Source organism: Burkholderia metallica (assembly GCF_902832845.1).
Lineage (GTDB): Bacteria > Pseudomonadota > Gammaproteobacteria > Burkholderiales > Burkholderiaceae > Burkholderia > Burkholderia metallica.
The window spans coordinates 1-56,574 of the sequence record NZ_CADFDB010000011.1; the positions used below are offsets into that span (position 1 = coordinate 1).

Genomic DNA, 56,574 nt, shown 5'->3' on the forward strand with positions numbered 1-56,574 from the left:
ACACTTATCGGCTGTTAATTTTTAAAGAGCATTTCTGCGAGAAACCTGAAGTTTCCCAGCAGCGCTGCGTTTTCAGCAGCAGAGAAGCGAGATTATGAACCGTGTTTCGCAGCGCGTCAACAACTTTTTACATCAGATCGTTGCGACTGCGGGGCTCAACTTCCAGGTCAGCCGTGCGCTCCAGACTCCCGCGCTTCGCCAACCTTGCTTCCCTCTTCCGCACCGCGTTTCCGTTAGCGCGAAAGAGGCGTGATTCTAAGCACCGGCCACCTTCCACGCAAGCCCTTTGTGAAAATAATTTGAAAAAGCCCCCGTGCGCTCGCGCGCACGGGGGCTTCGGGCTCGACGGGGCATGTGACGCCGCTGAACTCTACGTAGCCGACAACACGTCCGTCTATATATAGACGCGCATCACTTGCCGCCGGCCGCTGCCTGCAACTGCTCGACCGGCACCGCATCGGCCATCGCCGTGTAGCCCGCATCGCTCGGATGGATGCCGTCCCCGCTATCGTATCGACGCTGCAGCACGCTCGGGCGCGCCGGATCGCGCAGTACCGCATCGAAGTCGACCACGCCGTCGAACCCGCTACCGCTCCGGATCCACCGGTTCACCTCGAGCCGGATCGCCTCGCGCCCCGCCGGCAGCCCGGCCGGCGTCAGCGTCGCGCCGAAGATCTTCACCCCTTGACGGTGCGCCGCGTCGATCAGCCTGCGATAGCCGTCGATCAGCGACTCAGCCGTGACCTGCGTATGCGGGTGGTCGCAATCGAGCCCCGCGCGCGGCGGCATCGCCGCGAAGTTGATGTCGTTGATCCCGATCAGCACGATCGCCGCCTTCACGCCCGCGCGCGACAGCGCATCGCGTTCGAAGCGCGATGCCAGCGACGTGCCGTAGCACGCCGAATCGCTGAGCAGCCGGTTCCCGCTGATACCGAGGTTTGCGACGCCGATCGACTCCACGCCGGAGACCGTCAGCCGGCGCGCCAGTGCGTCCGGCCAGCGGCGGTTCCGGTTCACGCTCGAGCGCAGCCCGTCGGTGATCGAATCGCCGATCGCGGCGACGCTGGTGCGCGCGGAACCAGCCTCGACCGCGAGCTCGGTCACCCACGCATATTGCGTGAAACGGGTGCGGAACGCGGCAGCACCCGGGTCGCTCACGTGGTCGCCCGGCGACGACACATAGTTGAACTGGTTCGACACGCGGTGCCAGACCGTCATCCGCTGGTTCGCCCCCATTTGAAGCGTGACCGCATACGGCCGCCCGGCCGCCACGTCGATCGCCACCGGATCGCTTTCGACCTCCTGGCTCGGAGCAAGCGTCACCGACGTCTTGCCGGCGAACCGGATCGGCACCGCCGCGCCGCTGAGCGCCGCACCGTCGCCGGCGCGCGCCAGGCTCGCCGCCTCGACGACCAGCGGTGCGCGGCCGTAGGCATTGCTGACGCGGATCCGCGCGGCGCGCCCCGACACGGTCGGATAAACGATCTGGCGCACGGCCCGGCCGGCCACGTCGGGCGCGCGATAGAGCGGCGGCGGTGCGGCAAGGTCGGGAATCGGTTGCAATGCCGTCGCCCACGCGGCAACCCATCCGGCCGGCGCAGCCGAGGCCGACGCCGCAAGCGGCGAGATAAAGACGGCCGCACCCAGCACGGCCGCGGCGATACTGCTTCGAAATGACATCGGCAAAATCCTCGTCGGAAAGCGGGCATTGTGCCGCAGAAGACGCGAACCCCACGCGCCGGACCCGCATCACGCCAACCCGATCGCGCCCCGAGGTCCCTCGTTTACCCGAATCCCAGCGCAAATCCGCAAGAAATTTATTAACCGACCGGTCGGTTGGTTTATACTTCGCACACATTCAACCGGACGAGAGTCTCGCCATGTACACGCAATCCCTCGACATCCCCGGCAACGTCGCGCCGCTCGACGCCGCAGCCGAGTCGCCCGAGCAGGCGCGGTTCGATGCGGTCATGGCCGTCGACGGCAAGATCGAACCGCAGGACTGGATGCCCGAAGCCTATCGCAAGACGCTGATTCGCCAGATCTCGCAGCACGCGCACTCGGAAGTCGTCGGCATGCTGCCCGAAGGCAACTGGATCTCGCGCGCGCCGAGCCTGAAGCGCAAGGCGATCCTGCTCGCGAAGGTCCAGGACGAAGCCGGCCACGGCCTCTATCTTTATAGCGCTGCCGAAACGCTCGGCGTGTCGCGCGATTCGCTGATCGACGCGTTGCACGCCGGCAAGGCGAAATACTCGAGCATCTTCAACTACCCGACGCCGACCTGGGCCGACGTCGGTGTGATCGGCTGGCTCGTCGACGGCGCCGCGATCATGAACCAGATCCCGCTGTGCCGCTGCACGTACGGCCCGTACGCGCGCGCGATGATCCGCGTATGCAAGGAAGAATCGTTCCACCAGCGCCAGGGTTTCGACGCGCTGCTGTCGATGATGAAGGGCAGCGACGCGCAACGCGCGATGGTCCAGCAGGCCGTGAACCGCTGGTGGTGGCCGGTGCTGATGATGTTCGGCCCGAGCGACGCCGATTCGGTCCACAGCAGCCAGTCCGCGAAATGGGGCATCAAGCGGATCTCGAACGACGACCTGCGGCAGAAATTCGTCGACGCGACGGTCGACCAGGCGAAGGTGCTCGGCGTGACGCTGCCCGACCCAGACCTGAAGTGGAACGAGGCGCGCGGCCATCACGACTACGGCACGATCGACTGGGACGAATTCTGGCGCGTGGTCAACGGCGACGGCCCGTGCAACAAGGAACGCCTCGCGACCCGCGTGAAAGCGCACGAAGACGGCGCCTGGGTGCGCGAAGCCGCGCTCGCCCACGAAGCCAAGCGGCGTGCGCGCGCCGAACAGCACGCCGCCTGAGCGGCGGCACACCATCGAATTCAGGATTCAGGAGAAAGTGATGAACAAGGAATGGCCGATCTGGGAAGTGTTCGTGCGCAGCAAGCAGGGGCTCGACCACAAACATTGCGGCAGCCTGCACGCCGCCGACGCGACGATGGCGCTGCGCATGGCGCGCGACGTCTACACGCGCCGCCAGGAAGGCGTGAGCATCTGGGTGGTGCCGTCGTCGGCGATCACCGCGTCGGATCCGAACGAGAAGGCCGAGCTGTTCGAGCCGGCGGGCGACAAGATCTACCGTCACCCGACCTTCTACACGCTGCCCGACGAAGTCAACCACATGTAATGCGCGCGCCATGACGATCACGCCCGAACACCTCTCCTACGTGCTGCGCCTCGCGGACAACGCGCTGATTCTCGGTCAGCGCAACGCCGAATGGTGCGGCCACGGCCCGATCCTCGAGGAAGACATCGCCCTCACGAACATGAGCCTCGACCTCATCGGCCAGGCGCGCATGCTGTATTCCCATGCCGCCGAACTCGAGCGCCAGGTGAACGGCGCGGCGAAGACCGAGGACGACTACGCGTACTTCCGCACCGAGCGCGAGTTCGCGAACTTCACGCTCGCCGAGCTGCCGCACTATGGCCCGGTCGCCGGCACCGCGCATGCGGACAAGGACTACGCGGTGACGATCGTGCGCAACTTCCTGTACTCGGCGCTGATGCTGCACGTGTGGACCGCGCTCGAGACGTCGGCCGACCCGCAGCTCGCCGCGATCGCCGCGAAATCGGTGAAGGAAACCCGCTATCACGTGCAGCACGCACGCGAGTGGCTCGTTCGCCTCGGCGACGGCACCGACGAATCGCACCGTCGCGCGCAAGACGCGCTCGACTACCTGACGCCGTACACGCGCGAATTCTTCGCCGCCGATGCGATCGACGACGCGGTCGCCGCAGAGGGGATCGCACCCGCACCGGCCACGCTCGAAGCGGCGTGGCGGGCGGACGTCGACGACGCGCTCGCAGAAGCGACGCTCACGCTGCCAGCCCCCGTGCAGCACGTAACCACCGGCAAGCAAGGCGAGCACTCGGAGCACATGGGCTACCTGCTCGCCGAAATGCAGAGCCTCGCGCGCCAGCACCCCGGCGCGACCTGGTAACCGGCCCACGCCACGGAGCCCGACGATGTCCGTCCAGACCGCCGCCCCCGCCCACGCCCACGCCGCGCCCGCCGCGCACCACGACGATCCGCTGCTCGCCCGTGCCTGGGACGTGCTCGAAGCCGTGCCCGATCCCGAGATTCCGGTCGTGTCGATCCGCGAGCTCGGCATCCTGCGCGACGTCCGTCGCGCGGACGACGGTCTGCTCGAAGTCGTGATCACGCCGACCTACTCGGGCTGCCCGGCGATGTCGCAGATCGCGGAAGACATCGCCGCCGCGCTGCAGTCGGCCGACCTGCCGCCGCACCGGATCGAGACGGTGCTCGCCCCCGCGTGGACAACCGACTGGATCACGCAGGAGGCGCGCGACAAGCTGCGCGCATACGGCATCGCGCCGCCGGTCGGCCAGTGCGGCAGCGCCGCACCGCGGGAAAACGTCGTGCGCTTCGTACCGCGCCCGGTCGCCGCACCCGCGTGCCCGCGCTGCGGCTCCGCCCGTACCGAACGCCTCGCGCAATTCGCGTCCACGGCCTGCAAGGCGCTGTATCGCTGCGTCGACTGCCGCGAACCCTTCGACTACTTCAAACCCTATTAATCGATATGGCGACCCCGCAATTTCATCCGCTGCGTATCCGCGACGTGCGGCCCGAGACCGCCGACGCCGTGACCGTCTCCTTCGACGTGCCGCCCGAACTGCGCGACGCGTACCGTTTCACGCAGGGCCAGTTCGTCACGCTGAAGACCCACATCGACGGCGAGGAGACGCGCCGCTCGTATTCGATCTGCGTCGGCACGACGGACTACGACCGTGACGGCGAACTGCGCATCGGCATCAAGCGCGTGCGCGGCGGCCGCTTCTCGAACTTCGCGTTCGATACGCTGAAGCCCGGCCACACGATCGACGTGATGACGCCGGACGGCCGCTTCTTCACGCACCTGAACGCCGACCACGGCAAGCAGTACGTCGCGTTTTCCGGCGGCTCGGGGATCACGCCGGTGCTCGCGATCGTGAAGACGACGCTCGAACTGGAGCCGCGCAGCACGTTCACGCTGATCTACGGCAATCGCAGCGTCGACGCGATCATGTTCGCGGAAGAGCTCGAGGACCTGAAGAACCGCTACATGAACCGCTTCGTCCTGTATCACGTGCTGTCGGACGACCTGCAGGACGTCGAGCTGTTCAATGGTGTGCTCGACCAGGCGAAATGCGCGGAATTCCTCGACACGCTGACGCCGGCCGACGCGATCGACGAGGCGTTCATCTGCGGCCCCGCGCCGATGATGGACGCGGCCGAAGCCGCGCTGAAAGCGGCCGGCGTGCCGCAGGCGAAGGTGCACGTCGAGCGCTTCGGCACGCCGCTGCCGCAAGCCGGCGCGCCGGTCGTCGAAATCACCGACCAGACGCCGGCCGCCGACCTCGAAATCGTGCTCGACGGGAAGAAGCGCAAGCTGCGGCTGCCGTACGAAGGCGTGAGCCTGCTCGACATCGGGCTGCGCGCGGGCCTCGCGCTGCCGTACGCGTGCAAGGGCGGCGTGTGCTGCACGTGCCGCGCGAAGGTGCTCGAAGGCGAAGTCCGGATGGAGAAGAACTACACGCTGGAAGAACACGAAGTGAAGGACGGCTTCGTGCTCACGTGCCAGTGCCACCCGGTCAGCGACAAGGTCGTCGTGAGTTTCGACGAGCGTTGAGCGACGTCGCGTCGCGGCGCCGGACGGTTTCTCGCCGTCACACATCTCGCTTACACTAGGGGCCGCCGGCCGGCTGGACATCGCAACGTCCGCCCGGCCGGCGGTTTTCTTTTGTTGACGACAGGCCGATGAGCACCATTCATGTGATTCAGGGCGGCACCGCCGCCGCGTCGCTGCGCGAAGCGCTTGCGCAAGCCGGACGCCACGACGAGCACGTCGTCGGATTGCTCGACGATCTCGGCTTCGGGCCGCTCAAGGGCGCCGACGAGACGCCCGACACACGCGCCGCCTTCTGGCGACGCGTGCTCGGCGACCAGATTCCCGACTGGAACGCGGAAATCGAAGGCGAGTTCGCGCGCCTCGACCAGCTTGCGATGGATACCGGGCAGGTGGTCGTGTGGCACGCACCGAGCGTCGGCGACAAGCTGCTGCTGCGGCGCGTCGCCTATCACCTGCGCAACGTCCCGCAACGCCTGAACGAAGTGCGGCTGTCGGCCGCCGATCTCGACCCGGCGCAGCGCGCGTCGCTGTCGCGCACCGACCAGGCATGCGCGACCGGGATGTTCTCGCCCGCGGAACTGGCGCGCAAGCGCCCCGTGGCCGCGCCGATCTCGGTGCTGCGCATCGGGCGCCTCGCGCTCGAATGGCAGGAAGCGAAGCACCTGAACGCCGAGCTGCGCTACTGGGTCAGCAACACGATCAAGAGCGGCCACTACGAGGATCTCGACGCGCTGATCCTCGCTCGTGCGCAAGCCGACTGGCTGCCCGCCCGGCGCCTCGTCGGCGGCATCATGGCCGATGCAGACCGCGGCGGGCTGTTCGTCAGCGACGCGATCGCCTGGTGGCGCTGCCGCGAGCTCGCAGCCGCCGGCCGGCTCGAGCTGCAGGACGACACGCCGGACGCCCTCTCTTTCACGCAGGTGCGCACGGCCCGCACGGCCCCCCCGCACCGCTAATCTTCCCCATTCGACCATGGCCCGAACCCGAGCGCCCGACCACGAATCCCAGCGCGAGCAGATCCTCGATCTGGCCGCCGAGAAATTCGCGCAGACGAGCTACCCGAGCACGTCGATGTCCGATCTCGCGACCGCGAGCGGCACGTCGAAGGCGCGGCTTTATCACTATTACGAGAGCAAGGAAGCGATCCTGTTCGACCTGCTCGACCGCTACACGAAACGGCTGATGCTGATCATCGCCGAGGTCGAGGGCGCGAGCCAGCGGCGCGGCCTCGGCGAGCGCGACGCGTTTGCCGAGCTCGTGCGCGCATTCCTGGCCGAATACGAGACGTCGCACAGCCGCCACGTCGCGCTACTCAACGACGTGAAGTATCTCGAGGACGCGCAGCGCGAAATCGTGCTCGACCGCCAGCGCGACATCGTCGCGGCGTTCACGCGGCAGCTCGCGCGCGCGTACCCGGACCGCATCTCGAAGGAAAACCAGACGTCCGTGACGATGATGGTGTTCGGGATGATCAACTGGACCTTCACGTGGCTGAAGCCGGGCGGGCGCCTCGGCTACCGCGACTTCGCCGAACAGGTGATCGACCTGATCGAACGCGGGCTGTCGACGGGCGCCTGATTGCCGCGCAGCAGCATGCGTTGCGCGACGGGCACAGTGCGACCGCCCGCCGCGCACTTCATATGACGAATTTTAAATCCGTTTAAAATCATATAGATATAGAATGAACTAAGCGGATTTAGAATTCCTCCTCAGCACAAACAACGTCAAATACGGGTTTTCCCCAACCCCGCTCGGGTAAAATGCTGTTGCATTGCACAACCGACTTGTGCACCCACACTGAGGAACCCACGATGAACACGCAATTCAACGGCCGTGCCGATGCTGTCGGCAACGCCGGTAGTGCGCCGGTTCTCGTCAGGGAACTGGCTTCCAAAGACCGTGAGCAAATGCTCACCCACTTTCTCTCGCTCGACGAAGAGGACCGCCTGCTGCGCTTCGGCCAGATGGTGCCCGACCACGTGATCGAGAACTATGTCCGCACGATCGACTTCGGTCGCGATACCGTGTTCGGCGTGTTCGACCACGACCTCGAACTGATCGGCGTCGGCCACCTCGCCTATCTGCCGGCCGACGGCGACAAGCGCACGGCCGAATTCGGCGTGTCGGTGCTCGAAAGCGCACGCGGCCGCGGCGTCGGCTCGAAGCTGTTCGAGCGCGCGGCGATCCGCAGCCGCAACACGCACGTGACGACGCTGTACATGCACTGCCTGTCGCGGAACGCGACGATGATGCATATCGCGAAGAAGTCCGGGATGCGGATCGAGTACGCGTACGGTGAAGCGGATGCATACCTGTCGCTGCCGCCGGCCGACCACTCGACGATCATCGCCGAGATGCTGCAGGAACAGGCCGCGGTGTTCGACTACGCGATGAAGCGCCAGGCGCGCCGCACCACGAAGTTCATCGAATCGCTGATGCCCGCCGCGCTGACGGCGTAACGTCGGCCAGCCGGGCCGCGCCCGCCGCGCGCCCGGCCCCCTCTTCCCTTCTGCCCACCAACGGGCCCGCTAGCGCACCGACCGAATCGGCAACGCGGTCGTCTCCTTGAAGCAGTCGAGCGAGAAGCTCGTCTTCACGTCGATCACCGACGGGTGATGCAGCAGATGCTCCTGCACGAAGCGGGAGAAATGCGCCATGTCCTCGACCTGCACGCGCAGCAGGTAATCCATGTCCCCCGTCATCGCGTGGCATGCGACCACTTCCGGCCACGCCTGCACGGCCGCGCGGAACAGTTCCGCGTGGGTTGCGCCCGCGCGCGCCGACGTCTCGTCGACCCGCACCGGCGCGAGGCCGCCGCGCTTCTCCAGCCGCACGCTCACGTACGCGAGCAGGTCGAGCCCGAGCTTCTGCGGATTCAGCAGCGCGACGTAGCCGGTGATCACGCCGATCTCCTCGAGCCGCCGGATCCGCCGCAAGCACGGGCTCGGCGACAGGTTCACGCGCTCGGCGATCTCCTGGTTCGACAGGCGCCCGTTCTCCTGAAGAATCGCCAGAATCCGCCGGTCGATGGCATCCAATTCGGCTTGCGCCATCTTCTGCCCTCCATTGATTATTTCGAGACTGGAAATTGCGCCATCGTAGGGTCAGGCGATCAAGTTCGCAAGTTTCCGCTCGCGGCTGCCCGCTACACTTTGTCGCACGTACCGATTCGTCGCGCACGCGCCGCGTGCGCCACGTTCGACATCGAACCAGGCCGGGCATGCGCACGTCGCTCCGGCCGATCGCCCCCACTGGAGACACGCCATGCAGATCCCGAACTGGGACAACCCCGTCGGCACCGACGGCTTCGAATTCATCGAATACACGGCACCGGACCCGAAAGCGCTCGGACAACTGTTCGAACGGATGGGTTTCACCGCGATCGCGCGCCATCGCCACAAGGATGTGACGGTCTACCGCCAGGGCGACATCAACTTCATCATCAACGCGGAACCCGACTCGTTCGCGCAGCGCTTCGCGCGCCTGCACGGCCCGTCGATCTGCGCGATCGCGTTCCGCGTGCAGGACGCCGCGAAGGCGTACAAGCGCGCGCTGGAACTCGGCGCATGGGGCTTCGACAACAAGACGGGCCCGATGGAGCTGAACATCCCGGCGATCAAGGGCATCGGCGATTCGCTGATCTACTTCGTCGACCGCTGGCGCGGCAAGAACGGCGCGCAGCCGGGCGCGATCGGCGACATCAGCATCTACGACGTCGACTTCGAGCCGATCGCCGGCGCGAACCCGAACCCGGTCGGCCACGGCCTGACGTACATCGACCATCTGACGCACAACGTGCACCGCGGCCGCATGCAGGAATGGGCCGAGTTCTACGAGCGCCTGTTCAACTTCCGCGAAGTGCGCTACTTCGACATCGAAGGCAAGGTGACGGGCGTGAAGTCGAAGGCGATGACGTCACCGTGCGGCAAGATCCGCATCCCGATCAACGAGGAAGGCTCCGACACGGCCGGCCAGATCCAGGAATACCTCGACGCGTATCACGGCGAAGGCATCCAGCACATCGCACTCGGCGCGAGCGACATCTACCAGGCGGTCGACGGCCTGCGCAGCAAGGAAGTGAAGCTGCTCGACACGATCGACACGTATTACGAACTGGTCGACCGCCGCGTGCCGAACCACGGCGAATCGCTGGAAGAGCTGAAGAAGCGCAAGATCCTGATCGACGGCGCGCGCGACGACCTGCTGCTGCAGATCTTCACCGAGAACCAGATCGGGCCGATCTTCTTCGAGATCATCCAGCGCAAGGGCAACCAGGGCTTCGGCGAAGGCAACTTCAAGGCGCTGTTCGAATCGATCGAGCTCGACCAGATCCGCCGCGGCGTCGTGCAGGACAAGGCCTGACGCAGCCGGCGCGCGGCTGCCCGGGGCAACCCGGCAGCCCGCACGATCCGGCGGCACAAAGAAAAAGGGCGGGAATCCGAGGATTCCCGCCCTTTTTGCATTCCGGCGCGGCCCGCTGGCCGCGCGACCGGATCAACGCGCGTTCGCCTTCGACTCGACGGCGCGCTCGGCCGACGGCTGCGCGACAGCGTCCTGGGCCGGCACGATCTGCTGCATCTGCGCGCCGGCTGCCGCCAGTGCGCTCGCGCCTTGCGCGCGCACCGGGCCGGTCATCGAGAAAAACGCGGCGGACACGATCAGGAAACTTTGAATATGACGTGTGTTCATTGCACCTCCTTTAAAACTGCCGGCGCCTCCCCGATTGCGTCGAAACGACCCCACGCGACCGGGCACCTCCGGCAGGCCGACAAGATTAACGGCATTTGCTCGCAGATGAACGCGGCTTTACATGCTTTTACATGATGTAACTCATCATCACGCTCTCTTTTCTGCCGCGCCACCGCCATTCGATCCGTATCCCGCCCCATGGGCGGCGGGTTTGCCCCAGTGCTACCATCACTTAAAACCGGCCAATATGCCGGCCACTGCAGACGCATCCACAAGATGGCCGACGCATTCGAGTTTTGGTGATCCCAAACTGGGTGGAGGAGACAGTTAATGAATGCCCCGCTAGACGCAGACCAACGCGCGTCGCTGGAAGCCGCGCTGAAGTCCGTCACGCTTGACGACAAATACACGCTGGAACGCGGTCGCGCGTACATGAGCGGCATCCAGGCGCTCGTGCGCCTGCCGATGCTCCAGCAGGAACGCGACCGCGCCGCCGGTCTCAATACGGCCGGTTTCATCTCCGGCTACCGCGGCTCGCCGCTCGGCGGCCTCGATCTGTCGCTCTGGAAAGCCAAGCAGCACCTGGCGGCCCACCAGATCGTCTTTCAGCCCGGCCTCAACGAAGATCTCGCCGCCACCGCCGTGTGGGGCTCGCAGCAGGTGAACCTGTACCCCGGCGCGAAGTACGACGGCGTGTTCGGCATGTGGTACGGCAAGGGCCCGGGCGTCGACCGTACCGGCGACGTCTTCAAGCACGCGAATTCGGCCGGCTCGTCGCAGCACGGCGGCGTGCTGGTGCTCGCCGGCGACGATCACGCGGCGAAATCGTCGACGCTCGCGCACCAGTCCGAACACATCTTCAAGGCTTGCGGGCTGCCCGTGCTGTTCCCGTCCAACGTGCAGGAATATCTCGATTTCGGCCTGCACGGCTGGGCGATGAGCCGCTACTCGGGCCTGTGGGTCGCGCTCAAGTGCGTGACGGACGTCGTCGAATCGTCGGCCTCGGTCGACATCGACCCGCATCGCACCGAGATCGTGCTGCCGACGGATTTCATCCTGCCGGAAGGCGGGCTGAACATCCGCTGGCCCGACCCGCCGCTCGTGCAGGAAGCGCGGCTGCTCGACTACAAGTGGTACGCGGCGCTCGCCTATGTGCGCGCGAACAAGCTCGACCGGATCGAGATCGACTCGCCGAACGCGCGCTTCGGGATCATGACCGGCGGCAAGGCCTACCTCGACGTGCGCCAGGCGCTGACCGACCTCGGCCTCGACGACGAAACCTGCGCGCGGATCGGCATCCGGCTCTACAAGGTCGGCTGCGTATGGCCGCTCGAAGCGCAGGGCGCGCAGGCGTTCGCGCGCGGACTCGACGAAATCCTCGTCGTCGAGGAAAAGCGCCAGATCCTCGAATACGCGATCAAGGAAGAGCTGTACAACTGGCCCGACGGCCAGCGTCCGCGCGTGTTCGGCAAGTTCGACGAGAAGGACGGCGCCGGCGGCGAATGGTCGGTGCCGATGGGCAACTGGCTGCTGCCCGCGCACTACGAACTGTCGCCCGCGATCATCGCGAAGGCGATCGCGACGCGCCTCGAGAAGTTCGAGCTGCCGTCCGACGTGCGCGCGCGCATCGCCGCGCGGCTCGCGGTGATCAACGCGAAGGAAATGGCGCTCGCGAAGCCGCACGTGCAGACGGAGCGCAAGCCGTGGTTCTGCTCGGGCTGCCCGCACAACACGTCGACCAACGTGCCGGAAGGCTCGCGCGCGATCGCCGGCATCGGCTGCCACTACATGACCGTGTGGATGGACCGCAGTACGAGCACCTTCAGCCAGATGGGCGGCGAGGGCGTGCCGTGGATCGGCCAGGCGCCGTTCACGGACGAGAAGCACGTGTTCGCGAACCTCGGCGACGGCACCTACTTCCACTCGGGCCTGCTGGCCGTGCGCGCGGCGATTTCGTCGAAGGCGAACATCACGTACAAGATCCTGTACAACGACGCGGTCGCGATGACGGGCGGCCAGCCGGTCGACGGCGTGCTGACGGTGCCGCAGATCACGCACCAGCTCGCGTCCGAAGGCGCGAAGAAGATCGTGATCGTCACCGACGAGCCGGAGAAATACGACAGCCAGAAGGCGCTGCTCGCGCCGGGCGTGACGATCCATCACCGCGACCAGCTCGACGACGTGCAGCGCGAGCTGCGCGAGATCGAAGGCACGACGATCCTGATCTACGACCAGACCTGCGCGACCGAGAAGCGCCGCCGCCGCAAACGCGGGACGTATCCGGACCCGGCCAAGCGCGTCGTGATCAACGACGCGGTGTGCGAAGGCTGCGGCGACTGCTCGGTGCAGTCGAACTGCCTGTCGGTCGAGCCGCTGGAAACCGAATTCGGCACGAAGCGCCAGATCAACCAGTCGAGCTGCAACAAGGATTTCTCGTGCGTGAAGGGCTTTTGCCCGAGCTTCGTCACGGTCGAGGGCGGCCAGTTGAAGAAGCCGAAGGCCGTGTCGGTCGACGGCAGCGCGCTGCCGCCGATCCCTGAACCGACGCTGCCCGACATCGACCGCGCGTACGGCGTGCTCGTCACGGGCGTCGGCGGCACGGGCGTCGTCACGATCGGCGCGCTGCTCGGGATGGCCGCGCACCTGGAAAACAAGGGCGTGACCGTGCTCGACGTCACCGGCCTCGCGCAGAAAGGCGGCGCCGTGATGAGCCACGTGCAGATTTCGCACGCGCCGACCGACATCCACGCGACGCGGATCGCGATGGGCGAAGCCGACCTCGTGATCGGCTGCGACGCGATCGTCACGGCCGGCGACGAATGCACGTCGCGCATGCGCCATGACGCGACGCGCGTGGTGGTCAATAGCGCGCAGACGCCGACCGCCGAGTTCATCAAGAACCCGAACTGGGCGTTCCCGGGCCTGTCCGCCGAGAACGACATCCGCGCGGCGGCGGGTGACGCCGTCGACTTCATCGACGCGAACCGTTTCGCGGTCGCGCTGCTCGGCGACGCGATCTACACGAACCCGTTTGTGCTCGGCTACGCGTGGCAGAAAGGCTGGCTGCCGCTCACGCTCGCGTCGCTCGAACGCGCGATCGAGCTGAATGCGGTGTCGGTCGAGAAGAACCGCGCGGCCTTCGACTGGGGCCGCCGCGCCGCGCACGACCTGGCGAGCGTGAAGCAGGCCGCGGCCGGCGACGCACGCCCCGCGCAGGGCGCCACGGTGATCGCGCTGCACACGAAGAAAGCGGTCGATGCGCTGATCGCGAAGCGCGTGGAATTCCTCACCGCGTACCAGAATGCCGCGTACGCAGCCCGCTATGCGGCGTTCGTCGACAAGGTGCGCGCCGCCGAACGTGCGCTGGCGGACGGCGACACGATGCAGGAGCCGCTGACCGAAGCAGTCGCGCGCAACTTGTTCAAGCTGATGGCGTACAAGGACGAATACGAGGTCGCGCGGCTGCAATCCGATCCGGCGTTCCTCGCCCGCCTTGCCGCACAGTTCGAAGGCGACTGGAAGCTGAAATTCCACCTCGCGCCGCCGCTGTTCGCGAAGACGGACGCGCACGGCCATCTCGTGAAGAAGGCGTACGGCCCGTGGATGATGTCGGCGTTCCGGCTGCTCGCGAAGGCGAAGTTCCTGCGCGGCACGGGGCTCGATCCGTTCGGCCGGACCGAGGAGCGTCGCACCGAGCGCGCGCTGATCGGCGAGTACGAAGCGCTGATCGACGAAGTGACGGCCAGGCTGAACGCGGCCAACCGCCCGCTCGCACTCGAGCTCGCGGCGCTGCCGGACGGCATTCGCGGCTACGGCCACGTGAAGGAGAACAACCTGCGGGCGGTGCGCCAGAAGTGGGACACGCTGCTCGCGAAGTGGCGTTCGCCGGCAGGCCAGTCGCACCAGCAGGTCGCGTAACGGCGCGCGCGTCGGGCATTCGCGGTCCGGATGCCCGACGCGCGAGCGGCAACCGGCTCACGTCACGATAAAAAAACGCCACGGAACGCAGGTTCCGTGGCGTTTTTCATGGCGCCGCGCGTGAAGCGCGGCACACGCGGGCGTGAACTTACTTCGTGTTCACGTTCGCGGCGGCAACGGCCGTCATGTTGATGATCCGGCGCACGGTCGCAGCCGGCGTCAGGATGTGGACCGGCTTCGCCGCGCCGAGCAGGAACGGGCCGACCGTCACGCCTTCGCCGCCGACCATCTTCAGCAGGTTGTACGCGATGTTCGCCGCTTCGACGTTCGGCATGATCAGAAGGTTCGCTTCGCCCGACAGCGTCGTGCCGGGGAACGCCTGCTTGCGGATCAGTTCCGACAGCGCCGCGTCGCCGTGCATTTCCCCGTCGACTTCCAGGTTCGGCGCCCGTTCGACGATCAGCTTGCGGGCCTCGCCCATCCGGCGCGACGACGCCGACGGCGCGCTGCCGAAGTTCGAGTTCGACAGCAGCGCGGCCTTCGGCACGATGCCGAAGCGCTCGATCTCGGCCGCGGCCTGAATCGTCATGTCGGCGAGCTGTTCGGCGCTCGGCAGCTCGTTCACGTATGTGTCGCACACGAACAGGTTGCGGCCCGGCAGCATCAGCAGGTTCATCGCGGCGAAGTGCTCGGCGCCCTTCGCGCGGCCCAGCACCTGCTCGATGAACTTCAGGTGGCTGTGGAACGTGTCGATCATCCCGCAGATCATCCCGTCCGCGTCACCCAGGTGCACGAGCATCGCGCCGATCAGCGTGTTGAACTTGCGCATCGCGGCCTTCGCGACTTCCGGCGTCACGCCGTCGCGCGCGCCGATCTCCTGATACGCCTGCCAGTAGCGGTGGTAGCGCGCATCGTCTTCCGGATCGACGATTTCGAAATCGGTGCCGGCCTTCAGCTTCGAGCCGATCTTCGCGAGACGCATGTCGATGACCGACGGGCGGCCGACGAGGATCGGCTTCGCGATCTTTTCCTGCAGCACGAACTGCGCGGCGCGCAGCACGCGCTCGTCCTCGCCCTCGGCGAACACGATGCGGGCCTGCTTCTGCTTCGCGGTCGCGAACACCGGGCGCATCACCATGCCGGTGCGGTAGACGGTCGCGCCGAGCTGCTCGCGGTACGCGTCCATGTCCTGGATCGGGCGCGTGGCGACGCCCGAATCCATCGCGGCCTGCGCGACGGCCGGCGCGATCTTGATGATCAGGCGCGGGTCGAACGGCTTCGGAATCAGGTAGTCCGGCCCGAATTCGAGCGAGTGGCCTTCATACGCCTTCGCGACTTCCTCGCTCTGGTCGGTTTCCTGCGCCAGCTCGGCGATCGCGCGCACGCACGCGAGCTTCATTTCTTCCGTGATCGTCGTCGCGCCGACGTCGAGCGCGCCGCGGAAGATGAACGGGAAGCACAGCACGTTGTTGACCTGGTTCGGGTAGTCCGAACGGCCGGTCGCGACGATCGCGTCCGGGCGCACGGCCTTCGCGTCTTCCGGGCGGATTTCCGGTTCCGGGTTCGCGAGCGCCAGGATCAGCGGCTTGTCGCCCATCGTCTTGACCATGTCCTGCTTCAGCACGCCCGCGCTCGAGCAGCCGAGGAACACGTCGGCGCCGACGATCGCGTCGGCGAGCGTGCGCGCGTCGGTGGTCGCCGCATAGCGCTGCTTCGACGGATCGAGGTTGCCGCGCCCTTCGTAGATCACGCCCTTCGAATCGGTGACGAGGATGTTCGACTTCGTGAGGCCGAGGTTCACCAGCAGGTCCAGACACGCGATCGCCGCCGCGCCCGCGCCCGAACACACGAGCTTCACTTCGGACAGCTGCTTGCCGACGACCTTCAGGCCGTTCAGGATCGCGGCCGAGGCGATGATCGCGGTGCCGTGCTGGTCATCGTGGAAGACGGGGATCTTCATGCGCTCGCGCAGCTTCTGCTCGATGTAGAAGCATTCCGGCGCCTTGATGTCCTCGAGGTTGATGCCGCCGAGCGTCGGCTCGAGCATCGCGATCGCCTCGACGAGCTTGTCGGGGTCGGACTCCGACAGTTCGATGTCGAACACGTCGATGCCCGCGAATTTCTTGAAGAGGCAGCCCTTGCCTTCCATCACCGGCTTCGCCGCGAGCGGGCCGATGTTGCCGAGACCGAGCACCGCCGTGCCGTTCGTGATGACGCCGACGAGGTTGCCGCGCGACGTGTACTTCTGCGCGTCGAGCGGATCGGCGTGGATCGCCTCGCACGCGGCGGCGACGCCCGGCGAATACGCGAGCGACAGATCGAGCTGATTCGACAGCGGCTTGGTCGGGGTGACCGAAATCTTGCCGGGTTTCGGGTTCAGGTGATAAGCGAGTGCGGCCTGCTTCAGTTGTTCGTCCATGATTGACCTGCGAGAGACATGCGAAATATTGACGGTTCAGTACGCAGCACCTTCGGCCGCGTCTGCTTGAATCGAGGGGATGATCGACTGCGAGACGGCACGCGACGCGCCGGGTCGGCACGCCATCGAACCTTGGCGGGTGGCAAGAGGAAAGTACAAAGTACTGAACGATTTCTAAGGGCCGCCTAGTGTACACCCCCTAAATGACGTCCGTTGGTGCAGCGCCGCATCCCCGGCATCAGCAGCGCGCCCGGCGGCCCCCGCTTGTTTCGCCGGTGGTGAGCCGCGCGGCGAACCCGCGCGAATTCCGCCGAAAACCGGCCTGAATCGGGTAAAATAGCCGGCTACGCGCGCAGCGATGCGATTGGCCCTCCGATCGCGCCCCGGCCCTTCGGGCCGGTTCCCCTTGCTGCGCCACCGGGCCCGCGCCCGCTCTTCGCTCATCACCCAAGGAACGCCCATGACAGGCTACGATCGTCAGTCGATCTCGGATACGACCGCCAAAATCCTGCTCGAAGTACAGGCAGTGCACTTCAACGCAGAAAAACCGTTCATCTTCACGTCCGGCTGGGCGAGCCCCGTCTATATCGACTGCCGCAAGCTGATTTCGTATCCGCGCGTGCGCCGCGCGCTGATGGAAATGGCTGAAACGACGATCACGCGCGACATCGGCTTCGAACAGATCGACGCGGTGGCGGGCGGCGAGACGGCAGGCATCCCGTTCGCGGCCTGGATCGCGGACCGGATGATGGTGCCGATGCAGTACGTGCGCAAGAAGCCGAAGGGTTTCGGCCGCAACGCGCAGATCGAAGGCCATCTGGAAGAAGGCTCGCGCGTGCTGCTGGTCGAAGACCTGACGACCGACAGCCGCAGCAAGATCAACTTCGTCAACGCGCTGCGCACCGCCGGCGCGACGGTGAACCACTGCTTCGTGCTGTTCCACTACGACATCTTCAAGGAAAGCGTGTCGGTCCTGAAGGACATCGACGTCGACCTGCACGCGCTCGCCACGTGGTGGGACGTGCTGCGCGTCGCGAAGGCATCGGGCTACTTCGAGACGAAGACGCTCGACGAAGTCGAGAAATTCCTGCACGCACCGGCCGAATGGTCGGCGGCGCACGGCGGCGCGACGGCTCCGAAGGAATGACGCCATGCCGGCGCACGCGCCGGCACGCTAGCTGAACAAGCCGCCCGCTTCATCGCGGGCGGTTTTTTTTCGTCCGTCGATTCGCGCGATGACCGATCGCAATTGCGCGCGCCGGCGTGCATCGCTCATCGAACCCTAATGCTAGACTTGATCCATCGTCGCCATCAGCTGCGCAGCAACGCACAACGCCAACAATGCCGGGCGCGTCGGTCCGGCCCACGTGACGGGAGAAGCGCCATATGCGTGTGGATCGCCGGATCACTCCGCCTGCGCCATCGGGTCGCCCTCCTCCGTTTCGCCTCTCCGCCCTTCTGTGCGCCGCCGTTTTCGCGACGCTGCCCGCGCATGCGGAAGGCCCGTTCACCGTGACGAGCGACGACCTGACGCCGGGCGCCCGCGTGCGGCTCGCGAACGTGTTCGACCGCGGCGACTGCAAGGGCGGCAACCATTCGCCGCAGCTTGCGTGGCACAACCCGCCGCCCGGCACGCGCGGCTACGCGGTCACGATCTTCGATCCCGACGCGCCCGGGCACGGCTGGTGGCACTGGGCCGTCGCGGGCATCCCCGCGACCGTCACGAGCCTGCCAACCGACGCGAGCGCGTCCGGCTTCCTGCGGCGCATCGGCGCGAGCGAGGCGCGCAACGACTTCGGGATCGACGGCTATGGCGGCCCGTGCCCGCCGCCCGGCAAGCCGCACCGCTACGTGATCACCGTCTACGCGCTGAAAGGCACCGACCTGCGCATCTCGCAGGGCCGCCCCGCGCCGATGTTCGAGCACGAGATCGGCACGCTCGCGATCGGCACCGCGCAATTCACGGTCACTTACGGGCAGTAAGCGCTCGCGCGCTGCCCGTCGCCCGTCGCCCGTCGCGATTGCCCGCGCCCGCGAATTTCCGCGCGCGGCCTGCGCGCCTGTTTCCCGTCATTTCGACTTGCTAGACTCCGTTGCACCGGTCGCGGCATTCCGCCGCGCATCCGTCGCGCCGCCCGAGTGCGGCGCGTGACACGGCGAGCCAGCGGTCCGCCGTTCCCGTCCCTTTCCGGAGAACGCTTCATGTCGAACATCGTCATCGTCTATCACAGCGGCTACGGGCACACGCAAAAACTGGCCGAAGCCGTGCACGCGGGTGCGCAGGATGCCGGCGCGAACGTACGCCTGCTCGCCGTCGGCGACCTCGACGACGCGGGCTGGGCCGCGCTCGACGCGGCCGACGCGATCGTCTTCGGCGCGCCGACCTACATGGGCGGCCCGTCCGCGCAGTTCAAGCAGTTCGCCGATGCGACGTCGAAAGCGTGGTTCACGCAGAAATGGAAGGACAAGATCGCCGCGGGCTTCACGAACTCCGCGACGATGAACGGCGACAAGTTCTCGACGATTCAATATTTCGTCACGCTGTCGATGCAGCATGGGATGGTGTGGGTCGGCACGAGCCTGATGCCGGCCAACTCGAAGGCGGCCACGCGCAACGACATCAACTACCTCGGCGGTTCGACGGGCCTGCTCGCGCAATCGCCGGCGGATGCGACGCCCGACGAGGGCCCGCTGCCGGGCGACCTCGAAACCGGCAAGGCGTTCGGCCGGCGGGTCGCCGAAGCGACTGCCCGGTGGGTCGCCGGCCGCGATTGAGCCTCGCGCCGGCTGACGCCAAAGGGACACAAGACGGCCAGCCGGCCGTCTTTTTTCACCCCGCGCGGTGCAGGCCCGTCGAATGACGTCTTAAAATGGCGGTTTCAGGGCGCGGGCCCGCGTTTCATCCAGTGAGAGCGAAATGAGCACCAAAGTTTTTGTCGACGGCCAGGAAGGCACGACCGGCCTCAAGATCTTCGAATACCTGTCGGCACGCAGCGACATCGAGATCCTGCGTATCGAAGAAGCGAAGCGCAAGGACGTCGACGAGCGCCGCCGCCTGATCAACGCATCGGACGTCACGTTCCTGTGCCTGCCGGACGTCGCGTCGCGCGAATCCGCGTCGCTCGTCGAGAACCCGAACACCACGCTGATCGATGCGAGCACCGCGTTCCGCACGAATGCCGACTGGGCCTACGGCCTGCCCGAGCTGACCCGCGCGCAGCGCGAGAAGATTCGCACGTCGAAGCGCATCGCGGTGCCGGGCTGCCACGCATCGGCGTTCGTGCTCGCGATGCGTCCGCTCGTCGATGCGGGCATCGTCGCGCCGACGTTCGCCGCGCACAGCTACTCGATCACCGGCTACAGCGGCGGCGGCAAGTCGATGATCGCCGACTACGAGAACGCGGCGCCGGGCGGCAAGCTCGCGAGCCCGCGCCCGTATGCGCTCGGCCTCACGCACAAGCACCTGCCGGAAATGGCCGCGCACACGGGGCTCGAGAACCCGCCGATCTTCACGCCGATCGTCGGCCCGTTCCTGAAGGGGCTCGCGGTGACGACCTACTTCACGCCCGATCAGCTCGCGAAGCGCGCGACGCCGCAGGACGTGCAGCGCGTGTTCGCCGAGTACTACGCGGACGAAGCGTTCGTGCGCGTCGCGCCGTTCGATGCGGACGCGAACCTCGACGGCGGCTTCTTCGACGTGCAGGCGAACAACGACACGAACCGGGTCGACCTGTTCGTGTTCGGCAACGCAGAGCGCTTCGTCACCGTCGCGCGCCTCGACAACCTCGGCAAAGGCGCGTCGGGCGCGGCGATCCAGTGCATGAACCTGAACATCGGCGCGGCCGAGGACGCCGGTCTCAAACGCTGATTCCGCATCGCACGCAATGCAAAGCCGGCCACTGGCCGGCTTTTTATTTACCCGCATCGCGCAATAATTAAAAAATTCCGGCTCGCGCATTTACAAATATTTACAAGCTTTCCATTGCGCGATTACCAGTGAATTAATCCCACCCGTTCTTTATCCAGTCAATCCCGAATAGGGATAAACCGGATACCGCCGCTTCAAACGCTGCCGTTATACGCAGGAAGGCTCGCCGCCGACCCGCCCGGCGTCGTACATTCCCCACTCCGCCCGCTTTCGGCCGCCTGTCTCACGTTTTAATTCTTACCGAATGCCATGCCGGACAAGGATTCAAAACACGCTTCCCGTTTCAATCGCCTTTTTTAGACGGGTTCATCAATTGACAGCAAAAATCCAGGCGGCGACATTAGCTCGCACAATTAAACGATTGGAGACAGCGGCATGTCGCACGCCTTAACGAAGGGGGTGGCAACGGCCTTTGCCATTGCCCCTTTCCTGGTTGCATGTGGTGGGGGGGACTCCGGCGGCGCACTCGCGCCGATCGATGCGCCCCAATGTTCAGGTTCCAGCTGCGGCACGCAAGGGCCGCCGCCGTCGCAGCCCGTCAACGGCGCGCTGTGCCCGGCCACCGCGGACATCGTGAAGAGCACGTACCTCGGCGGCGCCGGTAGCGGCGAGATCGTCAGCGTCAACATCGACGCCGTGGCGATGACCTACACGCTCAAGTGGCTCGAATCGCCGATTCCGCTCGCGACCGGCACCGTTACGCCGAGCCGCGCCGGCACGACGATCACCGGCAAGGTCGTCCATCCGCCGGCCGGCACGCTGCCGACCGCAGAACAAACGCGCTGCGCATTCGTCCTCACACCGGGCACCGGCACCGCGCCGAACGGCTCGACCTATTCGACGGCCGCCGACTTCAACCAGGCGAACCCGCCGATGCTGCTGGTCGGCATGGGCGTCGCGGGCGGCGGCATTCCGGGCGCGACGATCCAGTACGACGGGCTGACGATCATCCCGGGCATCGTGCAAAACGTCGGCCAGGTGCCCAATCGCCACTTCGATTTCTATCCGTTCCTCGGCTTCGCGAGCACGACGACGGACATCTCGAAGCTGCCGGGCACGTACAACGCACTGATCTACCACCTCGTGCCGTCGGGCAACTACGCGACGAAGGGGACGAACTCGAGCGAGACGTTCGATGCGAACGGCGCGTGCACGTCGACAGGTTCGGGCGGCTGCCAGACGACCGGCAACCCATGGACCGTGAACACCGCGAACGGCGGCTACTTCGACAGCACGAAGGCGCCGCAGACGCTGCCGCAAACGTCGCTGCCGATCGTCGGCGCGACCGGCAAGTCGGCGACCGCGCACATGGTGATCGGCCAACTCAACGGCGCGACGGTGCCGGTGATCGTGCGCACGGGCAACGTGAACCTCGGCACGCCGCCGCTGCACACCGACGCGCAGGTCGACGACGAATCGGGCATCGCGGTGCTCGGCAGTGCCACCGCGATCCAGTCGGGCGCGATTGACGGCGGCTACGCGGGCGCGGACTCGAACTTCAAGTACACGGCTGCGCTGATCCGCGGCAGCAACGCATCGTTCATCAATCCGAGTACGCAGGCCGAGGAAGACGGCTTCACGCTCGACTACGGCCAGACGACGCCGGGGCTGCTCAACGCGACGACGATTCCGAAGAGCGGTAGCGCCGCGTCGGGCGTCGTGATCGCGACGGGCGGGCTGTACGCGGCGCTGATCCAGGGCACGGTGAATGGCGGCGTGACGTCGACGTCCGCGAATTCGACGACGTCGTCGACCCCGTACTTCGGCGTGGGCGCGCAGATCAGCAAGTAACGAGGACGCGGCGGCGGCCGGCCCGCCGCCGCGTGATGCAGGGAAGGCACGAAAGCGCTCGGCACGGCGCAAGCAGGACGAGCACAAGCAACAGAAGCGGCCGACAGGGAGCTGGCCGCCGTACAAGACAAATCTGGAGGAGCAACATGAAGCGCAACCTCATTCTGGCGGCGGCCCTTGCCGCCCCCCTTCTTTCCGCATGCGGCGGCGGCAGCGACAATCCGCCTCCGCTCGTCGAAGACCGGCTCTGCCCTGCCACGCTCGACTACAACACCGTGTTTACGGGCGGCGCGGGCAGCGGCGAACTCGCGAAGGTCCAGCTCGACACGACCAAGATGACCTGGCAGATCACCTATGTCGAATCGGCGGTGCCGCAAAAGACCGGCACCGTCGTGCCGACCCGCGCGGGCACGGTCGACAGCGGCACGCTCACGCAGGAAACGCTGCTGCCGACCAACAAGCTGAACCAGTGCGCGTTCCGGCTGAACGGCGCGAGCCTCGATGCGTCGCGTCCGGCGCGCATCTTCGTCGGCTTCGGCGTCGCGGGCGGCACGATTCCCGGCAAGGAGATCCAGTTCGACGGCGTGCTCGGCCAGGCCGCGGTGCCCGACACGAAATTCCCGTACTACCCGTTCATCGGCTTCTCGTCGATCGAAACCGACATCACGAAGGTCGCGGGCACGTACAGCCACATCGGCTTCGGCGAAGTGCCGTCGCAGAAATTCGCGCCCGCGTCGATCGACGCGAAGGTGACGATCAACGCGGACGGCACGTGGACCAAGTGCGACACGACCGGCCAGTTCGCCGGCGGCGCGTGCACGCAGCAAGGCACGAACTTCGTGCAGTCGGCCGACGGCAGCGGCGCGTTCCAGTCGAACAACTACGCGAGCCAGCTGAAGCCGACGCTGTCGGCGACGCCGCAGGGCAAGGGCTTCATGATCGTCGGCAAGCTGCGCAACCAGTTGGTGCCGATCCTCGTGCGCACGGGTGTCGCGAACCCGAACCCGACGCCGGACAGCAACGGCGTGCCGGGCCTGACCGCCGACGACGAATCGAGCATCTCGATCCTCGCGCCGCAGACGGCAGTGGCAGTCGGTTCGCAGAACGGCGAATACATCGGCGTCGACAGCCAGTTCGATTACCGGACCACCGCGCTGACCGACAAGCAGGCCACGCTGCTCGATCCGTTCCAGCCGTCGCAGGCGTCGCTCGCGACCGCGCTCGATCTCGACTACACGCAGAAGGTGCCGGGCACGGTCACGACGATCCACACGGGTTCGGGCAGCACGTCGCCGACCGGCAAGTTCATCTTCACGGGTGGCGTGTTCGGTTTCCTCGACAACGCGGGATCGACGCCGTATTTCACGATCGGCGCATTCGTCCAGTAAGCGGAGGGTGAGGCCGTGATCAAGAAAACCCTTCTCTGCGCGGCAGCCGGCGCCGCCGTCGCGGTGCCGTTCGCGGCGCACGCGCAGAGCGCCGGCAGCAACGTCGTCACGCTGGGCTGGTTCCACATCATGCCGCAGCAGAGCAGCACGCCGATGACGACCAACGTCGCGCCGACGCCGATCAACACGCCGCTGCGGCTGCCGCCGTCGTTCACGTCGCCGGGCACCGGGCTGCACACCAGCGGCGCGGATACGGTCGGCCTGACGGTCAGTCACTTCCTGACCGACCACATCGCGGTCACGTCGGTGGCCGGCGTGCCGCCGGTGTTCAAGGTGTCCGGCCAGGGCACGATCAAGCCGCCCGGCCCGGCCGGCGCGCTGGGCACGCAGAACATCGCGCTCGCGTCGGTCAACCCGATCGTGAAGAGCGTGCGGCAGTGGAGCCCGGCGATGATCCTGCAGTACTACTTCGGGCAGGCAAACGCGAAGTTCCGGCCGTTCCTCGGCCTCGGCGTGTCGTACAACTGGTTCAGCGACCTGCAGCTCAACACGAACTTCATCAAGCAGACGCAGGACAACCTCGGCGCGGTGCTCGCGGCGGGCGCGGGCAAGCCGGGTACGACGTCGGTGGAGGCGAAGGCGTCGTCGTCGTGGCAGCCGGTGTTCAACGCGGGCCTGCAGTACAACATGACGGAACACTTCGGGCTGGTCGCGTCGGTCACCTACATCCCGCTGAAGACGACGTCGACGGTGACGATCAAGGCGGCCGACGGCACGGTGCTCTCGGAGTCGAAATCGGACCTGAAGGCGGACCCGATCATCAGCTACGTCGGGATGACGTACAAGTTCTGAGCGCGGCGAGCGCCGGCGAATGGAACGCTGCGACACAATCGCAGGCAAAAAAAAGCCCGCCTAAGAGGCGGGCTGAATCCATATCAGAGGAGACATGGAGGAGACAGGTACAACTATAGCGAATCGATTTCTGCATTGCAACATTTCCGTAGAGAAAATAAGGATTTTCCCTCGAATGTCGCCTCTAGATCGCTAGTCCGAACCCGACCCCTTCAGGATCTCCCGCTCGAGCACCGCGCCGAGCGCATCGCGCAGCAGCGCGACGGGCCGCACCAGCCGGCCCGGCAGCGCGCCGTGCACGATCCACACGTTGATCCGCGTCTCCAGCCCCACCGTTTCCACCACCCTCAGCGCATCGCGATGCGCGCTGCGCGCCAGCGCGCTCGGCGCGGCGCTGGCGGGCAGCGCGTGGGCCTCGGGCGGGTGGAGCGCGGTGTGCGGCGTCGGCTTCGCGTTCGCCGGCGCGGCTGCCGTATTCGGGTTGCGCGTTGCGTAACGCCAGCTCGCGGCCGGGCACCGGGCCGGCGCGGCGACATCGACGGGCCCGAGCACGTAACGTCCGCGCCGCGAAGCAGCCGCCCAAAGCCGAACGCCCCGCCCTCTGGCGAGGGACGGGGCGTTCGATACGCGGGATTCAGCGTGAAATCAGTGACGGACCAGCGCCATCATCGCGCCGAAGCCGACGAACAGCCCGCCCGTCAGCCGGTTGAAGATCTTCGCGACGCTCTGGCTCTTCAGCGTCGCGCCGATGCGCGTGCCGAACGACGCGTAGACGAGATACCAGCTCACCTCGATCACCGCGAACGTGACCACGAGGACGCCGAACTGCGGCAGCGTCGGCTCGGCCGCGTTGATGAACTGCGGCAGCAGCGCGGCCGCGAACAGGATCGCCTTCGGGTTGCTGCCCGCGACCAGGAAACCGTTGCGGAACAGCGTCCCGCGAGACGCCGGCGCGGCCTGGCGCGACACGGTGTCGACGTCGGCGGCGGGCTGCTCGTCGTCGACGCGCGCGCGCCACGCCTTCACGCCGAGGTAGATCAGGTAGGCCGCGCCCGCGAAGCGCAGCGTGTTGAACATCGCCGGCCACGCCTCGAGCACCGCGCCGAGGCCCGCCGCGGACACCGACAGCATCAGCACCAGCGCGGTGAGGCAGCCGGCCATCGTCCACATGGAGCGGCGCAGCCCGTGCCGTGCGCCGTGCGTCATCACGAGCAGCATGTTCGGGCCCGGAATCGCCGACACGACGAACACCGTCGCCACGAAAAGCCACCACGTATGCAAGTTCATGACCGCCTCTGCCTCGATGAAAGGAAAAACGAAACGTCGATTATGCCGATGCGCCGGACTTCTGTCGCGCGCCGGATCAGCGGCCCGCGCGGCGCAGCGCGACTTCGCCGAGCACCGCGAAATCCTGGTCGCCGCCGCCGTGCGCGAGCGCGTCGAGCAGGTTGTCGCGCACGACGCTCGCCACCGGCAGCGGCACCGACACGGCGTCGCCGGCTTCCAGCGCGAGGCGCACGTCCTTCAGCCCGAGGCGCGCCTTGAAGCGCGCGGGCTCGTAGCGCCGCTCGGCAATCATGCCGCCGTAGCCTTCGTAGACGGGGCCCGGAAACACGCTGCCGGTGATCACGTCGAGGAAGTCGCGCATCGCGACGCCGTGCGCGCCGAGCAGCGCGGACGCTTCGCCGAGCGTCTCGATCGCCGACGCGAGCGTGAAGTTCGCGGCGATCTTCGCGACGTTCGCGTGCTGCGGCAGCGAACCGAACCGCCAGGTCTTCTGGCCGATCGCGTCGAACAGCGGCTGCACGCGGTCGATCGCCTCGGCCGGTCCGCCGGCCATGATCGTCAGCCGCGCGGCGGCCGCGACGTCGGGCCGGCCCATCACCGGCGCGGCGACGTAATGGATGCCGCGCGACGCATGCGCGTGCGCGAGCGATTCGGCCAGCGCGACCGACACCGTCGCCATGTTCACGTGAATCAGGCCGCGCGGCGCCTGCGCGAGCAGCGCGTCGTCGAAGATCGCGCGCGCCGCAGCGTCGTCGGCCAGCATCGAGAACACCGCGTCGCCGCGAAACGCGTCGGCCGGCGTATCGACGATCTGCGCGCCGAGCGCGGCGAGCGGCTCGGCGCGCTCGCGCGACCGGTTCCAGACCCGCACCGTGTGTCCGGCTTTCAGCAGGTTCGTCGCGATTGCCTGCCCCATTTCACCCAGCCCGATAAACCCGAGATCCATTTCCCGCTCCTTCGCTCCGTGAAGCGGGGAGTTAAACACAGATGCGACGCGTCTGCAGGCCGCGCGGCCGGCCATGCGCGGTGCGATACTGCGCGCATGGCGACCGCGACCTTCCGCTTCCACGGCGAACTGAACGCCTTTCTGCCGCGCGCGCAGCGCGACCGCGCGTTCGGGCACGCGTGTGCGCGCGACGCGACGCTGAAGCACGCGATCGAGGCGCTCGGCGTCCCGCACACGGAAATCGGCCGGCTCTGCGTGAACGACGCGCCGTCCGCGCTCGACCGGCCGCTCGCCGACGGCGACCGCGTCGAAGCCTTTCCCGAGCGCGCGCAACCGGCGGCGAGCGGCGCCGCGATGCCGCCGCCGGCGCACTGGCGCTTCGTCGCCGACGCGCATCTCGGCGGCCTCGCGCAACTGCTGCGTCTCACCGGCTTCGACACCTGCTACGACAACCACTACCGCGACGACGAACTCGCGGCGCTTGCCGCCCGGGAGGGCAGGATCGTGCTGACCCGCGACCGCGAGCTGCTCAAGCGGCGCGCGGTTGAGCGCGGCTGCTACCTGCATACGCTGCAGCCGGCCGACCAGTTGCGCGAACTGTTCGAGAGGCTCGATCTCGCGCCGCACATGCGGCCGTTCCGGCTGTGCCTGCGCTGCAATGCGCCGCTGCATCCGCTCGACGCGGCGGCGGCCGCGCCGCGCGTGCCGGCCGGCGTCCGGCAGCGGCACCGGCGCTTCGCCGCGTGCGACGTGTGCCGGCGCGTGTTCTGGGAAGGTTCGCACTGGCGGCGCATGCGCACGGTGGTCGACGCGATGCGCATGCCGCCGCCCGTGCGGCTGGACAAACCGGGCGAATCCGGCGAATCCGGCGCCTGAAAAAACAAAACCCCGCATGCCGGAGCATGCGGGGTCGGCCGACCGATGACCGGCAACGCCGGCCGTGGCGGCGAACCGCTTCTTAGTTCTGCGTGCCTGCGTCGTTCGTGCCGGCGGCCGATGCGGCTGCAGCCTTCGCCTGGCCCTTCTTCGAACCGTGGTGCTTCAGCTGGTGCTTCGGCTTGCTGTGATCCTTCTTCATCGGTGCGGAAGCGGGTGCCATCGCGCCCGCCGGAGCCGATGCCGTCTCCTGTGCGAATGCCGAAACCGATGCGAGTGCGAATGCTGCGGTCATGATCGAAGCGAGCGTCTTCTTCATTGTTCTTCCTTTAGCGGAGAAAAAATCCAACGTACCGGTAGTCAAAGATGCGAGGCATTCGCATCGGAGCCCCAGGCCGCGCGGCCGGCTTTCGCCGTTCCGCCGCGATAAAACCTGACGCACTGGTTCCATAACGCACCGCGTTCGCGGCAAGTTGACACGTTGCTTGCATCCTCGGGTTTCCCCGGGGGCGGGCGCGCCGGCCTGCGCCGGCAGGCCGGACTGGCCACCGCCGCACGGCCCCGCAAACCGGCTCGCGCGCCGTCGGGGCCACGCTTATACTGGCGTCCATCCGTCCCTTTCCCCGGAAACCGGATCGCGGCCGGTCGCCAGACCGCCGCCGTCTCGAGGCGCTCAAATTGCCCGATCACAATCTGGACAAACTGAAAATCGACCGGCGTCCGATCGCACCGGTGCCCCGCCGGCGCCGGTGGGTCCGCTATGCGGCCGCCGCCGCGTTCGTCGTCGTCGCGATCGTCGCCGGCCTCGCGCTCACCGGCCGGCCGACCGTCGAGACCACCTCCGTCACGTCCGCCTACCCGTACCAGAACGACACGCAGCTCAATGCGACCGGCTACGTCGTGCCGCAGCGCAAGGCCGCGGTCGCGTCGAAGGGTCAGGGGCGCGTCGAATGGCTCGGCGTACTGGAAGGCACGCGCGTGAAGAAGGACGACATCATCGCGCGCCTCGAAAGCCGCGACGTCGAGGCGTCGCTGGCGCAGGCGCTCGCGCAGGTGAAGGTCGCCCGCGCGAACCTGGGCGTCCAGCAGGCCGAGCTGAAGGACGCCGAGATCGCGTTGCGCCGCACCTCGGTGCTCGCGCCCAAGGGCGCCGTGCCGGCCGCGCAGCTCGACACCGACACGGCCCGCGTGAACAAGGCGCGCGCGTCGGTCAACAGCGACCAGGCCGCGATCGCGTCCGCCGAGGCCAACGCGCTGGCCGCGCAGGTCGCGGTCGACCAGACGGTGATCCGCGCGCCGTTCGACGGCATCGTGCTCGCGAAGCACGCGAACGTCGGCGACAACATCACGCCGTTCTCGTCCGCGTCGGACAGCAAGGGCGCGGTCGTGACGATCGCCGACATGGACACGCTCGAGGTCGAGGCCGACGTCGCCGAATCGAATATCGCGAAGATCCGCGCCGAGCAGCCGTGCGAGATCCAGCTCGACGCGCTGCCCGACATGCGCTTCGCGGGCCGCGTGTCGCGCATCGTGCCGACCGTCGACCGCTCGAAGGCCACCGTGCTCGTGAAGGTGCGCTTCGTCGAGCGCGACGAGCGCGTGCTGCCCGACATGAGCGCGAAGATCGCGTTCCTGTCGAAACCGGTGACGCCGCAGGACCGCCAGCCGGTGACGGCCGTGCAGGCGAGCGCGGTGGTCGAGCGCGACGGCCGGCCGGTCGTGTTCGTCGTGAAGGACGACACCGTGCGCGCGGTGGCCGTCACGCGCGGGATGCGGATCGGCGAACTCGTCTCGATCCGCGGCGTGCAGGCCGGCGACACGGTCGTGCTCGCGCCCGGCGCGAAGCTGAAGGACGGTGCGAAAGTGACCGTCGCGAAGAAGTAGCGCACGCGTGAACGACGCCCCGCCGCCCCTCGTCGAGATCAGCCACGTCGCGAAGTCGTACCGGCGCGGCAACCAGATCGTGCCCGTGCTGACCGACATCACGCTCGACATCGGCGAAGGCGACTTCGTCGCGCTGATGGGGCCGTCGGGCTCCGGCAAGAGCACGCTGCTGAATCTCGTGGCCGGCATCGACCGGCCCGACAGCGGCGAGCTGCGCGTGGGCGGCCTCGACATCTCGCTGCTCGCGGAGGCGCAACTGGCCGAATGGCGCGCGGCGAACGTCGGCTTCATCTTCCAGTTCTACAACCTGATGCCGGTGCTCACCGCGTTCGAGAACGTCGAGCTGCCGCTGATGCTCACGCACCTGTCGCGCCGCGAGCGGCGCGAGCGCGTCGAACTCGTGCTCGACATGGTGAACCTCGGCGACCGGACGAGCCATTATCCGTCCGAGCTGTCGGGCGGCCAGCAGCAGCGCGTCGCGATCGCGCGCGCGCTGATCACCGATCCGGTGCTGATCGTCGCCGACGAGCCGACCGGCGACCTCGACCGCGCGTCGGCCACCGACGTGCTCGCGATGCTGCAGCGGATGAACGCCGAACTCGGCAAGACGATCATCATGGTGACCCACGACGCGCACGCGGCCGGCGCCGCGCGCTCGCTCGTGCATCTGGAAAAAGGGGAGCTGATCGATGGGCACGCCGGCTGACCGGCGGCGGGAGCGCGCGCGATGTACGTGCTGAAGCTGATCGCGCGCAACGCGCTGCGGCACCAGCTGCGCACGCTGCTGACCGTGCTCGGGCTGACCATCGCCGTGCTCGCGTTCGGGCTGCTGCACACCGTGGTCGACGCGTGGTACGCGGGCGCGGCCGCCGCTTCGAGCGGGCGACTCGTCACGCGCAACGCAATCTCGCTCGTGTTTCCGCTGCCCGTGAGCTACGAGAACCGGATTCGCGGCGTCGACGGCGTGACGGCCGTGGTCCGCTCGAACTGGTTCGGCGGCATCTACCGCGACCCGAAGAACTTCTTCGCGAGCTTCGCGGTGTCGGACAACTATCTCGACCTGTATCCGGAATTCATCCTCCCCGCGCAGCAGCGCGCCGACTACGACCGCGACCGCCGCGGCTGCCTCGTCGGCCGCCAACTCGCGACACAGTTCGGCTTCAAGGTCGGCGACGTGATTCCGCTCAAGGGCACGATCTACCCCGGCACGTGGGATTTCGTCGTACGCGGGATTCTCGACGGCCGCGACGATTCGACGATCACGCGCCAACTGGTGTTCCACTGGGACTACCTGAACGAGACGGTGCGAAAGCGCACGCCGAAGCAGGCCGACCAGGTCGGCGTATTCGTGCTCGGCGTCGCGAACCCCGACGACGGCCCGTCGATCGCGCGCCACGTCGACGCGGTGTTCAAGAACTCGCTTGCCGAGACGCTGACCGAGACCGAACAGGCGTTCCAGCTCGGCTTCGTCGCGATGTCGAACCAGATCATCGCGGCGATCCGCGTCGTGTCTTACGTCGTGATCCTGATCATCATGGCCGTGATGGCCAACGCGATGGCGATGAGCGCGCGCGAACGCACGGCCGAATACGCGACGCTGAAGGCGCTCGGCTTCGGCCCCGGCTTCCTCGCGCTGATCGTGTTCGGCGAATCGGTCGTGATCGCGGTGGCCGGCGGCGGGCTCGGGATCCTCGCGACACCGCCCGCCGCGAGCCTGTTCAAGCAGGCGGCCGGCGGCATCTTCCCGGTGTTCAAGGTGTCGAGCGAGACGATCGCGCTCCAGGCCGCGTGCTCGGTCGCGGTCGGCTTCGCGGCGGCGATCGTGCCGGCATGGCAGGCGGCGCGCGTGCGCGTCGTCGAAGGGCTGAGGGCGATCGGCTAGGCCATGGCGATTCCGCTCAACTACATCGCGCGCAACCTGTGGACCCGCCGGCTCACCACCGCGCTGACCGCCGGCGGGATGGCGCTCGTGATCTTCGTGTTCGCGACGGTGCAGATGCTCGACGCGGGGCTCACGAAGACGCTCGTGTCGACCGGCGAACCCGACAACGCGGTGGTGATCCGCAAGGGCGCCGAAACCGAGATCCAGAGTTCGATCGACCATCAGCAGGCCAACGCGCTCGAGATGCACCCGGCCGTCGCGCTCGGCGCCGACGGCCGGCCGCTCGTGTCGAAGGAAGCGGTCGTGCTGATTTCGCTCGTGAAGACGTCGACCGGCAAACCGTCGAACGTCGTGATCCGCGGCGTGTCGCCGGCCGGGCTCGCGCTGCGCCCGCACGTGAAGCTCGTCGCCGGGCGCCCGTTCGCGCCGGGCTCGTCGGAGATCGTCGTCGGCAGCGCGATCGCGAAAGGCTTCAGCGGCACGCAGCTCGGCGACAGCCTGCATTTCGCGCAGCGCGACTGGACCGTCGTCGGCGTCTTCGACGCGGGCGGCAGCGGCTTCGATTCGGAAATCTGGGGCGACGTCGACCAGTTGATGCAGTCGTTCCGGCGCACCAGCTATTCGTCGATGGTGCTGCGCATCCCGAGCGCCGACGGCTTCGCGCGCTTCAAGGCCGACATCGACGTCGACCCGCGGCTGACCGACGAGGCGAAACGCGAACAGACCTTCTACGGCGACCAGTCGAAGGCGCTGTCGACGTTCATCAACATCCTCGGCATCACGCTGTCGACGATCTTCTCGATCGCCGCGATGATCGGCGCGATGATCACGATGTATGCGTCGGTCGCGAACCGCGTGGCCGAGATCGGCACGCTGCGCGCGCTCGGCTTCAAGCGCACGAACGTGCTCGCCGCGTTCCTGCTGGAAGCGCTGCTGCTCGGCTTCGTCGGCGGCGTCGCGGGGCTCGCGTGCGCGTCGCTGATGCAGTTCGCGTCGTTCTCGACCACCAACTTCCAGACCTTCGCGGACCTGTCGTTCCGCTTCGTGCTGACACCCGCGATCGTCGTGAAGACGCTGCTGTTCTCGCTGGTGATGGGGCTCGTCGGCGGGTTCCTGCCGGCGATGCGCGCCGCGCGGCTGAAGATCGTCGACGCGCTGCGCGCGCAGTGACGCGCCACCGCGCCGCTCACTGCTCGCGCGGCACCCATGCACCGTGGAAGCCGGCCGGCACGCGGCGCGGCAGGTGCACGGTCGCGACCGGCCCCGCGTCGATCGCGCGCGCATCGAGGATCACGACGTCGCTCGTATCCGTCGCCGCGCGGTACACCAGCACCAGCAGCCAGCCGTCGTCCTCGTCGGTGCCGCCCGGGCGCGGCACGAACACCGGCTCGCTGTTCTGGTCGCCGGCCGGCACCGCGTAGCGCGTCGTCGTGCCGCTCGCCTGGTCGAAGCGCATCACGCCGCGCATTTCCGCGGGGTTCGGCTGCTCGACCGCATACAGGTAGCGATAGCGGCGCCCCGTGCGGCTTTCGTTGATGCGCGGCAGCTCGATGCCGCCGTCGGCGAGCGGCCCTTCGTCGATCAGCCCGTTCGCCGTGTCGATCACGTAGCGCCACAGCTCGCCGACCGGGTTGTCGGCGAAGCGGCCCGTGCGCGGATCGAGCCGAAGGAACGACGGATAGCGCACCGCATCGAGCACGATGCACGACGCGTCGCAGTCGTACGCGTTCACGACGTGCATGATGAAACACGGCTCGACCTCGAACCAGCGCACCGCGCCGCCGTGACGCGCGATCACGCCGATGCGCGCGGGCCGGTCGTCGTGCCAGCGCAGCGGCATCCGGTGGCCCTGCTTGAGCAGCGAGAAGTCGTAGCCGACGTTCAGGTCGAGCAGCAGGCTGCGGGTTTCGGTGATCGCGAGGTCGTGCATCATCGACGGCGCGCGCAGGTCGATCTCGATGTCGACACGCTGCACGCCCTGCGCGTCGGCGACGCCGTAGCGCAGCCACGGCGCGCGCCAGTCCGCGCGGAATGCGATCAGCTCGCCGGTTACCGGGTCGACCTTCGGATGCGCGGTCATCCCGCCGCCAAGGCCCGTGTGCCGCGCCGGCACGCCGAGCGAATCGAGCGCGGCCGTGATCGCGAACGGCGCGCAGCCCTCCGACAGCGCGAGCAATTCACCCGCGTGCCGCAACACGCTCACGTTCGGATTGGTGTCGGGCAGTTGCGGCGCCTCGTGCGGCGCATGCACGGCGGCCCAGCGCTGCGTGCGCGCCCAGCGGTTCCGGTAGCCGGTCGCCCGCCCGCCTTCGAACGCGATCGCGTGCAGCATCGCGGCTTCCGGCCACCACGACAGCATGTCGTTGCCTGCGAAGCGGCCGCCCGGCGGATTCGGGCCGTTGCGCAGCAACGTGCCCGCGAGTTCGGGCGGAACGGTGCCGGTCACGCGCAGGTCGACGAGGTCGACTTCGTCGGCGACCGGCGCGGTCGCGCCGCGGTTCAGGTCGAATACGGTCATCGCGTTCGCTCCGCGTCTCAGCAGTCTTCGGCGGACGGCGGCAGGTCGCCGCGCGCGAGCGCGAGCGCATGGTCGCGCACGTCGTCCGGCCAGCCGGCGACGAGCTCGGCGAGCCGCGCCGGATCGTTCGCATACAGCGCGCGCGCGGCTTCCTCGAAGCCGGGCAGGTCGCCCGCTATCGCCGACATGAAGTGGTAGGCGCGGGTTTGCGCGTCGCGGAGACGATCGGCCGCCGCATGCGTGCGCCGCGCGTCCTCGACGAGCTTGCGCAGCGCGACCGACGCACCGCCCGGCTGCGCGGCCAGCCATTCCCAGTGACGCGGCAGCAGCGTGACCTCGCGCGACACGACGCCGAGCTTCGGCCGGCCGCGGCCGCGCTGTTCGCCCGCGCCGGCCGGCTCGCCGGCGGCCGCCAACGCGTCGCCCGACGGCGGCGCGTAGCGCGCGCGGATGTCGTCCGCCGTGCCGCGCAGGTCGAGGTCGATCGAGCGCCCCGTCGCATCGTCGAAGATCAGGATCGTGGCGGACATCGCATCGCCGGCAGCCTGCCGGACCGCGAGCGCGACCGTCGCGAGCGGGCCCGACGCGAGCCGCCGGTGGCCGTCGAAGGCCGTGTAGGAAGGAACAAGCGTGGAAGTCGTCATGGGAGTCGCCCGCGGGCAGGAATCGGAATGACGCCATTTTTACCCGGGTGTAAATTGGATGTCAATATCACCCGGGTAAAATTTAACGGCAGACTCCGCTTGCTCGGGCGACCCCGATGCCGGTCAGTGGTCAGATCGCACGGGCCGGAACCGCGAGGACGCGCGTGCTGGCCAGCGCGTCGTCAAGCGACACATGCCCTTCGAAGGCCGACGAGGCCGGCAGCGACAGGTTTTCCTCGATCGCATGCGCGAACTGCACGCCGGCGTCGTCGGCGAGCCGCGCACGCAACGCGGCGATGCGCGGGAACGCATCGCGCTCGAACACCGCGTGATAGTCGGCCCAGCGCGCGATCCCGGCGAAGTACGCATCGGCCAGCGTGCGCCGCGCGCCCAAGAGCCACGGGCCTTCGCCGCGCTCGAGCAGCGCTTCCAGTTGCCGGTGCGCCTTCAGCACCTTGCCGCGGCCGTACGCCTGCAGCGCCGCTTTCTCGGCGCCTTCGGTGTCGTGCTCGTACACGTACCAGAGCGCGCCGAACGCGCTGAAGAACGTCGTGTTCAGCCACGCCAGCATTCGGTTCAGCCGGTCGAAATCCGCGCTGCCCTGGCGGAACGCCAGGCCGCCGTCGAGCGCCTGCGCGCCGATGTGGCCGAGGATCGCGACGCTTTCGGTCAGCACGTCGCCGTTCGCGGTGACGAACGCCGGCGTCTCGGCGACGGGGTTCAGCGCGAGAAAGGCGTCGCTCGTCACGGCGCCCGGCATCGTGATGCGCGACAGCCGGTATGGGCGGCCGGCCCATTCGAGCGCGACGATCGAGCCGAACGAGCAGCCGGCGGGAACGCCGTAGAGAAGGATCGGAGACATCGGGAAATTCCGAGAAAGTTGAACGAGCGATCATGCTCCCATGACGAACGATGGCGCAGTAGCCGCTAAAATCGAAACCCGTCGTTTCTTCATGTGGACGCTGAAAGTGAATCTGAACGACCTTTACCTGTTCGTGCAGGCGGTCGACGCCGGCAGCATGTCGGCCGCCGCGCGCCGCCTCGACCTGCCGAAATCGACGGTCAGCAAGCGCGTGGCCGAGCTCGAGCGCACGCTCGGCGCGCGGCTCGTGCATCGCACGTCGCGCAGCTTCCGGCTCACGCCGGTCGGCGCCGAATTCTTCGAGCATGCGCGGGCGGCCGTGATCGAAGCGGAAAGCGCGCGCGATGCGGTGCTGCGGCAGGCCGCCGAGCCGGCCGGCGTCGTGCGGATCACGAGTTCGGTGCCGGTCGCCCAGCACATCCTCGCGCCGTGCCTGCCGGCGCTTGCGATCGCGCATCCGAAGCTGCTGCTGCAGATTCATGCGAGCGACCGCCTCGTCGACATCGCGCAGGAAGGCTTCGACATCGCCGTGCGCAGCCATTTCGCACCGCTGCCCGACTCCGCGCTCGTGCAACGGCCGCTCGCGGCATCGCCGATCGTCGCCGTGGCGTCGCCGGCCTATCTCGCGCGGGCGGGCGTGCCGGACGAGCCCGCCGATCTCGCCCGGCACGACGGACTCCACCCGGGCCCGCAAGCGTGGCGGCTGCAGCGCGGCGGCGACACCGTCGACGTGACGCCGCGCCTGCGCCTGCAGGCCGACGAATCGACGTTGCTGCTGCAGGCCGCGACGGCCGGGCTCGGCATCGCGTGCCTGCCCGACTGGATCGCCGGCGCGGCGCTCGCGTCCGGCGCACTCGTGCGCGTGCTGCCCTGCTGGCGCGCCGGCACCGTCACGACGACGCTGCTGATGCCGCACCGGCGCGGTCAGTTGCCCGGCGTGCGCGCCGCCGTCGAGTTTCTCGCGCAGCACGTGGCGCGGCATCACGGCGCGAGCGCTAACGACGCGCGCGCCTGACCGGTTCGCGCCCGATCGATCGATTCAAATGCTGAATCGATCAAGTCAGCAATTGGCATGAAAGCGCAAATTTCGACATGACAGAATGGCCCGGGCGCCCTGCCTGCATCGGCGCCCGGGGCCGGCCCGAACCGGCGGCACCCACACACATCACGCGCGCATCGACGCGCCTGCCGCACGGCGGCACCTTCCGCCCTTCGGAGGAGACAAGTCATGAATCCGCTTCACGCGCTGCCGGCGTCCGCGTCGGCAACGGCCCGGCGCACCCGCGTGCGCTGGCTCGTGCTGGCCGTCCTGTTCGCGGTCACGACGATCAACTACGCGGATCGCGCGGCGATCGCGATCGCCGGCCCGAGCCTCGCCCGCGCAATGCACCTGAGCCACGTGCAGATCGGCTTCATCTTCTCCGCGTTCGGCTGGTCGTACGTGCTCGCGCAACTGCCGGGCGGCTGGCTGCTCGACCGCTACGGTTCGCGCATCGTCTACGCGTTCAGCATCTTCTTCTGGTCGCTCTTCACGCTGCTGCAGGGTTCGATCGGCTTCTTCGGCGGCGCGGCCGCGTTCGCGCTGCTGTTCGGGCTGCGCTTCCTGGTCGGCGCGGCCGAGGCGCCGTCGTTCCCGGCCAACAGCCGGATCGTGTCCGCGTGGTTCCCGGCCGCCGAGCGCGGCACCGCGTCGGCGATCTTCAACGCCGCGCAGTACGCGGCGACCGTCGTGTTCGCGCCGCTGATGGGCTGGCTCGTGCACGCGTTCGGCTGGCAGTCGGTGTTCGCGGTGATGGGCGTGCTCGGCTTCGCGTTCGTCCTCGTGTGGAACCGCACGATATACGACCCGAAGGATCATCCGAACATCAATCGCGCGGAGCTCGACTACCTCGCCGAAGGCGGCGCGCTCGTCAACATCGACCAGGCGACCGGCGAACGCGCCGGCGGCCCGTCGCTGCGCCACGTGAAGGCGCTGCTGCGCAACCGGATGCTGGTGGGCGTGTACGTCGCACAATACTGCATCAACGCGCTCACCTATTTCTTCATCACGTGGTTTCCCGTCTATCTCGTGCAGGCGCGCGGGATGTCGATCCTCAACGCGGGGCTCGTCGCGTCGATCCCGGCCGTGTGCGGGTTCCTCGGCGGGATACTCGGCGGCGTCGTGTCCGACGGGCTGCTCAAGCAGGGCCGCTCGCTGTCGGTCGCGCGCAAGGTGCCGATCGTGGTCGGCATGCTGCTGTCGATGTCGATGATCGTCTGCAACTACACCGATTCGCACGTGCTCGTCGTGCTGTTCATGGCGCTGTCGTTCTTCGGCAAGGGACTCGGCGCGCTCGGCTGGGCCGTCAACGCCGACACCGCGCCGCGCCAGATTGCGGGCCTGAGCGGTGCGCTGCTCAACACGTGCGGCAACCTCTCCAGCATCACGACGCCGATCGCGATCGGCTACATCGTCGAGCGCAGCGGCTCGTTCAACGGCGCGCTCGTCTACGTCGTCGCGCACGCGCTCGTCGCCGTGATCTGCTACCTGTTCGTCGTCGGCGAGATCCGCCGCGTCGAGCTTCAATGAGCGGCGCGGGCCGCGCCGGCGCAGCCGGCCGCCCGCGCGTCACCGGAATCAGGAGCGAACCGATGCCAGAATCCCGCCGTGCCGGCACCCCGCGCGTCACGCGCATGCAGGTGATTCCCGTCGCCGGCCGCGACAGCATGCTGCTCAACCTGTGCGGCGCGCACGCGCCGTACTTCACGCGCAACCTCGTGATTCTCGACGACAGCAGCGGACACACCGGGGTCGGCGAAGTGCCGGGCGGCGAAGGCATCCGCCACGCACTCGAACGCATGACGGATCTCGTGGTCGGCCAGTCGATCGGACGCTACCAGGCAACGCTCAACGCCGTGCGCGCGGCGCTCTCCGGCGCGCAGGCCGGCGCGGGCCGCACGATCCGGCACGAAGTGACGTCGGCCGGCGAGGCGGCCGTGCTGCGCCAGCCGCACGAGATCAACCTGCGGCTCGACAACGTGATCACCGCGATCGAGGCGGCGCTGCTCGACCTGCTCGGCCAGCATCTCGACGTGCCGGTCGCCGCGCTGCTCGGCGAAGGACAGCAGCGCGACGCGGTGCCGATGCTCGCCTATCTGTTCTACGTCGGCGACCGGCGCCGCACCGATCTGCCGTATCGCGACGAGATGCACGCCGCGCATGCGTGGTTCCGGCTGCGCAACGAGGAAGCGCTCACGCCGGCCGCGATCGCACGGCAGGCAGAGGCCGCGGTCGAGCGCTACGGCTTCGCCGATTTCAAGCTGAAGGGCGGCGTGATGGCCGGCGCCGACGAGATGGAGGCGATCGCCGCGATCAAGGCGCGCTTCCCCGACGCGCGCGCGACGCTCGACCCGAACGGCGCGTGGTCGCTCGACGAAGCCGTTGCGCTGTGCCGCGGACAAGGCCACCTGCTCGCGTATGCGGAAGATCCGTGCGGGCCGGAAGGCGGGTATTCGGGCCGCGAGGTGATGGCCGAATTCCGTCGCGCGACGGGCATCCCGACCGCGACCAACATGATCGCGACCGACTGGCGGCAGATGGATCATGCGGTGCGGCTGCAGGCGGTCGACATCCCGCTCGCCGATCCGCATTTCTGGACGATGCAGGGCTCGGTGCGGCTCGCGCAGCTGTGCCGCGACTGGGGGCTCACGTGGGGCTCGCATTCGAACAACCATTTCGACGTGTCGCTCGCGATGTTCACGCATGCGGCGGCCGCCGCGCCCGGCACGATCACCGCGATCGACACGCACTGGATCTGGCAGGAAGGCGATGCGCGGCTCACGCGCGAGCCGCTCGAGATCGTCGGCGGCAAGGTGGCCGTGCCGGAGCGGCCGGGGCTCGGGATCGAACTCGACATCACGCAGGTCGAGGCCGCGCATGCGCTTTACCGGGAAGTCGGCGGCACCGCGCGCGACGATGCGGCCGCGATGCGCTATCTCGTGCCGGGGTGGACGTACGATCCGAAGCGGCCGAGTTTCGGGCGGGGGTGAAAGGAGGTGGCGGGGGGTGTCAAATGTCGAAAACGGCTGCGTCCCGCCGGCGGCCCGGATCGTCGGCCATCACAGCGGCATTCGCCGGGCGGCTGGCGGTGCCGATATTCAAGCTCGTGCATGAACGGATGACCTGACCGGTTGCCGGTCGCCGCTCGCGCCATGACGAGCGCGGCGCGCGGACGGGACCGTCATCGCCGAACCGCAAAAACAAAAAGGGCTCGGTCTGACGACCGAGCCCTTCGAATCCCGTTGGTGGAGCGGAGGAGGATCGAACTCCCGACCTTCGCATTGCGAACGCGACGCTCTCCCAGCTGAGCTACCGCCCCAACAGTCAACTATCATACACACGCATTTCTGCGCTTGGCAATAGGGGTTGAGTCGCCCCCAAAGCGTTACTTCGACGGCGCGCCCGCCAGCACCCATTCGACCACCGAACGGACATCGGCGTCGCTCATGCGCGGGTGCGCGGGCATCGGAATCGCGCCCCAGGCGCCGGAGCCGCCGTCCTTCACCTTCTTCGACAGCTTCGCGACGGCCTGCGGATCGGACTTGTAGCGGGCGGCGATATCCTTGAACGACGGGCCGACGAGCTTGCGATCGACCGCGTGACAGCCCATGCATGCGTTACCGCGCGCCACCTTCAGGCCGTCGCCAACGTCCGCTTGCGCGGCGCCCAGCGTCCCCGCCACGAGCGCCGCGGCTGCGGCGCCCCGCACCATCCACCGTTTCATCTGCTTCATCTGCACGCTCTTCATTGCGCGGGCGCCTTCGGGTTGCCCGGGTGCACGCTCGACGAATTCGAGATCGGCGCGGGCGGCTGCAGCGGCGTGGACTGCACCGACGCATCGGGCACCGCGCCCACCGTCGCGCTGTCCGCCGGCACCGCGGCGGCCTGCGCACCGGACGCGCCGCTCGCGGGCGATGCGTTCTGCAGCGCCTGCGCGTCCTGCGGCTTCACATACTGAAACACCTTCACGACCTTCTCGACGCCCGGCACCTGGCTCGCGGCTTCCGCGCCGCGATTGCCTTCGTCCACCGTCACGAGCCCCATCAGGTAAACGTTGCCGCGCTCGCTGACGACCTTGTAGTAGTTCGCCGAGATGCCCTTCGTCGCGATCAGCTCGGACTTCACGCGCCCTTCGAGGTACGAGTCGTTCGCACGCGACGACAGCGACGACGCCGGCTCGACGGACAGCTCGTTGACGATGCCGTTCACGTTGTTGATGCCGCGCACGATTTCCTCGGCGCGCTGCTTCGATGCATCGTTCGGCACTTCGCCCGTCAGCAGCACGCGGCGGTTGAACACCGTCACGTTCACGTGCGACTGGTCAGGCAATCCGTTGTTGATCTGCGTGAGCGACTTGACCTGGATCTCGCGATCCTCCGTCTGCGCACCGAGCGTCCGGCGATCGGTCGCGATCAGCGCGCCGCCGCCGGCCGCGGCGCCCACGACGCCGAGCACACATCCCTGCAGCGACACGGCGAGGCCCGCCGTCAGTGCAGCGAGCAGCGTGGTTCTGACGAGCGTCTGTTTGACGCGGCTTTGATTCATCGACGGCTCTCCTTCGTTCAATCCTCACCCAGCAGCATCGCGTCGATGCCGTCGCACAGGCAGTGGATGGTCAGCAGATGGACTTCGTGGATGCGTGCCGCGCGAACGGCGGGCACGCTGATCGGAATATCGGTGTCGGACAGCGCGGCGGCGATCGCATGGCCGTCGCCGCCCGTCAGCGCGACGACGGTCATCTCGCGCTCATGCGCTTCGTCGATCGCGGCCAGCACGCGCGGCGACGCGCCGCCCGGGTCGAGCACCAGCAGGATGTCGCCGGTCTGGCCGAGCACGCGTACCTGCTGCGCGAACAGTTGCTCCGGGGCGGCCGCGCCCGCGAGGCCGCCTTGCGACGCATCGGTCGCCAGCGCGATCGCGGGCAGCCCCGGGCGTTCGCGCTCGAAGCCGCCGACGAGCGACACGGCGAGGTAATGCGCGGCGGCGGCCGACGGGCCGTCACCGCACGCGACGATCTTGTTGCCGTTCGCCAGCGCGGCGAACATTGCATCGACCGCGGCTGCGATCGGCAGCGACAGCGCGTCGGCCGCTTCGGCGTGAAGCGCGGCGCTGTCGCGAAAATGTTGCTGAATACGTTCGACTGACATCGATTCCTGGTGAACTGGGCGCGTGGCACGCATCGCGCGACATCGTGGGTGCGGCGAGTTTACCGTACTCCGGCACCCTCTCCCGCGGTCCGGCAAGAACTCTTTACATCTCGTCACAGCTCGCCGCTACGCATCGTCGGCACGAAATGCGTCGCGCAGCCACGCGAGCCGCCCGGCCTCGAACGCGACGACGTCGAAGCGGCACGCGGCACCGGCGCCATGCCGCGCCCAGAACTGGAGCGCGGCCGCCACCACGCGCCGCCGCTTGCGCCAGCCGACGCTCGCGGCCGCGCCGCCATGCCGGACGCTGCGCCGCGCGCGTACCTCGACGAACACGAGCAGGCCGTCGGGCTCGCGCATCACGAGATCGAGCTCGCCGCCGCGCATCGTCACGTTCGCCGCGACGAACGCGAGGCCGCGACGTTCGAGGAACTGCCGCGCACGTTGCTCGAACGCCGCGCCGACCGGTTTGGATCGCGCCGCGCCGGAAAAGTTGTCGCCCGCGAGCGGCAAACCGCGCCCGTCGCCCGGCCGGGCCGGCGCCGCGTGGCACAATGCCGTCCTTGTTCCGCTTGCGCCGCGATTGCGTGCATTGCCTGCCATGACTGCCCTCCTCGAACTCGCGCACACGCAGCACTACCCGGACGCCGCGCTCTACGTGGTCGCCACGCCGATCGGCAACACCGCCGACATCACGCTGCGCGCGCTGCATGTACTCGGCCTGGCCGACCGCATCGCGGCCGAAGACACCCGCAACACGGGCCAGCTGCTCGCCCGCTACGGGATCTCGAAGCCGCTCGTCGCCGTGCACGAGCACAACGAACGCGAAGCCGCGCAGCGCGTGATCGAACTGCTGCGTGGCGGCGACCGCGTGGCCTACGTGTCGGACGCCGGCACGCCCGGCATCTCGGACCCCGGCGCGCGGCTCGTCGACGCGGTGCGCGCCGCCGGCTTCGCGGTGATCCCGCTGCCGGGCGCGAGCGCGGCCGTGACCGCGCTGAGCGTGGCCGGCGACTGGGCCGGCGCCTTCACGTTCGCGGGCTTCCTGCCGCCGAAGGCGAAGCAGCGCGCGAGCGCGCTGCAGGCGCTGGTGTCGCACCCGTACGCACTGGTGTTCTACGAGGCACCGCACCGGATCGCCGACACCGTCGCCGCGCTCGCCGACGCGTTCGGCCCCGCGCGCCGGCTGCTGATCGCGCGCGAGCTCACCAAGCTACACGAGCAGTTGTTCCAGGGCACCCTGGCCGAAGGACAGAGCTGGCTCGCCGGCGATGCGAACCGGCAGCGCGGCGAATTCGTGCTGGTCGTCGAAGGCGCGCCCGCGACGAGCGGCGAAGCCGACGACACCGCGCACGACGCGCTGCTCAGGCTGCTGCTGGAAGAGGTGCCCGTGAAGAGCGCGGCCAGGCTCGCGGCCGCCCTGACGGGCGCGTCGCGCAACACGCTGTATGCGCGTGCGCTTGCGCTGAAGGAAGAGAACTGACGCGCGGCCCGGCCGGCCCGGGAAACCGGCGCCGGCTGCGCGGTGCGGAAAAGACGAAGGGCTGCCCGCGGGCAGCCCTTTTGCATCGGCGGTCGATCCGCCGCGTGGTTACTTCGCCGAGATCGACGCGAACATTTCGTCGCGTGCCTCGCGCGCTTCCTGCGGCGACAGCCCTTCGATCTTCACGCGGCCCGTGCCGGCATGCACGAGGCCGATCACCTTGGCGGCGGCATACGACAGGTCGAGCACGCGGCCACGCTTGAACGGCCCGCGATCGTTGACCTTCACGACGACCCACTTGCCGGTCGATGCGTTCGTCACCTTGATGTACGACGACAGCGGCAGCGTACGGTGCGCGGCGGTGAACGCGTTCATGTTGAAGCGCTCGCCGTTCGCGGTGCGGCGGCCGTGGAAATCCCGCCCGTACCACGATGCGCGGCCCGTCTGGCGGAAGTCGGATACATCCTTGCCGTCGATCGGCTCGGCGTCCGCCAGCGACGACTTCTTCGCGTCCTTGCTGTCGGCGGCCGGCAGCGACGCCAGCGCGGAATCAAAACTGAGTTGCTGCTTGTCGTCGTCCGCTTTCGCGGCAGCGGCCGTCTTGTCGACCGCGTTCTTCTGGTTCGCGCTGCTGGTGGTCTGGCTGGGTGGCACCGCACAGCCCGTCAGCGCGAAAAACAATGCAATGGTTCCGAATCGGCTCGGAAAACGTAAATTCATCGACGTGTCGCCTTCTGGTTCGGGCCGCACCGATACAACGCTGCGTCACAACGCAAACATGCGGCCCGGACGGCAAATGCGTGCACGCCCCGCTCGAATACGAGCAGGCGGCTAGCATGGGCGCGGCTTTCTCTATGCCGCAACCGTCCTGATTAGCTTTCACGTCTGGCGCAACCTGTCCCCAACAGCCTGACCAGACCCCACATGCCGCCATCGAACATGGTTTCACGTTCGCGCGCGTCGAAACGACCAACGCACGGGAACGGCGGCACAGGCCTCATCCGGCGGCGCGGCAGCAGGGCCGCAGGCGGGCGCGCAGCACCCGGCCGGACAAGACGTGAGCACCGACTACGCGGTGCTGGATACACCGCCGGACTCCCCGGCGGCTGATGCTTGACGGTGCTTCCGGTGCCCTCGTTTAACGGGGCCGAAACACCAGCGAATGGCGTGAAATTCACGCGCAATGGAGCGCATTATACATAAGTCAAAACGCTGTCTCGAAAAGTGCCCGCGGCAGACCATTGATTCTCGCTATGGCGGTAACAATCGGCATGCTCCGGGAATGCCCTCATCCGCGCGCCGCGGCGCGCATCGCACGCGCGGCAGGCCGTGCGCGCGACCGGTACAATCGCTCCTTTTAGCCGCCGGTGCCCCCATGAAAGTCACGCTCATTCCGGTCACGCCGTTCCAGCAGAACTGCTCGCTGCTCGTCTGCGAGAAAACGGGCCGCGCCGCCGTCGTCGATCCGGGCGGCGATCTCGACCGGATCCAACAGGAAGTCGCGCGGCAGAACGTGCAGGTCGAGAAGGTGCTGCTCACGCATGGGCACATCGATCACTGCGCGGGCGCGAAGACGCTCGCGACGCACTACGGCGTGCCGATCGAGGGGCCGCAGGAAGAAGAGCGCTTCTGGATCGAGAAGCTGCCGATGCAAAGCGAGCGCTTCGGCTTTCCGGCCGCCGAAACCTTCGAGCCGGACCACTGGCTGAACGACGGCGACACCGTGCGGTTCGGCGACGAGACGCTCGAGGTCTATCACTGCCCGGGTCACACGCCCGGCCACGTCGTGTTCTTCAGCCGCGAACATCGCGTCGCGATCGTCGGCGACGTGCTGTTCGCCGGCTCGATCGGCCGCACCGATTTCCCGCGCGGCAATCACGCGGACCTCGTCAAGTCGATCAAGGAGAAGCTGTGGCCGCTCGGCGACGACGTGACGTTCGTGCCGGGCCACGGCCCCGTGTCGACCTTCGGCGACGAGCGCCGCACGAACCCGTTCGTGTCCGACAAGGTATTTGGATGAACCAGACCGCCATCCCGGAAATCTACGTCAGCACCGATGTCGAGGCCGACGGCCCGATTCCCGGCCCGCACTCGATGCTGAGCTTCGCGTCGGCCGCCTATACCGAGGACAAGCAACTGATCGCGACGTTCTCGGCCAATCTCGAAACGCTGCCGGGCGCCCATGCGCACCCGGTGCAGGAAGCGTGGTGGAAGACCGAGCCCGAAGCATGGGCCGCGTGCCGCAAGGATCTGCAGGCGCCCGAGGCGGCGCTCGTCGCGTACGTCGACTGGGTCGAGGCGCTGCCCGGCAAGCCGGTGTTCGTCGCGATGCCGGCCGGCTTCGACTTCACGTTCATGTTCTGGTACATGATGCGCTTCGCCGGACGCTGCCCGTTTTCGTGGTCGGCGCTCGACATCAAGACGCTCGCGTTCGCGATGACGGGCCTGCCGTACCGCAAGGCGATCAAGCCGCGTTTTCCGAAGCACTGGTTCGACGACCATCCGCACACGCATGTCGCGCTCGACGACGCGATCGAGCAAGGCGCGCTGTTCTGCAACATGCTTGCCGACCTGCGCCGCCAGCAGGCCGCGCTCGCGGGCCTCGCGGTGGCCGGCACCGATCGGTCGGACAGCGCGGGGGCGGGACAAAATCCCACGGATCCGCGAGCAAATTAGCGAATCTCGCTCAACAGCGCGTCGCCAGATTGCCTTTCCTTTCCCGGCCCTCTAACATTCAGCGTGTTGTAGCTGCCGCATGGAGGCGCAGGTGACGCTCGATTCCTTTTCGCAAAAAATCCTTCGCCTGTTGCAGCTCGACGCGCGCCGTTCCGTTCAGGAAATCTCCGACCAGGTCGGCCTGTCGAGCACGCCGTGCTGGCGCCGCATCAAGGACATGGAACAGTCGGGCGTGATCCAGCGCTATACGGCGCTGCTTGATCGCGAGAAACTCGGCCTGCACGTCTGCGCGCTCGCGCACGTGCATCTGACCCGCCACAACGAAGGCGGCGTCGAGCAGTTCGAGCGCGAGATCGCGACCTGCCCGGAAGTGACCGAGTGCTACAGCACGACCGGCGAAGCCGATTACATCCTCAAGATCGTCGCGCCGGACATCAAGGCCTACGACGTGTTCCTGCACGAACGCATCTTCAAGATCCCCGCCGTGTCGCAGGTGCGCACGAGCGTCGTGCTGCGCGAAATCAAGTTCGATACGCAACTGCCGCTGTGACGCGCACGCACGCCCAGCAGGCCCGCCGGCGGCGGGTCAGGCCTGCGCGGGCATTGTGCGCGTGAAGCCGATCCGGCGCGCGCCGAACTCGCGCTTCAGCGTGTCGGCATCGAGCCGGCCGGCCAGCGCCGCATCGGTGTCGTGCGGATCGCACGCGAGCGTCACGTCGATCTCGAGCCCCGTACTCAGGTAATGCAGGTTGATGGCCGCCGCCCGCAGCCCGCGCTGCGCGAGCGCGGCCTCGAGCCCTGCCGCGATCTCGCTGCGCGGCGGCAACGCGAGCGCCGGGCGGCGCGCCGCGTCGTTCTCCGGATCGACGTGGATCAGCGCGTCGAGCACGCGCGAGTCGGTCAGCACGCGCGCACGCGCGGTCTCGGCGATGTAGTGCCCTTCGGACACGGAGATTTTCGGGTCGACGAGGATGTGCGCGTCGACGAGCGCGGCATCGCCCATCTTGCGCGTGCGCAGATCGTGCACGTCGCGCACGCCGGGTGTCGCCGCGAGCAGCGCACGGATGTCGGCCGTGTCGCTCGTATCGAGCGCGCGGTCGGAGAGATCCTGCAGCGCGTCATAGCCGAACATCCAGCCCATGCGCGCGACCATGAAGCCGACGATCGCCGCGGCGATCGGGTCGAGCAGCCGCACGCCGGCCAGGCTGCCGACGATACCGATCGCAACCACGAGCGACGATGCGGCATCCGAACGCGCATGCCATGCGTTCGCGACGAGCATCGCCGAGCGCACGCGCCGCGCTTCGCGCAGCATGTAGCGAAACAGCGCCTCTTTCGACACGAGCACCGTCAGCGCGACGATCAGCGCGGAAAAATGGACTGCCGGAATGTTTTCGAGATTAACGAGACGGTCGCCGGCCCGCCAGAGCATGCCGACGCCGACCGCAATCAGGATTGCACCGAGAAACAGCGAAGCGACGGTCTCGTAGCGGCTGTGCCCGTAATTGTGGTCGGCGTCCGGCGATGCGCCGCTATGCCGATTCGCAACCAGCACGACAAAATCCGAGATCAAATCGGAAATCGAATGCACGCCGTCAGCAATCAATGCCTGCGAATGCGCAATCACGCCAACGGCGATCTGAAATGTCGCGAGGACGACATTCAGCACAATACTGACGAACGTGCTCTTGCGCGCAACGGTGTGCTTATCTGCGCTCTGCGCGTCGCCGGAAAACGTGGACATGAAATATGAGATATCGGTGTGCGATACCCGATTCTATCAAGCGCGGCCGGCGAACTCCGCCAATACCCACAAATTTCTTATTTAAATCAACCGCTTATGCGAACAGGTCGCATTTCCATTCGCACCGGATCATTACATTTCCATGACAGCGGCATGCGCAGCGACCGCTGGAAACAAAAAAGCCGCGCTCCTTCACGGACACGCGGCTTTTTTGAAGCGCAGGCAACTTAAACAAACGTTTAAATCGCAAACTGTTCACGGTTCTTGCCCGCGATCCAGCGCGGCGGCTTGCCGCGGCCCGACCACGTCGCGCCCGTTTCCGGATCGCGGTATTTCGCGGCGACGCCGGCGCGCGGACGGCCAACCTTGCCTGCCTTCGCGCGGCTGAGGCCGAGTTCGGCGAGCGAAAAGCCGTAGTCGGCAATTTTCTGCTTCACGTCATTCAGCACTTCAGCGTATTCACGCGACTTCGCTTCTTCGATTTGCTTCTCCAGCTTCTCCCGCTGGGCCAGCAGGTCCTTGTAAGAAGACATAGTTTCCCTTTCTATCTGACTAATGGCGCCGGTCTGAGCCAGCTCACCATTCATGAAATATATGTGCCTCGGATTTTCGAAGGCAGAGATTAGCACAAAAAAGATTTGATAGAAGCGAGATTCATGAAAATCCCGAGGTGAATTGAAATTCACTCGTGTCATTTTGACCGGTCGCGGCCTTTTCTCAAATTTTTACGTTCTTACACAGAGATCAGGACATTAGCCATTGGCTATTCGGTCTATCAACATACGCAATTACCCGCATTCGGAAAAATCGAAGCTTTCATCGGACGACAACTTTACGAAAATCGGATGGCGCGGTTCGGTAAACGGACAAAACGCGGACGAGTCGCTACCCGCGACGTCACGTCACATCTCGCGCGCAGGCGATCAGCCGTTCGCGCAACGCGCCCGCGTCGGCCGATGGCATCTCGAACGGTGACCGCACGCGGCGGCCTTCGTATCGCCAGTCGGCGCCGTGGCGATCGACGCCGAGCAGTTCGAGCCCGTCGCGGCGGCCCTCGCCGGTTTCGTATGCGTCCCACAACGCCTGTTCCTCGTCGAAAGCCAGCGGCGGCAGCGCATCGAGATGCGTGCCGTCGACCCAGCCCATGCGCCCGAAGCCGCCGATATAGCGCAGCCGCTCGACATCGAGCGCCCAGAACGTGAAATCGCCGAGCGCGAGATAGCGCGCGGCGTCCGGCTCGTAGCGAAGGTAGCGCGCGGTGACGTGCGGATCGTCGCCGAGCGGCACGAACCGGCCGAGCAGCGTCGCACGCTCGGCGTTCAGCACGTCGCCGCCGGGGGCGTCGACGACGAGGAAGCCCGCGCGCGGATCGCAGACCAGATTGCGCGTGTGCTCCGCCAGGCCGCTCACGAGGATCACGGGGCGATGGCTTGCATCGGGTGCAAACGGGACGACCGTCGGATACGGGAAGCCCTGCGGATCGCGCACATGGGTGGCGAGCGTGCCGAGTGCGCAGCGGTGCAGCAGATGCAGGGCGAGAGCGGGATCGATGTTCAAGGGGACTCCTGCGGTCGAAGGGCGGCGCGCCGGGCACGCCATGCGCTTCGATGTTACCCGCGGGCGCGGGGTGTCGCGCATCGGTCGAACGGCCGACGGGGGCGAACACGGGCGACGGGTCGCAGCGCTGCCGCGCCACCCGGTCTCCACCCACCGCCCCCTCCACCAAACGGCCATCGCCCGGCACGATCGTAAGCGGTTCGATAGAATCGGACAGGTCCGACGGGCGCCGCGTGCGTCCGCGCATTCCTTTTGACGAGCCTTTCCGTGTCCGAATCCTCTTCCCCCGAATCGTCGTCCCCGTTCGCCGCGCCGCCCGACGCGCACCGCGTGCTGTCGCTGCCGGCCCGCCAGCGCGCGCGCACCGCGTCGATGGCGCTGTTCTTCGTCGCCGGCATGATGTACGCGTCGTGGGGCGTGCACGTGCCGACCGTGCGCGACAAGTTCGCGCTGAGCCCCGGCCTGCTGTCGATCGCGCTGTTCGCGGTCGCCGGCGGCTCGATCGCCGCGATGCTGACCATCGCGCGCTGGATCGCACGCGTCGGCTCGCGCACCGCGTGCCTCGTCGGCGGGCTCGTGATGTCCGCGTGCGCGGCGCTGATCCTCGTCGTGCCCGACTACTGGATGCTGCTCGCGGTGCTCGCGCTGTTCGGCTTCTCGATGGCGACGCTCGACGTCGCGATGAACGCCGAGGCCAGCGCGGTCGAGATCGCGCTCGGCAAGCCGATCATGTCGTCGCTGCACGGGATGTTCAGCATCGGCGGGATGTCGGGCGCGGCGGCCGGCGGCGCGCTGCTGTCGGCGGGCATGGCGCCGGCCGCGCATCTCGCGCTCGCGGCGGCGGTGAGCGCCGCGGTGCTGGTGGCGGCGAGCCCGGCCGTGCTGCCGCACGTGCCGCATCACGAACAGGCGCACGGCGGCGGCAACCGCTGGCGCTCGCCCGCGTTGTGGATGCTCGGCGGCATCGCGCTGATCGCGTTGATCGCCGAAGGCGCGATGTACGACTGGGCGACGGTCTACATGCGCGACGTCGTCGCGGCGAGCCCCGCGCTCGCGAGCGCCGCGTATGCGGCGTTCTCGGGCGGGATGGCCGCCGCGCGCTTCGCGGGCGACGCCGTGCGCGCGCGCTTCGGCGCGCCGCAGCTCGTATTCGCGAGCGCGTCGCTCGCGTGCGCGGGGATGATCGGCGCGCTGCTGCTGCCGAATCCGGCGGCCGTGCTGATCGGCTTCACGATGATGGGCCTCGGCCTGGCCAACATGATGCCCGTGCTGTTCGCGGCCGCCGCGCGCGTGAAAGGCATCCACGCGGCCGAAGGGCTCGCGCATGTGGCCGGGCTCGCGTATTTCGGACTGCTGTTCGGTCCGGTCGTGATCGGCGCGGTCGCGCAGGCCGCGAACCTGACGATCGGCCTGTCGGTCGTCGCGCTGTGCGCGGCGCTCGTCGCGATCATCGCGCCGAAGGTGCTCGCCCACCTGAAGATCTGACGGCGCGGCGGCCTCCGCCGGCCCAAAAGAAAGCGCGCATGCGTTACCGCATGCGCGCTTTCACCCCTCCTGCGACCGCTTGTTGCGTTACATCTTCACTTCGTCGAGCAGCGACTTCTTGCCGCCCTTGTAGTTGTACAGCGAGATCACGCCGTGCTGCAGGTCGCCCTTCGAGTCGAAGGTCGTCGTGCCGATCACGCCCGTGTAGTTCGTCGCCGGCATCGCCGCGAGGATCTTCGCCGGGTCCGTCGAGTTCGCGCGCTTCATCGCGTCGGCGATGATGTACACGGCGTCATACGTGAACGGTGCGTAGATCTGGATCGGCTGGCCGAAACGCTTCTCGTACTTCGCCTTGAACGCGCCGCCGCCCGGCATCTTCTCGAGCGACGCACCGGCTTCCGAGCACACCACGTTGTCGGTCGCGTCGCCGGCCAGGTCGGCCAGCTTTTCCGTGCACACGCCGTCGCCCGCGAAGATCTTCGCGCGCAGGCCGAGCTGCTTCGCCTGTTTCGCGAACGGGCCGCCGGTGGCGTCCATGCCGCCGTACATGATCGCGTCCGGGTTCTCGCCCTTGATCTTGGTGAGAATCGCGCGGAAGTCGACCGCCTTGTCGTTCGTCGCGTCGTGCGACATCACCTTCAGGCCGAGCGCCTTCGCCTTCTTCTCGAACTCGTTCGCGAGACCCTGGCCGTACGCGGTCGAATCGTCGACCACGGCCACGCTCTTGATGCCCTTCGAGTGCGCGTAGTTCGCGAGTGCCGGGCCCTGCTGCGCATCGGTGGCCACCACGCGGTACGTGGTCTTGAAGCCCTGCTGCGTGTAGGCCGGGTTGGTCGCCGACGGCGAGATCTGCACGATGCCCGCATCGCTGTAGATCTTCGAGGCCGGGATCGACGTGCCCGAGTTCAGGTGGCCGACCACCGCGACGACCTTGTCGTCGACGAGCTTCTGCGCAACCTGCGTAGCCTGCCGCGGGTCGGCCGCGTCATCCTGCGGGTCGAGTTGCAGCGTGATTTTCTGGCCGCCGATCGTGAGACCCTTCGCGTTGATCTCCTCGACTGCGAGACGCGCACCGTTTTCGTTGTCCTTGCCCAGGTGTGCAATGCCGCCCGTCAAAGGCGCGACGTGACCGATCTTCACGACTTGATCGGCGGCCGCGTTGCCTGCAGCTGCAACGCACAGCATCGCCGCTGCGGTGATCGGCAACAGCTTCTGCATTTTGATATTCATGTAAGTCTCCAGTTTCGGTCCCAATAAACGCCATCGCCCGGTGCCCCGTTGCCATCCCTGTGCTTGCATTCACTGGACGATTCGCCGGTTGCATCGTTCATGCACTTGGCCTCAAGCACGTGAAAACAGCCGCTTTTAGCAGCCGCCCGTCCGTACTTGCGCGCAAGTGTAGGTGATCAAATTAATTTGTGGGACTTTTTTGGGGTAGTGGTAACACTACCGATACGCGCACTTTGGAACGACTCCTCGAATATCCCTGCGAGGCCCGCCGGATAAGGGTTTCCGCTAATTCCAGGCGACTCGGTGAAAGGTCGTTTTAAAACATTCCCGCGGCATTTCGATTCGGTATTTTGTGCCCGGGATCATTGAATGAAACGCGCGTGACAACGCGCGTTTCGTCGTCCGATATGAACGATTCAGGCCACCGCCGCGCGCCATTCGGCATCGAGCGCGGCCACGAGCTGCGACGTCGTCGGCGCGTCGCCGCGCCGCCGCGCGAGCGGTGCGCCCTGCCCGGCCCACAGCGACAGGTAGTCGCCGTCGTTCGCGCGTGCGGCGGCCTGGCGCAGCGGCTGCGTCAGCGCGTTCTGCACCGGATACGGCGCGACGTCGGCCAAGCGTTCGCCGAGCCGGGCCATCAGCGTGTTGCGCAGCCCGCGCGCGTGGCGGCCGGTGATCGCGCGCGTGACCTGCGTCGACGTATCGGTGCTCGCGAGCAGGCGCGCCTTCCAGTCCGGCGCGATCGCGCTTTCCGCGCAGGTGAGGAACGCGGTGCCGAGCTGCGCGCCCTGCGCGCCGAGCGCGAGCGCGGCCGCGATCCCGCGCCCGTCCATGATGCCGCCGGCGGCCAGCACCGGCAGGCCGGTCGCATCGACCAGTTGCGGCACGAGCGCGAACGTGCCGATCAGCGCGTCGGCGGCCGAACCGATGAACGTGCCGCGATGCCCGCCCGCCTCGGCGCCTTGCGCGGACAGCGCATCGGCGCCGGCCGCCTGCCACGCGAGCCCTTCGGCCACGTGCGTCGCCGTCCCGATCACGTAGGTGCCGGCGGCCTTCAGGCGTGCGACGTCGGCCGCATCGAGCACGCCGAACGTGAAGCTCGCCACCGGCACGCGCAGCGCGACGAGCGCGTCGAGCTGCGCGCGGAAGTCGGGCGCGTAGCGGGCGGGCGCGGTGCCCGGCGGCAAGCCGAGTGTCGCGTTCAGCGGGTCGATCGCGGCCAGTGCGCGCGCGACGGTCGCCGCATCGGGCGCGGTGTCCGGCAGCACGAACAGGTTGATCGCGAACGGGCGATCGGTCGCCGCGCGGATCGCGTCGACTTCGGCCGCGATGCGCTCGGGCGCGAATGCGCCGGCGCCGAGGCTGCCGAGCGCGCCGGCATTCGATGCGGCGACGACCATCGCGGTCGTGGTCGACCCGACCATCGGCGCCTGCACGAGCGGCAGGCGCAGGCCGAAGCGTTCGGAAAAGGGGGTGGAGAGCAGACGGGCGGACATGGCGAATCCTTCGATGACGATGCGCGAAAGCGCTTTGTAAAGGCCGGCACATCGACTCTATCGAAGCGGCGCAGCGCCGAAAAATGAATAATCGAGATTGAAACGATCGCTGCGCGAGAAGCGCTCGCGTGCCCTGCACCGACTCACGATCGGTGGCACACTAGGCCGCCCTATTCCACCCCGGGGCGCGCACCGCGCACCCCGTTCGCCAGGAGTTCAGAACGTGACTGCCCAATGGATCGACATCCCGACCGGTAACGACAGCTTCGGCGGCTATCTCGCGCTGCCCAAGCGCGGCAAAGGCCCCGCCGTCATCATCATCCAGGAGATCTTCGGCGTGAACTCGCACATCCGCGCGGTCGCCGACCAGTACGCGTCCGACGGCTTCGTCGCGCTCGCGCCGGACGTGTTCTGGCGCACGCAGCCGCGCGTCGAGCTGACCTACGAAGGCGCGGATCGCGACAAAGGCATCGAGCTGATGAAAAAGACCGACGTGGGCCTCGCGGTCGCGGACATCGGCGCAGCGGCCGACGCGCTGCGCGCACGCCCGGAAGTGGACGGCAAGGTCGCCGCGATCGGCTACTGCTTCGGCGGCCAGCTCGCCTACCGCGCGGCCGCGACCGGCAAGATCGACGCGGCCGTCGCGTACTACGGCGGCGGCATCCAGAACGCACTCGACCTCGCCGGCAAGATCACGCAGCCGATCCTGTTCCACTACGCGGAAAACGACCACGGCATCCCGCTCACGGCGGTCGACCAGGTGAAGGCCGCGTTCGCCGGCCACGGCCATGCGTCGTTCCACGTGTATCCGGGCGCCGAGCACGGCTTCAACTGCACGGACCGCGCGTCGTACCATCAGCGCGCGTCGGCGCTCGCGCACGGCCGCACGCTGACCTTCCTCGCCGAGCACCTCTAAAAACGGCCGTTCGCGGGTCCGCACAGCGGGCCCGCGTTATGCTGCCGACATCGCCACGAGTCACAACGGGGGTGACAGCGATGCACTCGGACTATCTCGCGCACGACGCGATCGGCCTCGCCGCACTGGTGCGCGAACGCAAGGCGAGCCCGCGCGAGCTGCTCGACGCCGCGATCGGCCAGGCCGAAGCGGTCAACGGCGCGATCAACGCGATCGTGCTGCAGGACTATGAAGCCGCGCGCCAGCGCGCGGCGGCCGCGCCCGACGGCGGCGCCGGCGCGCCGTTCGCCGGCGTGCCGTATCTCGTGAAGGATCTCGGCGCGGCGGTCGCCGGGCTGCCGTTGTCGATGGGCAGCCGGCACTACCGCTATTTCGTGCCCGCCGACGATTCGCCGGTGATCGCGCGCAGCCGCGCGGCCGGTCTCAACGTGTTCGGCAAGACCAACACGTCGGAGATGGGCCAGATGCCGTACACCGAACCCGAGCTGTTCGGCGCGTGCCGCAATCCGTGGAATCTCGATCACACGCCCGGCGGCTCGAGCGGCGGCGCGGCCGCGGCCGTCGCGGCCGGCATCGTGCCGCTCGCGCACGCGTCCGACGGCGGCGGCTCGATCCGCATTCCGGCGTCGTGCTGCGGGCTGTTCGGCCTGAAGCCGAGCCGCAACCCGGTACTCGTCGACCTGCCGTCGAACGGCGAGCTGGTGGTCCAGCACGCGGTCACGCGCAGCGTGCGCGACAGCGCGCTGCTGCTCGACGTGACGACGGGCCAGACCTTGCCGAGCGGCGCGCCCGGCACGTTCCTCGGCGAACTCGACACGCCGCCCGGCCCGCTGCGGATCGGCCTCGTGCTCGACCCGATGCTCGCGCCGGCGCTCGCCGACGACACGCGCGCCGCGCTCGACGACGCCGCGGCGCTGCTCGAATCGCTCGGCCACCACGTCGAGCCGGCGACGCTGCACGTCGACTACGCGCGCGCGGCCGAAACCTTCCTCACGCTCTGGGCGACGATCGCCGAGGAGATGGTGCTCGGCGCGCGTGCGCTGACCGGCCGCACGCCGAAGCGCGGCGAATTCGAAGCGGCGACGTGGGCGATGGCCGTGGTCGGCCGGCGCCTCGCGCGCACGCGGCTGCCGGACGTGCTCGAATGGCAGCGCCAGCTCACCGTGCAGGTGTCCGGCCTCGTGTCGCGCTACGACGCGATCCTGTGCGCGTCGCTCGCGGGCCCGCCGGTGAAGATCGGCGAGCTGCAGCCGACGCCGTACGAGACCGCGCAGATGAAGGTGCTCGCGGCGCTCCCGGTGAAGCCGCTGTTGAAGGAAATGCTCGCGAGGTCGTCGGAAAAGGCGTTCACGTGGGCCGGCTGCACCGAGCTGTTCAACCTGACCGGCCAGCCGGCGATGTCGGTACCGCTCTACTGGAACGCGCGCGGGCTGCCGATCGGCGTGCAGTTCGCCGCGCGTCACACCGACGATGGATTGCTGCTCAGGCTCGCGCGGCAGCTCGAACAGGCGCGGCCGTGGTTGGACCGCCGCCCGCCGCTGATGCAGGCGCAGCGCTGACGCACGCGGCCCCGCCGCGCAGGCGGGCCGAAAAAAAAGCCCCGCCGGCACGAACCGGCGGGGCTTTCACGCAGGCAGCGCGTGAGCGCGCTTACCCGTCGAGCCGTTCGCAGATCGTCCGCGTCGCGGCCGCCGCGTTCAGCGTATAGAAGTGCAGCCCGGGCACGCCCGCGTCGATCAGGCGCTGGCACAGGCCGGTGACGACGTCCGCGCCGAACGCGCGGATCGATTCGCGATCGTCGCCGAAGCTCTCGAGCCGGCGCGCCACCCAGCGCGGCACTTCGGCGCCGCACATCTCGGAAAAGCGCATCAGCTGCGAGAAGTTCGTGATCGGCATGATGCCCGGCACGATCGGCACGTCCACACCCAGCTTGCGCGCATCGTCGACGAAGCGGAAATACGCGTCGGCGTTGAAGAAATACTGCGTGATCGCGGAATTCGCGCCGGCTTTCACCTTGCGCGCGAAATTCTCGAGATCGGCCTTCGGCGAGCGCGCCTGCGGGTGGTACTCCGGATAGCCGGCCACCTCGATGTGGAACCAGTCGCCATGCTCGGCGCGGATGAAGCTGACGAGCTCGGACGCGTAGCGCAGCTCGCCGACCGCGCCCATCCCGGACGGCAGGTCGCCGCGCAGCGCGACGATGTGCCGGA

At 67.7% G+C, this 56,574-nt stretch carries 53 protein-coding genes, 1 tRNA gene and 1 pseudogene (1 of these 55 only partly in view); 32 read left to right on the forward strand and 23 right to left on the reverse strand.

All coding sequences use genetic code 11. The features are described from left to right. Positions 1-411: 411 nt before the first annotated feature. The gene (locus HWX08_RS26625; RefSeq protein WP_174922526.1) at positions 412-1,680 is read right to left on the reverse strand and encodes an SGNH/GDSL hydrolase family protein; all 1,269 of its coding nucleotides are present in this window, start codon (positions 1,678-1,680) and stop codon (positions 412-414) included. Between the two features lie 200 nt (positions 1,681-1,880). Between HWX08_RS26625 and paaA the strand changes: the two genes are divergently transcribed. From paaA to HWX08_RS26665, 8 genes are all read left to right on the forward strand, one after another. Continuing rightward, positions 1,881-2,879, forward strand: coding sequence for a 1,2-phenylacetyl-CoA epoxidase subunit PaaA (gene paaA, locus HWX08_RS26630; RefSeq protein WP_069255525.1), 999 nt, complete (start codon positions 1,881-1,883; stop codon positions 2,877-2,879). Positions 2,880-2,919: 40 nt separating this feature from the next. Further along, positions 2,920-3,204 carry a 1,2-phenylacetyl-CoA epoxidase subunit PaaB gene (paaB, locus tag HWX08_RS26635; protein ID WP_034188015.1) on the forward strand — a complete coding sequence of 95 codons (285 nt, stop codon included), beginning with the start codon at positions 2,920-2,922 and terminating at the stop codon, positions 3,202-3,204. Between the two features lie 10 nt (positions 3,205-3,214). Then, positions 3,215-4,018 (forward strand): 1,2-phenylacetyl-CoA epoxidase subunit PaaC, encoded by an 804-nt coding sequence (gene paaC / locus HWX08_RS26640; RefSeq protein ID WP_174922525.1) that lies wholly within the window; start codon positions 3,215-3,217, stop codon positions 4,016-4,018. 25 nt (positions 4,019-4,043) lie between these two features. Further along, entirely contained in the window at positions 4,044-4,613 is a 570-nt protein-coding gene (paaD, locus tag HWX08_RS26645; protein WP_174922524.1) for a 1,2-phenylacetyl-CoA epoxidase subunit PaaD, read from the forward strand. A gap of 5 nt (positions 4,614-4,618) precedes the next feature. Continuing rightward, positions 4,619-5,707: a 1,2-phenylacetyl-CoA epoxidase subunit PaaE gene (gene paaE / locus HWX08_RS26650; RefSeq protein WP_107313651.1), complete on the forward strand. Its 1,089-nt coding sequence runs from the start codon at positions 4,619-4,621 to the stop codon at positions 5,705-5,707. A 128-nt stretch (positions 5,708-5,835) separates the two neighbouring features. Next, complete coding sequence (locus HWX08_RS26655; protein ID WP_174922523.1) at positions 5,836-6,663, forward strand: DUF1835 domain-containing protein; 828 nt, start codon at positions 5,836-5,838, stop codon at positions 6,661-6,663. Between the two features lie 16 nt (positions 6,664-6,679). Continuing rightward, entirely contained in the window at positions 6,680-7,285 is a 606-nt protein-coding gene (locus HWX08_RS26660; protein ID WP_174922522.1) for a TetR/AcrR family transcriptional regulator, read from the forward strand. Positions 7,286-7,518: 233 nt separating this feature from the next. After that, positions 7,519-8,166 (forward strand): GNAT family N-acetyltransferase, encoded by a 648-nt coding sequence (locus tag HWX08_RS26665; protein WP_069255519.1) that lies wholly within the window; start codon positions 7,519-7,521, stop codon positions 8,164-8,166. 69 nt (positions 8,167-8,235) lie between these two features. Here HWX08_RS26665 and HWX08_RS26670 read toward each other — a convergent pair whose 3' ends face one another. Continuing rightward, on the reverse strand, positions 8,236-8,760 hold the full coding sequence (locus HWX08_RS26670; RefSeq protein WP_069255518.1) for an Lrp/AsnC family transcriptional regulator: 525 nt from the start codon (positions 8,758-8,760) through the stop codon (positions 8,236-8,238). Positions 8,761-8,971: 211 nt separating this feature from the next. Here HWX08_RS26670 and hppD point away from each other — a divergent pair, with 211 nt between their 5' ends. After that, positions 8,972-10,069 carry a 4-hydroxyphenylpyruvate dioxygenase gene (gene hppD, locus HWX08_RS26675; RefSeq protein WP_059528292.1) on the forward strand — a complete coding sequence of 366 codons (1,098 nt, stop codon included), beginning with the start codon at positions 8,972-8,974 and terminating at the stop codon, positions 10,067-10,069. Between the two features lie 132 nt (positions 10,070-10,201). On the opposite strand, the gene HWX08_RS26680 is transcribed toward hppD, so the two are convergent. Then, entirely contained in the window at positions 10,202-10,396 is a 195-nt protein-coding gene (locus HWX08_RS26680) for a hypothetical protein (RefSeq protein WP_069255517.1), read from the reverse strand. A gap of 330 nt (positions 10,397-10,726) precedes the next feature. Between HWX08_RS26680 and HWX08_RS26685 the strand changes: the two genes are divergently transcribed. Then, a complete protein-coding gene (locus HWX08_RS26685; RefSeq protein ID WP_174922521.1) occupies positions 10,727-14,314 on the forward strand; it encodes an indolepyruvate ferredoxin oxidoreductase family protein in 3,588 nt (1,195 codons plus the stop codon). Positions 14,315-14,462: 148 nt separating this feature from the next. On the opposite strand, the gene HWX08_RS26690 is transcribed toward HWX08_RS26685, so the two are convergent. After that, complete coding sequence (locus tag HWX08_RS26690) at positions 14,463-16,733, reverse strand: NADP-dependent malic enzyme (RefSeq protein ID WP_069255515.1); 2,271 nt, start codon at positions 16,731-16,733, stop codon at positions 14,463-14,465. A gap of 460 nt (positions 16,734-17,193) precedes the next feature. On the opposite strand from HWX08_RS26690, the gene HWX08_RS26695 reads away from it, so the two are divergent. The 7 genes from HWX08_RS26695 (at position 17,194) to HWX08_RS26725 (ending at position 24,692) form a co-directional block, all read left to right on the forward strand. Next, on the forward strand, positions 17,194-17,880 hold the full coding sequence (locus HWX08_RS26695) for an orotate phosphoribosyltransferase (RefSeq protein WP_011546659.1): 687 nt from the start codon (positions 17,194-17,196) through the stop codon (positions 17,878-17,880). 239 nt (positions 17,881-18,119) lie between these two features. After that, the gene (locus HWX08_RS26700; RefSeq protein WP_174922520.1) at positions 18,120-18,716 is read left to right on the forward strand and encodes a YbhB/YbcL family Raf kinase inhibitor-like protein; all 597 of its coding nucleotides are present in this window, start codon (positions 18,120-18,122) and stop codon (positions 18,714-18,716) included. Between the two features lie 219 nt (positions 18,717-18,935). After that, on the forward strand, positions 18,936-19,508 hold the full coding sequence (locus HWX08_RS26705) for a flavodoxin family protein (protein WP_069255513.1): 573 nt from the start codon (positions 18,936-18,938) through the stop codon (positions 19,506-19,508). A 142-nt stretch (positions 19,509-19,650) separates the two neighbouring features. Then, positions 19,651-20,601 (forward strand): N-acetyl-gamma-glutamyl-phosphate reductase, encoded by a 951-nt coding sequence (gene argC, locus HWX08_RS26710; RefSeq protein ID WP_174922519.1) that lies wholly within the window; start codon positions 19,651-19,653, stop codon positions 20,599-20,601. Between the two features lie 435 nt (positions 20,602-21,036). After that, complete coding sequence (locus HWX08_RS26715) at positions 21,037-22,452, forward strand: DUF2957 domain-containing protein (RefSeq protein WP_069255511.1); 1,416 nt, start codon at positions 21,037-21,039, stop codon at positions 22,450-22,452. A 146-nt stretch (positions 22,453-22,598) separates the two neighbouring features. Further along, complete coding sequence (locus HWX08_RS26720; RefSeq protein ID WP_069255510.1) at positions 22,599-23,840, forward strand: DUF2957 domain-containing protein; 1,242 nt, start codon at positions 22,599-22,601, stop codon at positions 23,838-23,840. Positions 23,841-23,858: 18 nt separating this feature from the next. After that, the gene (locus HWX08_RS26725) at positions 23,859-24,692 is read left to right on the forward strand and encodes an OmpW/AlkL family protein (RefSeq protein WP_069257921.1); all 834 of its coding nucleotides are present in this window, start codon (positions 23,859-23,861) and stop codon (positions 24,690-24,692) included. A gap of 192 nt (positions 24,693-24,884) precedes the next feature. Here the strand turns inward: HWX08_RS26725 and HWX08_RS26730 are convergent. The 3 genes and pseudogenes from HWX08_RS26730 to HWX08_RS26740 all read right to left on the reverse strand — a co-directional run. After that, positions 24,885-25,085, reverse strand: a pseudogene (locus tag HWX08_RS26730) (LysR family transcriptional regulator); the annotation flags it as partial. A 252-nt stretch (positions 25,086-25,337) separates the two neighbouring features. Next, positions 25,338-25,979: a LysE family translocator gene (locus HWX08_RS26735; protein WP_069255509.1), complete on the reverse strand. Its 642-nt coding sequence runs from the start codon at positions 25,977-25,979 to the stop codon at positions 25,338-25,340. A 76-nt stretch (positions 25,980-26,055) separates the two neighbouring features. Next, complete coding sequence (locus HWX08_RS26740; RefSeq protein WP_279610524.1) at positions 26,056-27,000, reverse strand: NAD(P)-dependent oxidoreductase; 945 nt, start codon at positions 26,998-27,000, stop codon at positions 26,056-26,058. 21 nt (positions 27,001-27,021) lie between these two features. Between HWX08_RS26740 and HWX08_RS26745 the strand changes: the two genes are divergently transcribed. Continuing rightward, positions 27,022-27,801 (forward strand): Mut7-C RNAse domain-containing protein, encoded by a 780-nt coding sequence (locus tag HWX08_RS26745; protein WP_174922518.1) that lies wholly within the window; start codon positions 27,022-27,024, stop codon positions 27,799-27,801. An 82-nt stretch (positions 27,802-27,883) separates the two neighbouring features. Here the strand turns inward: HWX08_RS26745 and HWX08_RS26750 are convergent, their stop codons facing one another. Next, positions 27,884-28,120: a hypothetical protein gene (locus HWX08_RS26750; protein WP_069255506.1), complete on the reverse strand. Its 237-nt coding sequence runs from the start codon at positions 28,118-28,120 to the stop codon at positions 27,884-27,886. Positions 28,121-28,479: 359 nt separating this feature from the next. Here HWX08_RS26750 and HWX08_RS26755 point away from each other — a divergent pair, with 359 nt between their 5' ends. From HWX08_RS26755 to HWX08_RS26770, 4 genes are read left to right on the forward strand one after another with little or no spacing between them, the layout of a single operon-like run. Next, on the forward strand, positions 28,480-29,685 hold the full coding sequence (locus HWX08_RS26755) for an efflux RND transporter periplasmic adaptor subunit (RefSeq protein WP_174922517.1): 1,206 nt from the start codon (positions 28,480-28,482) through the stop codon (positions 29,683-29,685). A 7-nt stretch (positions 29,686-29,692) separates the two neighbouring features. After that, complete coding sequence (locus HWX08_RS26760; protein WP_011350637.1) at positions 29,693-30,391, forward strand: ABC transporter ATP-binding protein; 699 nt, start codon at positions 29,693-29,695, stop codon at positions 30,389-30,391. 21 nt (positions 30,392-30,412) lie between these two features. After that, the gene (locus tag HWX08_RS26765) at positions 30,413-31,567 is read left to right on the forward strand and encodes an ABC transporter permease (protein WP_174922516.1); all 1,155 of its coding nucleotides are present in this window, start codon (positions 30,413-30,415) and stop codon (positions 31,565-31,567) included. A gap of 3 nt (positions 31,568-31,570) precedes the next feature. Next, positions 31,571-32,737, forward strand: coding sequence for an ABC transporter permease (locus tag HWX08_RS26770; RefSeq protein WP_174922515.1), 1,167 nt, complete (start codon positions 31,571-31,573; stop codon positions 32,735-32,737). Positions 32,738-32,753: 16 nt separating this feature from the next. Here the strand turns inward: HWX08_RS26770 and HWX08_RS26775 are convergent, their stop codons facing one another. From HWX08_RS26775 to HWX08_RS26785, 3 genes are all read right to left on the reverse strand, one after another. Further along, positions 32,754-34,085: a carotenoid oxygenase family protein gene (locus tag HWX08_RS26775; protein WP_174922514.1), complete on the reverse strand. Its 1,332-nt coding sequence runs from the start codon at positions 34,083-34,085 to the stop codon at positions 32,754-32,756. A 17-nt stretch (positions 34,086-34,102) separates the two neighbouring features. Next, a complete protein-coding gene (locus tag HWX08_RS26780) occupies positions 34,103-34,729 on the reverse strand; it encodes a DUF2239 family protein (RefSeq protein WP_174922513.1) in 627 nt (208 codons plus the stop codon). A 130-nt stretch (positions 34,730-34,859) separates the two neighbouring features. Continuing rightward, positions 34,860-35,591 carry a glutathione S-transferase family protein gene (locus tag HWX08_RS26785; RefSeq protein ID WP_174922512.1) on the reverse strand — a complete coding sequence of 244 codons (732 nt, stop codon included), beginning with the start codon at positions 35,589-35,591 and terminating at the stop codon, positions 34,860-34,862. Positions 35,592-35,631: 40 nt separating this feature from the next. Here HWX08_RS26785 and HWX08_RS26790 point away from each other — a divergent pair, with 40 nt between their 5' ends. The 3 genes from HWX08_RS26790 (at position 35,632) to HWX08_RS26800 (ending at position 39,620) form a co-directional block, all read left to right on the forward strand. Continuing rightward, on the forward strand, positions 35,632-36,606 hold the full coding sequence (locus tag HWX08_RS26790; protein WP_174922511.1) for a LysR substrate-binding domain-containing protein: 975 nt from the start codon (positions 35,632-35,634) through the stop codon (positions 36,604-36,606). 213 nt (positions 36,607-36,819) lie between these two features. Next, a complete protein-coding gene (locus HWX08_RS26795; RefSeq protein WP_174922510.1) occupies positions 36,820-38,160 on the forward strand; it encodes an MFS transporter in 1,341 nt (446 codons plus the stop codon). Between the two features lie 62 nt (positions 38,161-38,222). Beyond that, positions 38,223-39,620 (forward strand): enolase C-terminal domain-like protein, encoded by a 1,398-nt coding sequence (locus HWX08_RS26800; RefSeq protein ID WP_174922509.1) that lies wholly within the window; start codon positions 38,223-38,225, stop codon positions 39,618-39,620. 253 nt (positions 39,621-39,873) lie between these two features. Here HWX08_RS26800 and HWX08_RS26805 read toward each other — a convergent pair. From HWX08_RS26805 to HWX08_RS26825, 5 genes are all read right to left on the reverse strand, one after another. Further along, positions 39,874-39,949 (reverse strand) — tRNA-Ala (locus HWX08_RS26805). 66 nt (positions 39,950-40,015) lie between these two features. Then, complete coding sequence (locus HWX08_RS26810; protein ID WP_069255497.1) at positions 40,016-40,378, reverse strand: c-type cytochrome; 363 nt, start codon at positions 40,376-40,378, stop codon at positions 40,016-40,018. Continuing rightward, positions 40,375-41,175: a BON domain-containing protein gene (locus tag HWX08_RS26815; protein WP_069257919.1), complete on the reverse strand. Its 801-nt coding sequence runs from the start codon at positions 41,173-41,175 to the stop codon at positions 40,375-40,377. The genes HWX08_RS26810 and HWX08_RS26815 overlap by 4 nt, the downstream gene beginning before the upstream one ends. Before the next feature lie 17 nt (positions 41,176-41,192). After that, on the reverse strand, positions 41,193-41,777 hold the full coding sequence (locus HWX08_RS26820; RefSeq protein ID WP_069255496.1) for an SIS domain-containing protein: 585 nt from the start codon (positions 41,775-41,777) through the stop codon (positions 41,193-41,195). 126 nt (positions 41,778-41,903) lie between these two features. After that, a complete protein-coding gene (locus HWX08_RS26825) occupies positions 41,904-42,332 on the reverse strand; it encodes a YraN family protein (RefSeq protein ID WP_174922528.1) in 429 nt (142 codons plus the stop codon). 46 nt (positions 42,333-42,378) lie between these two features. Here HWX08_RS26825 and rsmI point away from each other — a divergent pair, with 46 nt between their 5' ends. Continuing rightward, positions 42,379-43,260, forward strand: coding sequence for a 16S rRNA (cytidine(1402)-2'-O)-methyltransferase (rsmI, locus tag HWX08_RS26830; RefSeq protein ID WP_107313801.1), 882 nt, complete (start codon positions 42,379-42,381; stop codon positions 43,258-43,260). A gap of 108 nt (positions 43,261-43,368) precedes the next feature. Here rsmI and HWX08_RS26835 read toward each other — a convergent pair whose 3' ends face one another. Beyond that, entirely contained in the window at positions 43,369-43,980 is a 612-nt protein-coding gene (locus HWX08_RS26835) for a septal ring lytic transglycosylase RlpA family protein (protein ID WP_174922508.1), read from the reverse strand. Between the two features lie 655 nt (positions 43,981-44,635). On the opposite strand from HWX08_RS26835, the gene HWX08_RS26840 reads away from it, so the two are divergent. The 3 genes from HWX08_RS26840 (at position 44,636) to HWX08_RS26850 (ending at position 46,486) form a co-directional block, all read left to right on the forward strand. Continuing rightward, complete coding sequence (locus HWX08_RS26840; RefSeq protein WP_069255492.1) at positions 44,636-45,280, forward strand: MBL fold metallo-hydrolase; 645 nt, start codon at positions 44,636-44,638, stop codon at positions 45,278-45,280. After that, positions 45,277-45,936, forward strand: coding sequence for a 3'-5' exonuclease family protein (locus tag HWX08_RS26845; protein WP_069255491.1), 660 nt, complete (start codon positions 45,277-45,279; stop codon positions 45,934-45,936). Before HWX08_RS26840 ends, HWX08_RS26845 begins: the two co-directional genes overlap by 4 nt. A gap of 79 nt (positions 45,937-46,015) precedes the next feature. Then, positions 46,016-46,486, forward strand: a complete 471-nt coding sequence (locus HWX08_RS26850; protein ID WP_006477376.1) for an Lrp/AsnC family transcriptional regulator — start codon at positions 46,016-46,018, stop codon at positions 46,484-46,486. A gap of 36 nt (positions 46,487-46,522) precedes the next feature. Here HWX08_RS26850 and HWX08_RS26855 read toward each other — a convergent pair whose 3' ends face one another. The 3 genes from HWX08_RS26855 to HWX08_RS26865 form a co-directional block, all read right to left on the reverse strand. Next, positions 46,523-47,680, reverse strand: a complete 1,158-nt coding sequence (locus HWX08_RS26855) for a cation diffusion facilitator family transporter (RefSeq protein WP_174922507.1) — start codon at positions 47,678-47,680, stop codon at positions 46,523-46,525. A gap of 239 nt (positions 47,681-47,919) precedes the next feature. Beyond that, positions 47,920-48,213, reverse strand: coding sequence for an H-NS histone family protein (locus tag HWX08_RS26860; RefSeq protein ID WP_006491875.1), 294 nt, complete (start codon positions 48,211-48,213; stop codon positions 47,920-47,922). A gap of 364 nt (positions 48,214-48,577) precedes the next feature. After that, positions 48,578-49,237, reverse strand: a complete 660-nt coding sequence (locus HWX08_RS26865) for a HugZ family pyridoxamine 5'-phosphate oxidase (RefSeq protein WP_174922506.1) — start codon at positions 49,235-49,237, stop codon at positions 48,578-48,580. A 267-nt stretch (positions 49,238-49,504) separates the two neighbouring features. Between HWX08_RS26865 and HWX08_RS26870 the strand changes: the two genes are divergently transcribed. Beyond that, entirely contained in the window at positions 49,505-50,722 is a 1,218-nt protein-coding gene (locus tag HWX08_RS26870) for an MFS transporter (RefSeq protein ID WP_174922505.1), read from the forward strand. An 87-nt stretch (positions 50,723-50,809) separates the two neighbouring features. On the opposite strand, the gene HWX08_RS26875 is transcribed toward HWX08_RS26870, so the two are convergent. Beyond that, positions 50,810-51,952, reverse strand: a complete 1,143-nt coding sequence (locus tag HWX08_RS26875) for a branched-chain amino acid ABC transporter substrate-binding protein (RefSeq protein WP_069255487.1) — start codon at positions 51,950-51,952, stop codon at positions 50,810-50,812. A gap of 416 nt (positions 51,953-52,368) precedes the next feature. After that, the gene (locus tag HWX08_RS26880; RefSeq protein WP_174922504.1) at positions 52,369-53,448 is read right to left on the reverse strand and encodes an NAD(P)H-dependent flavin oxidoreductase; all 1,080 of its coding nucleotides are present in this window, start codon (positions 53,446-53,448) and stop codon (positions 52,369-52,371) included. Positions 53,449-53,671: 223 nt separating this feature from the next. Here HWX08_RS26880 and HWX08_RS26885 point away from each other — a divergent pair, with 223 nt between their 5' ends. Further along, entirely contained in the window at positions 53,672-54,364 is a 693-nt protein-coding gene (locus HWX08_RS26885) for a dienelactone hydrolase family protein (protein WP_069255485.1), read from the forward strand. An 80-nt stretch (positions 54,365-54,444) separates the two neighbouring features. Continuing rightward, on the forward strand, positions 54,445-55,923 hold the full coding sequence (locus HWX08_RS26890) for an amidase (RefSeq protein WP_174922527.1): 1,479 nt from the start codon (positions 54,445-54,447) through the stop codon (positions 55,921-55,923). 91 nt (positions 55,924-56,014) lie between these two features. Here the strand turns inward: HWX08_RS26890 and metF are convergent, their stop codons facing one another. Then, a protein-coding gene (gene metF / locus HWX08_RS26895; protein WP_174922503.1) for a methylenetetrahydrofolate reductase [NAD(P)H] crosses the window boundary here: on the reverse strand, positions 56,015-56,574 show its 3' portion. Its footprint extends 271 nt past the window's final position; only the last 560 of its 831 coding nucleotides appear in the window; the start codon falls outside the window, past its right edge; it ends in the stop codon at positions 56,015-56,017.

Bases quoted from the DNA above. Each gene is read 5' to 3' on its own strand.
- HWX08_RS26625 (WP_174922526.1), bottom strand. From the start codon at position 1,680: ATGTCATTTCGAAGCAGTATCGCCGCGGCCGTGCTGGGTGCGGCCGTC.
- paaA (WP_069255525.1), top strand. From the start codon at position 1,881: ATGTACACGCAATCCCTCGACATCCCCGGCAACGTCGCGCCGCTCGAC.
- paaB (WP_034188015.1), top strand. From the start codon at position 2,920: ATGAACAAGGAATGGCCGATCTGGGAAGTGTTCGTGCGCAGCAAGCAG.
- paaC (WP_174922525.1), top strand. From the start codon at position 3,215: ATGACGATCACGCCCGAACACCTCTCCTACGTGCTGCGCCTCGCGGAC.
- paaD (WP_174922524.1), top strand. From the start codon at position 4,044: ATGTCCGTCCAGACCGCCGCCCCCGCCCACGCCCACGCCGCGCCCGCC.
- paaE (WP_107313651.1), top strand. From the start codon at position 4,619: ATGGCGACCCCGCAATTTCATCCGCTGCGTATCCGCGACGTGCGGCCC.
- HWX08_RS26655 (WP_174922523.1), top strand. From the start codon at position 5,836: ATGAGCACCATTCATGTGATTCAGGGCGGCACCGCCGCCGCGTCGCTG.
- HWX08_RS26660 (WP_174922522.1), top strand. From the start codon at position 6,680: ATGGCCCGAACCCGAGCGCCCGACCACGAATCCCAGCGCGAGCAGATC.
- HWX08_RS26665 (WP_069255519.1), top strand. From the start codon at position 7,519: ATGAACACGCAATTCAACGGCCGTGCCGATGCTGTCGGCAACGCCGGT.
- HWX08_RS26670 (WP_069255518.1), bottom strand. From the start codon at position 8,760: ATGGCGCAAGCCGAATTGGATGCCATCGACCGGCGGATTCTGGCGATT.
- hppD (WP_059528292.1), top strand. From the start codon at position 8,972: ATGCAGATCCCGAACTGGGACAACCCCGTCGGCACCGACGGCTTCGAA.
- HWX08_RS26680 (WP_069255517.1), bottom strand. From the start codon at position 10,396: ATGAACACACGTCATATTCAAAGTTTCCTGATCGTGTCCGCCGCGTTT.
- HWX08_RS26685 (WP_174922521.1), top strand. From the start codon at position 10,727: ATGAATGCCCCGCTAGACGCAGACCAACGCGCGTCGCTGGAAGCCGCG.
- HWX08_RS26690 (WP_069255515.1), bottom strand. From the start codon at position 16,733: ATGGACGAACAACTGAAGCAGGCCGCACTCGCTTATCACCTGAACCCG.
- HWX08_RS26695 (WP_011546659.1), top strand. From the start codon at position 17,194: ATGACAGGCTACGATCGTCAGTCGATCTCGGATACGACCGCCAAAATC.
- HWX08_RS26700 (WP_174922520.1), top strand. From the start codon at position 18,120: ATGCGTGTGGATCGCCGGATCACTCCGCCTGCGCCATCGGGTCGCCCT.
- HWX08_RS26705 (WP_069255513.1), top strand. From the start codon at position 18,936: ATGTCGAACATCGTCATCGTCTATCACAGCGGCTACGGGCACACGCAA.
- argC (WP_174922519.1), top strand. From the start codon at position 19,651: ATGAGCACCAAAGTTTTTGTCGACGGCCAGGAAGGCACGACCGGCCTC.
- HWX08_RS26715 (WP_069255511.1), top strand. From the start codon at position 21,037: ATGTCGCACGCCTTAACGAAGGGGGTGGCAACGGCCTTTGCCATTGCC.
- HWX08_RS26720 (WP_069255510.1), top strand. From the start codon at position 22,599: ATGAAGCGCAACCTCATTCTGGCGGCGGCCCTTGCCGCCCCCCTTCTT.
- HWX08_RS26735 (WP_069255509.1), bottom strand. From the start codon at position 25,979: ATGAACTTGCATACGTGGTGGCTTTTCGTGGCGACGGTGTTCGTCGTG.
- HWX08_RS26740 (WP_279610524.1), bottom strand. From the start codon at position 27,000: ATGGCCGGCCGCGCGGCCTGCAGACGCGTCGCATCTGTGTTTAACTCC.
- HWX08_RS26745 (WP_174922518.1), top strand. From the start codon at position 27,022: ATGGCGACCGCGACCTTCCGCTTCCACGGCGAACTGAACGCCTTTCTG.
- HWX08_RS26750 (WP_069255506.1), bottom strand. From the start codon at position 28,120: ATGAAGAAGACGCTCGCTTCGATCATGACCGCAGCATTCGCACTCGCA.
- HWX08_RS26765 (WP_174922516.1), top strand. From the start codon at position 30,413: ATGTACGTGCTGAAGCTGATCGCGCGCAACGCGCTGCGGCACCAGCTG.
- HWX08_RS26770 (WP_174922515.1), top strand. From the start codon at position 31,571: ATGGCGATTCCGCTCAACTACATCGCGCGCAACCTGTGGACCCGCCGG.
- HWX08_RS26775 (WP_174922514.1), bottom strand. From the start codon at position 34,085: ATGACCGTATTCGACCTGAACCGCGGCGCGACCGCGCCGGTCGCCGAC.
- HWX08_RS26780 (WP_174922513.1), bottom strand. From the start codon at position 34,729: ATGACGACTTCCACGCTTGTTCCTTCCTACACGGCCTTCGACGGCCAC.
- HWX08_RS26785 (WP_174922512.1), bottom strand. From the start codon at position 35,591: ATGTCTCCGATCCTTCTCTACGGCGTTCCCGCCGGCTGCTCGTTCGGC.
- HWX08_RS26790 (WP_174922511.1), top strand. From the start codon at position 35,632: ATGACGAACGATGGCGCAGTAGCCGCTAAAATCGAAACCCGTCGTTTC.
- HWX08_RS26795 (WP_174922510.1), top strand. From the start codon at position 36,820: ATGAATCCGCTTCACGCGCTGCCGGCGTCCGCGTCGGCAACGGCCCGG.
- HWX08_RS26800 (WP_174922509.1), top strand. From the start codon at position 38,223: ATGCCAGAATCCCGCCGTGCCGGCACCCCGCGCGTCACGCGCATGCAG.
- HWX08_RS26810 (WP_069255497.1), bottom strand. From the start codon at position 40,378: ATGAAGAGCGTGCAGATGAAGCAGATGAAACGGTGGATGGTGCGGGGC.
- HWX08_RS26815 (WP_069257919.1), bottom strand. From the start codon at position 41,175: ATGAATCAAAGCCGCGTCAAACAGACGCTCGTCAGAACCACGCTGCTC.
- HWX08_RS26820 (WP_069255496.1), bottom strand. From the start codon at position 41,777: ATGTCAGTCGAACGTATTCAGCAACATTTTCGCGACAGCGCCGCGCTT.
- rsmI (WP_107313801.1), top strand. From the start codon at position 42,379: ATGACTGCCCTCCTCGAACTCGCGCACACGCAGCACTACCCGGACGCC.
- HWX08_RS26835 (WP_174922508.1), bottom strand. From the start codon at position 43,980: ATGAATTTACGTTTTCCGAGCCGATTCGGAACCATTGCATTGTTTTTC.
- HWX08_RS26840 (WP_069255492.1), top strand. From the start codon at position 44,636: ATGAAAGTCACGCTCATTCCGGTCACGCCGTTCCAGCAGAACTGCTCG.
- HWX08_RS26845 (WP_069255491.1), top strand. From the start codon at position 45,277: ATGAACCAGACCGCCATCCCGGAAATCTACGTCAGCACCGATGTCGAG.
- HWX08_RS26850 (WP_006477376.1), top strand. From the start codon at position 46,016: ATGGAGGCGCAGGTGACGCTCGATTCCTTTTCGCAAAAAATCCTTCGC.
- HWX08_RS26855 (WP_174922507.1), bottom strand. From the start codon at position 47,680: ATGTCCACGTTTTCCGGCGACGCGCAGAGCGCAGATAAGCACACCGTT.
- HWX08_RS26860 (WP_006491875.1), bottom strand. From the start codon at position 48,213: ATGTCTTCTTACAAGGACCTGCTGGCCCAGCGGGAGAAGCTGGAGAAG.
- HWX08_RS26875 (WP_069255487.1), bottom strand. From the start codon at position 51,952: ATGAATATCAAAATGCAGAAGCTGTTGCCGATCACCGCAGCGGCGATG.
- HWX08_RS26880 (WP_174922504.1), bottom strand. From the start codon at position 53,448: ATGTCCGCCCGTCTGCTCTCCACCCCCTTTTCCGAACGCTTCGGCCTG.
- HWX08_RS26890 (WP_174922527.1), top strand. From the start codon at position 54,445: ATGCACTCGGACTATCTCGCGCACGACGCGATCGGCCTCGCCGCACTG.